The sequence below is a fragment of the Streptomyces sp. NPDC002574 genome (assembly GCF_042889545.1).
In the GTDB taxonomy this organism is placed as follows: Bacteria; Actinomycetota; Actinomycetes; order Streptomycetales; family Streptomycetaceae; genus Actinacidiphila.
The window spans coordinates 1-56,540 of sequence record NZ_JBIARB010000014.1; the positions used below are offsets into that span (position 1 = coordinate 1).

Sequence of the window (56,540 nt, forward strand, 5' to 3'; positions counted from 1 at the left end):
CGGTTACATTTCGAACCCGGAAGCTAAGCCTTTCAGCGCCGATGGTACTGCAGGGGGGACCCTGTGGGAGAGTAGGACGCCGCCGAACAATTATTAGCCTCAACCCCCGAGCTCCGGCTCGGGGGTTGAGGCTTTTTTGCGTCCACTACAGTTGACCGTGTGCGCTATGACCTGGTCATTTTCGACAACGACGGTGTGCTCGTCGACAGTGAGCCGATCGCGAACCATGTGCTCGCCGATCTGCTGACCGAGCACGGGCATCCGACCACCTACGAGGAGTCGTTGCGGGACTACATGGGCTCGGCCATGCACCGCGTGCACGACCTGGTGGCGGAGCGGTCGGGGCAGCGGTTGCCCGAGGACTTCGACGCGACGTACTACGCGCGGGTCTTCGAGGGTTTCCGGCGCGAACTGCAGCCGGTGCCGGGCGTGGCGGCCGTGCTGGAGAAGCTCGACGCGGACGGGGTGCCGTACTGCGTGGCATCGTCCGGCAGCCATGAGCGGATCCGGGTCGCCCTGCGGAAGACCGGGTTGTACGGGCACTTCGGCGAGGAGCGTATCTTCAGTTCGCAGGATGTGGGCCGGGGCAAGCCGGCGCCCGATCTGTTCCTGCACGCGGCACGCGTGATGGGCGTGGCGCCGGAGCGGTGCGCGGTCGTGGAGGACAGCCCGCTCGGGGTGCAGGCGGCGGTCGCGGCGGGGATGGACGCGTACGGCTTCACGGCGATGACCCCACCGGCGCGGCTGGAGGAGTCGGGGTCCGCGGGGGTGTTGACGCTCTTCGCCGAAATGGCGGGCCTGCCGGGAAAACTGATGATGTGATCGACCTACCCGTCCGTAGGGTTCGGCCCTACGCTGCTCGCTCATGGACGGCATCGACGGCAGATTGCGTCATGGGCGGGCCTCGTTGTCCGTCAGCTTCTTCTCGCAGGGTGTGGCCTTCGCGCTCCTGGTGACGCGTATCCCGGCCCTGCAGGACCGGTACGACATCAGTGACGCGCTGCTGCCTCTCTTCCTCGCGGCGGTGCCCGTCCTGGCCGGTGTCGGAAGCGTGGCCACCGAGTACCTGGTGAAGCGGGTGCGGCCGAGCGCCGTGCTGCGCTGGGTGCAGCCGGTGGTGTGCCTGGCGCTGCTGGGTGCCGGCTCGGGCGACACGATGTGGCAACTGGGGCTTTCGCTCGCGGTGTTCGGCATCTGCGTCGGCGGGCTGGACGCCTCGATGAACATGCTCGGCGTGAGCCTCCAGCGGCGGTACGGCCGCAGCATCATGCTGGGATTCCACGCCGCGTACAGCTTCGGCGGCATCCTCGGTGCGTCACTGGCGTGGGCCGGGGCGCACTGGCACCTGTCGCTGGCGGTGCTGTACGGGCCGGTGGTGGCGGTGCTGATCCCGCTGACCCTGGTGGGCAGCCGCTGGTACGTCGATCAGTCGGCGGCGGCCGACGGACTCGCGAAGCCGGCGCAGGAGGAGCCGCAGCCGTCCGGGGCCGCGTCCGGTGCGTCCGTCGCGATGCGGATGCTGCTGCCGCTGTGCCTGGTGATGGCGTTCGCGTACATCGGCGACTCGACGGTCTCCAACTGGAGCGCGAAATACCTGCAGGACGTCCTCGGCAGCTCCGAGCAGCTGGCGACGGTCCCGTACAACGTCTACATGGTGACGACGCTCCTCGGCCGGTCGGTCGGCGACCTGGGGGTACGGCGCTTCGGGGCCGCGGCGGTCGTGCGGGCCGGAGCGGTGGTCGCGGTGGCGGGGTTCGGAGTGGTCGCGGTGGCGCCGGGGCCGTGGGTGGGAATGCTGGGTTTCACGTTGCTCGGCTTCGGGCTGTGCGTGATCGTGCCGCAGACCTTCGCCGCGGCCGGACGGATGTTCCCCGGGGCGTCGGACACGGCGATTGCGCGGCTCAACATCTTCAACTACGTCGGATTCCTGGTCGGTTCACCGCTGGTGGGCGCGCTCGGTGACGCCTGGAGCTACCGCGGGGCCATGCTGGTGCCGATGGTGCTGGTGTCGGCCACGCTGCTGTACGCCCGCTCGTTCGGAACGGAGCCCGCCCGATACGGTGGCGACCATGAGCGGCCGCGCACAGCTGATGTGGGACGAGCAGGTAACGGGCTATGACTTCGGTCGCGGGCACCCGATGGACCCGGTGCGGCTCGCGCTGACCATGGGGCTGGTCCGGGCCTTCGGACTGGACAAGGCGGCGACCGTCGCGGCCGCGCCGGCCGCGGGCGACTCGACACTGGGGCTGGTCCACGAGGCGGAGTACGTCGCCGCGGTGCGGCGGGCGTCGGCCGACCCCAAGGCGCTCACAGAGCTGTCGTACGGCATCGGCACCGAGGACAACCCGGCCTTCGCGGGCATGCACGAGGCCTCGGCGCTGATCGCCGGGCAGTCGGTGGGCGCGGCCGAGGCGGTCTGGCGGGGCGAGGCGACGCACGCGGTGAACTTCGCGGGCGGCCTGCACCACGCGATGCCGGCGACGGCCTCGGGCTTCTGCGTCTACAACGACGCCGCGCTGGCCGTCGCACGGCTGCTGGAGCTCGGCGCCGAGCGGGTGGTCTACGTGGACGTGGACGTCCACCACGGCGACGGGGTCCAGGCCGTGTTCTGGGACGACCCGCGCGTGCTGACCATCTCGCTGCACGAGCATCCGAGCACCCTGTTCCCGCAGACGGGCTGGCCGCAGGAGACCGGCGGCGCGGCCGCGGAGGGCGGCGCGGTGAACCTGGCGCTGCCCGCCGGCACCGGGGACGCGGGCTGGCTGCGTGCCTTCCACGCGGTCGTGCCCGAGCTGATCGCCGCGTTCCGGCCGCAGGCGCTGGTCACGCAGCACGGCGCCGACACGCACTTCGAGGACCCGCTGGCGCACCTGGCCGTCAGCCTGGACGCGCAGCGCGCGGTGGCCGGGGCGCTGCACGACCTGGCGCACGAGCACGCCGAGGGACGCTGGGTGGCGCTGGGCGGCGGCGGGTACGCGGTGGTGGACGTCGTACCCCGTACGTGGACGCACCTGGTGGGCATCGCCGCGGGCCGGCCGGTGGCGCCGGAGGCGGCGACGCCCGAGGAGTGGCGCGCGGAGGTGTACCGCAGGACGCGGCAGACGGCGCCGCTGCGGATGACGGACGGACGGGACGCGTCCTTCGCCGGGTTCCACGAGGCGGGGTACGACCCGGCGGACCGGCTGGACCAGGCGATCCTCGCGACCCGGCGGGCGGTGTTCCCGCTGCACGGGCTTCTGCCGTAGCCGTGGCGGGTCCGGCGCGGTCCGGCGCCGGGCCGCGGTGTTCAGGCGGCCTCGCGCAGCAGCTGCGCGGCCCGTTCGGCGACGGCGTAGACGGTGGCGTTGATGTTGGCGGAGACCACCCGCGGCATCACCGAGGCATCGGCCACCCGCAGGCCGTCCACGCCGTGGACCCGCAGGGCGGGGTCGACGACGGCGTGCGCGTCGGTGCCGATGCCGCAGGTTCCCGCGTAGTGGTTGTAGGAGCGCAGATTGCGGCAGAGGTAGGCGCGCAGGGCCCTCTCGCCGTCGACGTCCGGGCCGGGCAGGACCTCCTCGGCGCTCCAGTCCGCGAGGGCCGGGGCGTCGGCGATCTCCCGGGCGGCGCGCAGGCCCTGGACCATGGCGTCGAGGTCGCGGATGTCCGCGTAGTACCGCGGGTCGATGCGCGGGGGCGTGCCGGGAACGGCGTCGGCGAGGCGGACCGTGCCGTGGCTGAACGGCATCATGAGGGCGATCATGATCGTCCAGCCCCGGCCGGGTTCGGGTCCCGGCAGGCTCTCCTCGCGCAGGGGGATGTCGACGATCTGCAGCTGCAGGTCGGGCCCGGGGGCCTGAGGCCCGCTGCGGATCAGTCCCTGGACCTCGCCGTGGTTGTTGGTGCCGGGCGGTACGGGGCGGGCCGAGCGGTGGACGACCCCGGACAGTACGTGGTCCTGGAGGTGTGAGCCGACGCCGGGCAGGTGCATCGCGGTCGGGATGGCGAGGGTCCGCAGGTGGTGGCGGGGGCCGATGCCGGACAGCATGAGCAGTTGCGGGGTGCCGATCGCCCCCGCGGTCAGGACGACCGCTCCGGAGCGGGACCGGCGCGCGGTGCGCAACTCGCCGTCGGCGGCGTACTCCACGCCCGTGCATCGGTCGCCGTCCAGGGTGACCCGGTGGACGAGGGCGCCGGTCACGACGTGCAGGCCGGGCCGGCGGCGGGCCGGCCGGAGGTAGGCCGTGGCGGCGTCCTGCCGGACACCGTCCGCGATGCTGAGGTCGCCCCAGCCGAACCCCTCCTCCAGGCCTCCGGCGAGATCGCGGGCAGCGCGGTGCCCGGCCTGCGCCGAGGCGCGCAGGAAGTCCCGGGCGAGGGGGTGCGGGTCGGCGGCGGGGCCGACCCGCAGCGGACCGTCCATGCCGCGCAGCGCCGGATCGCGGTCCGCGACGCCGGTGAGGTTCTCGGTGCGCTTGAAGGCGGGCAGCAGGTCGTCGAAGCCCCAGCCCGGGGCGTCCTCGGCGGCCCAGGCGTCATAGCTCGAGCGATGACCGCGCAGGAAGTTCATGGCGTTGATCGCCGAACTGCCGCCCAGGCCGCGGCCGCGGGGCCAGGGCACGGTCAGGCCGGTCTCGGTCTGCGGCGTGGTCCGGTCCGCCCAGTCCAGGGCGGTGTTCAGCAGACCCGGCCAGGCAGCCGGCAGGGCCACGGCCGGCGGGAGGTCCGCTCCGCCCGCCTCCAGCAGGAGCACGCGTGCGGCCTCGTCCTCGGACAGGCGCGCGGCCAGCACGCATCCCGCGGACCCGGCCCCCACCACGACGTAGTCGAACTCGGTGCCGTTCGGAAGGGTGCCGGTCACGGTGAACCGCCCATCGCCGTCGTGCGGTCTGCCCCCTTCTGAGAAGTGTAGGAAGAGCGGCCGCCGCGTGGAGGGTCCGTCGGGCCGCGGGCCCGAACGGGCACCCCACGGGAGTGATGTCGGGCCTGTTCCGGTGCGGGGGCGGTCGAGTCCGGGTCACCATCGGCCCGTGGTGAGTGTGGGCGCGCTGCGCGCGCATCTGGTGGGGGCCGGTATCGCCGGGCCGGTGGCGACGACACGGGAGAGGAGCCTGCGCAGCTACCGGCTGTTCGCCGCCGGGGATCCGCGGCAGACGCTGGGGCTGGATCCGGGACGGAACTGGACGGCGTCCGAGCTGCTGCGCCTGATGGCTGACCAATGCGGGGTTTCGCCTGATCCGAGCCACACTTCGGGGCAAGATGTGATCGACCCGGACCGTACGCTGGCCGGACTGGACGCCTTCGCGGCCCGTCTGCGGCGAGCGGCACGGGACCGGGAGCCGGTGCTCCTCGGGACCGGGCATCCGCACCGGCTCCTGGGCTTCTACGCCGGATTGGCCGCAGCCCTGTCGGCGGCGGGATGTCCTGTCCTCAGCCCATCGCATGGTCGACGTGTCGACATGCCGACGCAATTCGGCCTACGCCCGCACAACCTCCGCTACGTAGGGGGCGTCGCGGTGGTCCGCGGTGCGCCGGGTGAGGGCGCCGGGAGTGCGCCCGGAGTGCACACGCACTCCCCGCTCCCGGTTCGGGTCGCCCTGGCCGGCGCGGCGACGCGCGGCGGCCCGCTGCCGAGCCTCGTGGTGGGGGACCACGGCTGGGTCTGCGGGGCAGGTCAGCTGGGCATTGAGGCCATGGGACTGGCCGACTCCGACGACCCCGCCGTTTTCGTCGCCCAGGCAGAGGGCAGGGTTTCGGTCGTGGTTCCGCTTGATGACGCTGTGCGGTCCGATTACTACCGACCGCTTACGCGCTATGTACTCAATCGAGCGTGTCTGTCACAGTAGTCAACCGATCGCTACTCCTCTTCCCCACTTGCATCATGCGCACCTAATCTGGGGAGGAGCGCACATGCGAGAGGGAGTCACCGGAGGGGAAGCCGGTGCCCGTCATGTGCGGAAGGTTCAGGTGTGTCATGGCTTCAAGCGAGAGGCCTCTCAACGAGGTCGTGTTCCTGACCGTGGCAGAGGTCGCCGCGGTGATGCGAGTGTCCAAGATGACCGTGTATCGGTTGGTGCACAGCGGTCATCTGCCGGCGATCCGGGTGGGGAGGTCCTTCCGCGTCCCGGAGCAGGCCGTCCATGACTATCTTCGCGAGTCCTACGTGGGGGTGGAAACTGCCTGACGACTGCCTCGGTTTATGTTCGGTGCCCCCGGGCGGGTAGGCTTGGCCGACGTAGGTCGTGTGGGCTCGGACGCCCCGCACCGAGTGAAAACGAAGCGAGGGTAGTCGTGGGCTCTGTCATCAAGAAGCGGCGCAAGCGTATGGCCAAGAAGAAGCACCGCAAGCTGCTGAAGCGGACGCGTGTGCAGCGCCGTAACAAGAAGTAGTCGAGCTGCGCGTCGCTCTTCCCACTGCCCTCCCTCCACCGCGGTCCGCGGTGGAGGGAGGGCAGTGGCGTTCCGGGCGCGGGTGGCGGGGTAGCCGTGACGGGGGGCCCGGTGACGGGCCCGGCCACCGGCTGGGACAGGATCTCCTTGACCGCCTTGACGGTGTTCGTACGGTCGAGCGTCATCACGGCGCAACATCGAACCGATACGGTGCGTATATGCGGTAAGAAGGAAGGCGCTGATCTTGGGCAAAGTGGTGCTCGTGACGGGGGTCGCCCGCCAGCTCGGCGGCCGGCTGGTACGACGGATCATGCGTGAGCCCGATGTCGACCGGGTGGTCGGCGTCGACGTGCTTCCGCCGGAGCATCAACTGGACGGCGCCGAGTTCGTGCGCGCCGACATCCGGCACCCGATGATCGCGAAGGTGCTCGCCGAGCACTCCGTGGACACGGTGGTGCACATGGACGTGAGCGGGACGCTGCCGGGCCGCAACAACCGCGCGGCGGTCAAGGAGACCAACGTCATCGGCACCATGCAGCTGCTCGGTGCCTGCCAGAAGGCTCCGACCGTGCGGCGCCTGGTGGTCAAGTCCACGACCAGCGTGTACGGATCGGCGCCGCGCGACCCGGCGGTCTTCACCGAGTCGATGCCCGCGAAGTCCCTGCCCACCGGCGGCTTCGCCAAGGACGCCGTCGAAGTCGAGGGGTACGTGCGGGGCTTCGCCCGGCGCCGCCCGGACGTGGCCGTCTCGGTGCTGCGCTTCGCGAACATCCTGGGCCCGAACGCCGACACGCCGCTCGCCGAGTACTTCGCGCTGCCGGTGCTGCCGACCGTCCTCGGCTACGACCCGCGGCTGCAGTTCGTCCACGAGGACGACGTCATGGACGTCCTGTTGCTGGCCCTGCACGACGAGGGCAACGGCACCATCAACAGCGGTACGTTCAACATCGCCGGCGACGGGGTGCTGCTGCTCTCGCAGACGGCCCGGCGGCTCGGCAAGCCCACCGTGCCCGTGCTGCTGCCCGCGGTCACCTGGGTGGGGCAGATGCTGCGCACGGCCGGGGTGACGGACTTCTCGCGCGAGCAGATCCGGCTGCTCACCCATGGCAGGGTGGTGGACACGACGCAGATGCGCGAGACTCTCGGCTTCACCCCGAAGTACACCACCGCCGAGACCTTCAGCGACTTCGCCCGCAGCCACGGCCCGGGTCTGCTTCCGCCCGAACGGCTCGCCCGCACCGTGGACCGGCTCGCCGCGCTGGTGCCCGCGGGCGCCCTTGAGAACTGAGCTTGTGAGCACTCCTGCGAGGAGGAATCGCGCCATGGCGGATGCCAAGGTCATCCCGTTCGACGAGGACACGCGAACGCGGAGGGGGGCGCCACGGTCGCGCGGGCGGGCGGCCGCCCGCAAGTCGGGTGAGGCCTCCGGCGCGAACGCGCTGGCCGCACTGCCGGTGGAGGACCGCACCGTACGGGACGCGGCCGGTACTGCCGCCGCGGGCGGCCCGGATGCCGCAGCGACCGAATCGACCGCAGCGACCGGTGCGGCCCCGGAAGGGGCCCGGGACACGCAGCCGCGGCCGGCCACCGAGGGCGGGCCGCTGGTCGCCGCTCTCGGCCAGGCCGCCGACCGCCTGCTGGGCGGCCCCTGGGAGCGCCGGGTGGCGCACGGCCTGGCCTTCCTGCGCCGCCGCGTCACCGGGGACTACGAGGTCGACGACTTCGGCTACGACGAGGACCTCACCGACCAGTTGCTCATGTCGCTGCTGCGGCCGCTGTACGAGTCGTACTTCCGTGTCGAGGTCAAGGGCATCGAGAACATCCCGGCCGAGGGCGGCGCCCTGGTGGTCGCCAACCACTCCGGGACGCTGCCGCTGGACGGGCTGATGATGCAGGTCGCCGTCCACGACAACCACCCGGCGGGGCGGCATCTGCGGCTGCTCGCGGCGGACCTGGTCTTCGTCCTGCCGCTGGTGAACGAACTGGCCCGGAAGGCCGGGCACACCCTGGCCTGCGCGGAGGACGCGCAGCGGCTGCTGGAGCGCGGCGAGGTCGTCGGTGTGATGCCGGAGGGCTTCAAGGGGCTCGGCAAGCCGTTCTCGGAGCGCTACAAGCTGCAGCGCTTCGGGCGGGGCGGCTTCGTGGCGACCGCGCTGAAGACCCGGGTGCCGATCGTGCCGTGCTCCATCGTGGGCGCGGAGGAGATCTACCCGATGATCGGCAACGCGAAGACCGCGGCGCGGCTGCTGGGCTTCCCGTACTTCCCGATGACGCCGACCTTCCCGTGGCTCGGGCCGCTGGGGCTGGTGCCGCTGCCGACGAAGTGGACCATCCAGTTCGGCGAGCCGATCGCGACGGACGGTTACGCACCGGAGGCGGCGGAGGACCCGATGCTGGTCTTCAACCTCACCGACCAGGTACGGGAAACGATTCAGCACACGCTCTACAAGCTGCTGGTGCAGCGGCGTTCGGTGTTCTTCTGACGGACGCGGCGAGACGCGGTGAGACACGGCGAGGGCCGGTACCCGGGGTGATGCCCCGGGTACCGGCCCTCGCCGGTACCGCTCGGTCGGCTACTCGCCGTTGTCGTCCTCCGTGCCGAGGCCGAGACCCGGGAGCAGACCCGGCAGCAACGGCGGCAGGGTGACGGACGGCTGCGAGGTCTCGCCGGAGCCGGTGGAAGGGCTGCCGCTGCTCGGCGGGGGGTTGAGCAGTCCGTCCGCGCCGCCGATGAAACCGCCGTCGGAGCTCTTGGACGCCGACGGGCTGGCCTTCTCCGTGCCGCGCTCGACGGAACGGTCGCTCGCGGAGTCGCTCGACGAGGGGGACGGCCCCCGCGTGCCACTGCTGGAGCGGGCACCGCTGCCGGGGAGGCCGTTGCGCCCGTCGCCGGGAGTGGCGGCGGGGGGCAGCAGCTTCTGCAGCGGGGCGACCTCCTGCTCTATGGCGTCGAAGACGGAGGTGACCTTGTCGCCGACGTCGGTGAGCTTGTTGGGCAGCCGGTCGCGCAGCTCGGTCCAGCCCCTGCGGTGGTTGTTGGAGAACGCGGAGAGCGTCTCCATCGGCCGCAGTGAGCCGTCCTTGCGGTACGCGGCGGTGAGCAGCCGGTGGCCCTCGGTGGCCTCCTGCTGCATACCGGACAGGGCCCGGCGGATCTCGCCCACCGACTCGTCGTCGAGCTGGCCGCCGCGCCCGCGCTCCATGAGGCGGCGGGCCTCCTGGAGCCGGGTGGAGGCGAGGTCGAGATAGACCTTGCCGCGGTCGGCGTCGTCGTCGGCGAGGTTGAGGCGCATGTCCTCCATGCCCCGCTTGAGGCCGTAGAGCGTGTCACCGGGGAGCGCGTCGGTGCTCGCGGCGGCCACGCCGCCGAAGGCACCTGCCGCGACGCCCACCGAGAGTCCACCGGCGGCGAGCCGGCGGGACCACGCGGAGCGGGGCCTCAGTTTCCCGATGCCGCGGCCGTCGGCGCGATGTGCGCCGCGACCGCCGTCACGTTGCTCGGGGACCGTCAGCGTGCCGTCGGCGAGCGCGGCTTCCATCGCCGCGATCAATTGGGCCCGTTGCACGGTCTTGGCCTCGGGGTCCAGCGTCGGCCGCGGCACGTCCTCCAGGGCGTCGGCCAGGGCCAGGAGCCTTCCCTGAGCCGGATCCGCATGCCGGTCCGCGGCGTGTGCGCCGTGCTGCTCGCCGGCGTGCGCCTGTTGGCCGTCGTCCTCAAGGGCGTCGGCGAAGGCGTTCGCCCGCCGGTGCGCCGTTGGGTTCGCGATCACGGGCGGCACCTCCTCTCGTCATCCACCTCGACTCCCCGTTGCGCCTGCAAGGTTCCAGACCTTGAGCCCTTCCACCCGATCGAGTGATCGGAAGCGGGCAGGGCACGGCAGTGGGGGGTCCGCATGTGATGCAACGAGCGCCGTACGCCCAGGGTTACGCCCAGGGTTGCGCACTCATGATGATCGGACCGTGAAGGCAGTCGCAAGATGAAGTCCCATCCATGGCGTTCATCGCGCGTCGTCGGGGAGCAGCCGGGCGAGGGTCCGTACGGCCCGGTACTGCAGGGTCTTGATCGCGCCTTCGTTCTTCCCCATGATGCGTGCCGTCTCGGCGACGGACAGGCCCTGCAGGAAGCGCAGCGTCACGCACTCCTGCTGCTGGGGGTTGAGCTTGCGCACCGCGCGGAGCAGCGACTCGTTGGAGAGCGACTCCAGGACGCAGTCCTCCGGGCTGGGCTCGACCTCGTTGGCGTCGAGCATCTCCCCGGTGGTCACCTCCAGCCGGAAGCGGCTGGACTTGAAGTGGTCGGCGACCAGGTTGCGCGCGATCGTCACCAGCCAGGCGCCGAAGTCGCGGCCCTGCCAGGTGAAGGTGCCGATCCTGCGCAGCGCGCGCAGGAACGTCTCGCTGGTGAGGTCCTCGGCGGTCGCCTTGCCCCCGACGCGGTAGTAGATGTACCGGTACACGGTGTCGGAGTAGTGGTCGTACAACCGCCCGAAGGCCTCGGTCTCCCCGGCCTGGGCGCGTTCGACCAGGTCCATCATCCGCCCGCTGTCGGTGTCGGACGCGGGGCGGCGCGTGGAGGCGCCCGAGGACCGTGCGGTCTGCGGGGTGCTGCGGGTTCGTCTGCCGACCGCCGCCCGGCCGTCGGCGAGGGCATAGGTCGCCAGGGCGGGGCCGGCGGGCACTGCTGCGGCGAGTGCTGGCACGGGCACGGCGTACGCGGGGACAACGCGCAGCAGGTGCTCAGCCACCAGTGCGCGCAGCGTAGCCAGGCCAGAGGCGTCAACCCCGGTGTGTGGGTACACGGGACTCCCAGAGGCAGAACTTCCATCACGTGCAGTACGGAACCGTTCACTCGTCGTAGCGACGGGTGGGAACCGGCTTGCGTTTGAGGAGAATAACGCTTCGTACAGGCGACGCTACACCGAGTTGCTGAAATCGCCGGTTCCGCCCACTCTCTGGCGGAATGGTGATCGATCAATTATCGAACACGGAAACGTACTTGACCACATAGCGTCGTGAATTGCTCGCGTGGAGAGCGTGTTGTGGCTGTGTGGTCATGTGGCGACTGACGGGACGCCAGAGGGGTACACCGGTGTGTCGCGCATCGGCCCCGGACCGGGGCCGATGCTCAGCGGCGGCGGCGCTGCAGGGCCACCGCGGCGGCCGCGCCGCCCGCGACCGCCCCGACCCCGGCGGCCGCCGGAATGCCGATTTTCGCGGCCTTGCGGCCGGTGCGGTAGTCGCGCAGCCGCCAGCCCATTTCGCGCGCGTGTTTGCGCAGGCGCGTATCGGGATTGATCGCATATGGATGTCCGACCAACGACAGCATCGGGATGTCGTTCGACGAATCGCTGTACGCGGCGCAGCGCGACAGTTCGAGTCCCTCGGCCGCGGCGAGCGCCCGGACCGCCTCGGCCTTGGCCGGGCCGTGCAGCGGCTCGCCGACCAGCCGGCCGGTGTACACGCCGTCGACGTGCTCGGCGACGGTGCCCAGGGCGCCGGTCAGGCCGAGCCGGCGGGCGATGATCGTGGCGGTCTCGACGGGCGCGGCGGTGACCAGCCACACCCGCTGCCCGGCGTCCAGGTGGGCCTGGGCGAGCGCGCGGGTGCCGGGCCAGATCTTGCCCGCCATGTACTCGTCGTAGATCTCCTCGCCGATCGACATGAGCTCCTCGACGCGGTGCCCCTTGACGATCGACAGCGCGCTCTGGCGCACTTCCTGCATGTGCTCGGGGTCCTCGGACCCGGCGATGCGGAAGTAGGCCTGCTGCCAGGCGAAGCGCACCAGGTCGCGGCTGTGGAAGAACTTCCGCTTGTACAGGCCGCGTCCGAAGTGGAAGATCGCGGCGCCCTGCATGACCGTGTTGTCCAGGTCGAAGAAGGCGGCCGCGTGGGGGTCGCCGACGACCGGGAACGCGGGGAGGGCGGTCCGCGCCGCCTTCTTCTGCGCGGGCGCCGCGAGGGCGGCCTCGGCCGCGGCCTCGCCCGCCAGCACGCTGCGTGCTGTCGCGGAGCGCTTACGGGGGGTGAGCCATCGCAGAGCGGCCATGGGGCGAGCATAGCCAGTCTGTTGGGCACTTCCGGTGCTCAGATGGAGCAGGTGAATGAACTCCGAGCGACAGAAGTGTTACTCCCGTCACGCCCGGTTGACGCCGGGCGCGGGCAGAATGACCGGCATGAGTCCCCTGTTCGGACGCGGCCCCCGCCAGGACCCCGCGGGTCCCGCCGCCCCCCTCGACCCCGCCCTCCGCACGGTCACGCTGATCGTGAAACCCGGCTGCCACCTGTGCGACGACGCCCGCGCCGTCGTCGAGAAGGTGGTCGCCGAGGTCGGCTGCCGCCTCGAGGAGCGCGACATCAGCCAGGACGAGGCGCTGCACCGGGCGTACTGGGAGCAGATCCCGGTCGTCCTGATCGACGGGGAACAGCACACGTTCTGGCGTGTCGACGAGGGCCGGCTGCGCCGCGGGCTGGGCGTCTGAGACGCCTGGGACCACAGGTGGGTGATTTGCGGGTGTTCCTCTTGGCCCGTGTGCTCGATTACCATCAAGGCGTTTTGTGTGCTGCGGGGGTATGTACGTAAGGAAGGTGACGGCGTGCTCCCGGGCAGGCTTCAGGCGCGCGGCGGTTTCGCCGTCGTCGACGTCGAGGCCACCGGTTCGAGTTCGCGGCGGAACCGCGTGGTCGAGCTGGCGGTCGTTCTGATGGACCGCGATTTCCTCCCGCAGGGCGAGTTCTCGACCCTGGTGGACCCCGAGGGCCCGGTCGGCCCCACCCATATCCACGGCATCGAGTCCCACCATGTCGAGGCGGCCCGCGCGCCGCTGTTCTCCCAGATCGCCCCCGGGCTGCTCGGACTGCTGCGCGGCCGGGTGCTGGTCGGGCACAACGTGGGCTGCGACCGGGCGTTCCTGGCGGCGGAGTACGGCCGCATCGGCATCCGGTTCCCCGAGGTGCCGGAGCTGTGCACCATGCGGATGGCGGCGCAGCGCGAGCCCGTGCCGCGGGGCCTGAGCCTGCGCGCGTGCGCGGAGGCGGCCGGGGTGACCGGCTGGTCGGCGCACACCGCGCTCGGCGACGCCCGCGCGACCGCCAGGCTGTTCACCGCGTACGTCCGCGAGCACCCGCAGTGGCCCGCGCACGCCGAACAGGAGCTGGCGCGCGCCGCCGGGGTCGAATGGCCCCGGCTGGCGGGGACCGATGCGCCCTGGGTGGAGCGCCGGGGTGCGGAGAGGCCGCTGATGCGGAACGTTCCTGTACAAAAGGTGGCTTCTTCTGTCCGTAATGGGGGTGCGTGATGCCGGTCACTTCCCCCGGGCAAATCGGACACCATCTTTGTGCACGCGTTCACAAAGACATAGCCTGGCGTGTACGGGGCGGCCCCATCGAGGGGTGCCGCTCGCAGCCCAGCTCTACCCGCAGGAGCATCGTGGCAACTGGCCGAACTCACCGACCGGCGACCCGAAGCCGAGGGATTCCCGAGGCCACTGTCGCCAGGCTCCCGCTGTACCTGCGGGCCCTGACCGCGCTCTCCGAGCGATCGGTGCCCACGGTGTCGTCGGAGGAACTCGCGGCCGCCGCCGGAGTGAACTCCGCCAAGCTCCGCAAGGACTTCTCCTACCTCGGCTCCTACGGAACCCGCGGTGTCGGTTACGACGTCGAGTACCTCGTGTACCAGATCTCCCGCGAGCTGGGCCTGACCCAGGACTGGCCGGTCGTGATCGTCGGTATGGGCAATCTCGGCGCCGCGCTCGCCAACTACGGCGGCTTCGCCTCCCGCGGTTTCCGGATCGCCGCGCTCATCGACGCGGACGCCCAGCTCACCGGCCGGCCGATCGCCGGGCTGCCGGTGCGGCACGCGGACGAGCTGGAGTCCATCGTGCGGGACAACCACGTGTCCATCGGCGTGATCACCACCCCCGCCGGTGCCGCGCAGGAGGTCTGCGACCGCCTGGTGACCGCCGGGGTCACCTCGATCCTGAACTTCGCCCCGACCGTGCTGACCGTCCCCGACGGGGTCGACGTCCGCAAGGTCGACCTCTCCATCGAACTGCAGATCCTCGCCTTCCACGAACAGCGCAAGGCCGGCGAGGAGCTCGAGGGCACCCTCGCGGTGCCCCCGGTGGCGGCCAAGGCGGTCCGCGACGGCGACCGCCGCCCGGGACCTGACGGGGACGTCCCCGCCGTGATGCCGGCATGAGTCTCCTCGTGGTCGGGCTGAGCCACCGCACCGCCCCGGTCGGCGTCCTGGAGCGGGCCGCGCTCGCGGAGGACAGCAAGGCCGACCTGCTGCACGACGTGCTGGCCGCCGAGCCGGCCAGCGAGGCGGCGGTGCTGTCGACCTGCAACCGCATCGAGCTGTACGCGGACGTCGACAAGTTCCACGCCGGGGTCGCGGAGCTGTCCACGCTCCTGTCCCGGCACAGCGGCGTCGGCCTGGACGAGCTCACCCCGCACCTGTACGTCCACTACGAGGACCGGGCCGTCCACCACCTGTTCTCGGTCGCCTGCGGCCTGGACTCCATGGTCGTCGGCGAGGGCCAGATCCTCGCCCAGATCAAGGACATGCTCGGCCTCGGCCAGGAGCTGCACACCGCCGGCCGGACCCTGAACGACCTGTTCCAGCAGGCGCTGCGGGTCGGCAAGCGGGCCCACTCCGAGACCGGCATCGACCGCGCCGGGCAGTCGCTGGTCACCTTCGGCCTGGACCAGATGGCGCAGGCCATCGGCGGCACCCCGTTCGCGGAGTGGGGCAGGGGCAAGCGCGCCCTGGTCGTCGGCGCGGGCTCGATGAGCTCGCTGGCCGCGGCGACCCTGGCCCGCGCCGGGGCGGGCGACATCGTCGTCGTCAACCGCACGTACGAGCGCGCCGAGCGGCTGGCCGAGTCCGTCGGCGGCCGCGCGGTGCCCATGGACGACCTGGCCGCCGAGCTGCCGCACGCCGACATCGTGGTGTCCTGCACCGGCGCGACCGGGCTGGTGCTGACCGCCGACACGGTCGCCCGCGCCACCCTGACCCGCGCCCTGCGCGCCGCCGACGGGCCGGCCGCGCCCATCGGCATGCTCGACCTGGCGCTGCCGCGCGACATCGACCCGCTGGTGCACGCCATCGACGGGGCGCACCTCACCGATCTGGAGACCATCGGCACGGCCGCGGCCGACGCCCCGATGGCGGCGGACGTCGACCAGGTCCGAAAGATCGTTTCCGCAGAGGTGGAGGCGTTCGGCGCCGCCCAGCGCGCCGCGCACATCACGCCGACCGTCGTCGCCCTGCGCGCCATGGCCGCCGACGTGGTCGCCACCGAGCTCGCCCGGCTGGACGGCCGGCTGCCCGGTCTCGGCGAGCGCGAGCGCGCCGAGGTGACCCAGACCGTGCGCCGCGTGGTGGACAAGCTCCTCCACGCGCCCACCGTGCGGGTCAAGCAGCTCGCGGGCGAGCCCGGCGGAGCCGGGTACGCTGACGCGCTGCGCGAACTCTTCGACCTGGACCCGCTGGCGGTCGCCGCGGTCAGCCGGGCCGACACCCCGGCCGTACCGGTGGTCCCGTCACCGGCCGCGTCGACCGGTGCCGTCACGAATGAAGCGAATCGAGGGCGGGCATGACGAGGCCCACCGCACTGAAACTGGGAACCCGGCGCAGCGCGCTGGCGATGACGCAGTCGGGCATGGTCGCCGACCAGGTGCGCCGGCTCACCGGCCGTGATGTGGAGCTGGTGGAGGTCACCACCTACGGCGACGTCTCGCGCGAGCACCTAGCGCAGATCGGCGGCACCGGGGTGTTCGTCTCCGCGCTGCGCGACGCGCTGCTGAACGGTGAGATCGACTTCGCCGTCCACTCCCTGAAGGACCTGCCCACCGCCGATGCCGACGGGCTGACGCTGGCCGCGATCCCGTCCCGCGAGGACTCGCGGGACGCGTTGGTGGCCCGCGACGGTCTCACGTTCGAGCAGCTCGCCCTGGATCCGCGCGGGGCGCGCGTCGGCACCGGCTCGCCGCGCCGCGCGGCCCAGCTGAACGCCTGGGCCCGCTCGCTCGGCGTCCGCATCGAGACCGTGCCGATCCGCGGCAACGTGGACACGCGCATCGGATATGTTGCCTCGGGCGACCTCGATGCCGTCGTCCTGGCCGCGGCCGGGCTGAGCCGGCTGGGGCGCCTGTCCGAGGTCACCGAGCTGATCTCACCCGACGTCGTGCTGCCCGCCCCCGGACAGGGGGCGCTGGCCGTCGAGTGCTCTGCGGCCGACGCAGAGCTCATCGCCGTGCTCGCCGTGCTCGACGACCCGTTCACCCGGGCCGCCGTGACCGCCGAGCGGGCACTGCTCGCCGCCCTGGAGGCCGGCTGCTCCGCGCCCGTGGGCGCGCTGGCCGAGCCTGCCTTCGAAGGTGCCGACGAGCCCATCACCGAGCTGCGCCTGCGCGGTGTCGTCGGGACCACCGACGGCTCCTCGCTGGTGCAGATGTCCATCACTGGTCCCACCCCCGTCTCTCGCGAGGAAGCTCTGGCCCTGGGCCGCGAGCTCGCCGACGAGATGCTCGCCAAGGGTGCGGCCGGTCTTATGGGGGAGCGCGTACTTTGAGCCCCACCGCCGCCGCAGCGACCAACACCACGACCACAGCCGATGCCGCGACCGGCAGCTCGGCCGGCGCCGCCGAGGGACCGCCGCCCCTTCCGGTCCTCGGGCACGTCACCTTCCTCGGTGCCGGACCCGGTGACCCGGGTCTGCTGACCCTGCGGGCCGTCGAGGCCCTGGCCCGCGCCGATCTGCTGGTCGCCGACCAGCAGGTGCTCGACGTCGTGCGCACGCACGCCCGGGCAGGCGTGGACACGGCGGAGCCGGCCTTCACCGAGGGCGAGTTGAGCCCTTCGGCCGCCGCGACCAAGCTTTGCACGGCCTCCGCGCGCACCGGCAAGCGGGTGGTGCGAGCGATCGCGGGCGACCCCGGGCTCGACCCCCAGGCCGCCGCCGAAATGCTCGCCTGCGCGCACGCCGGCATCCCCTTCGAGGTGGTCCCGGGCGTCGCCGCGGCCATCGGCGTGCCCGCGTACGCCGGTGTCCCGCTCAGCGGCGACGTGCGCTTCGTCGACGCGGCCGCCGCCTCCACCCGCTGCTGGAGCGAGGTGGGCGCGAGCGACGCGACGGTGGTGGTCTCCACGACCCTGCAGACCGTCGCCGCCAACGCCGCCGAGCTGGTGTCCGCCGGGCGCAAGCCCGACACCCCGCTGACGGTCACCGTCGCCGGCACCACCACCCGGCAGCGGACCTGGACCGCCACGCTGGCGACCATCGCCGCCGAGCTGAAGGCCACCAAGGCGCTGCCCACCCCGGAGGGCCCCATCGCGGCGATAGCCGTGGTCGGCGAGCCGACCACGCAGCGCGACCTGCTCTCCTGGTTCGAGACCAAGGCCCTGTTCGGCTGGAAGGTCCTCGTACCGCGCACCAAGGAGCAGGCGGTCTCCCTCTCGGACCAGCTGCGGTCCTACGGAGCCGTGCCGCACGAGGTGCCCACGATCGCGGTCGAACCGCCGCGCACCCCGCAGCAGATGGAGCGCGCCGTCAAGGGCCTGGTCACCGGGCGCTACGAGTGGATCGCCTTCACCTCGGTCAACGCCGTCAAGGCGGTGCGCGAGAAGTTCGAGGAGTACGGGCTCGACGCGCGGGCCTTCGCCGGCATAAAGGTCGCCGCCGTCGGCGAGCAGACGGCGCGCGCGCTCGTGGACTTCGGCGTGAAGCCGGACCTGGTCCCCAGCGGCGAGCAGTCCGCGGCCGGCCTCCTGGAGGACTGGCCGCCCTACGACCCCGTCTTCGACCCCATCGACCGGGTCTTCCTGCCCCGCGCCGACATCGCCACCGAGACGCTGGTGGCGGGCCTGGTGGAGCTCGGCTGGGAGGTGGACGACGTCACGGCCTACCGGACCGTGCGCGCCTCGCCCCCGCCGGCGGAGACCCGTGAGGCCATCAAGGGCGGCGGCTTCGACGCGGTGCTGTTCACCTCGTCCAGCACGGTGCGGAACCTCGTCGGCATCGCCGGCAAGCCGCACAACGTCACCGTCATCGCCTGCATCGGCCCGGCCACCGCCAAGACGGCGGAGGAGCACGGGCTGCGGGTGGACGTGATGGCCCCCGAGCCGTCCGTGCACGCGCTGGCACAGGCCCTGGCCGACTTCGGCGTACGGCGCCGTGAGGCGGCCGTCGCGGCCGGCGACCCGGTCACCCGGCCCAGCGAGCGCCGTCCCGGCTCGCGGCGCCGCGCCCGGGTCTGACCCGGCGCACCCTGTCCGCACCGCCCGCGGGGCGGCCGGCCCGAGCGGCCGGCCGCCCCGCGGGCGTACGGCCTTCGGGGCCCGGTGCGCCCCGACATCCGGTCGGGAAGAGCACACCCGGCGCGGGCGTACGGTGGTGAACGGAAGCCCCGGCGATGGAGAGGCGCGACACGGTCATGAGCGGAAGCGGTACTCGTTACGGCCAGTTCCCCGGCGCGCGCCCGCGCCGCCTGCGCACCACGCCGGCGATGCGGCGCATGGTCGCGGAGACCCGCCTCCACCCCGCCGAACTGATCCTCCCGGTGTTCGTTCGTGAAGGCATTCACGAGCCCGTGCCGCTGTCGACCATGCCGGGCGTCGTCCAGCACACCCGCGACACCCTCCGCAAGGCGGCCGTCGAGGCCGTCGAGGCGGGCGTCGGCGGCTTCATGATCTTCGGCGTCCCGCTCGACGAGAAGAAGGACGCGATCGGCACCCCCGGCACCGACCCGGACGGCATCCTGCAGGTCGCCATCCGCGACGTCATCAGCGAGGTCGGCGACGCGCTGGTGGTCATGTCCGACCTGTGCCTGGACGAGCACACCGACCACGGCCACTGCGGCGTCCTGGACGCCGAGGGCCGCGTCGACAACGACGCCACCCTGGAGCGCTACGCCGAGATGGCCCGCGTCCAGGCGGACGCCGGCGTCCACGTCGTCGGCCCCAGCGGCATGATGGACGGCCAGGTCGGCGTCATCCGGGACGCGCTGGACGCCGCGGGCCACCAGGACGTCTCCGTGCTGGCCTACACCGCCAAGTACGCCTCCGCCTTCTACGGCCCCTTCCGCGAGGCCGTCGGCTCGTCCCTCACGGGCGACCGCAAGACGTACCAGCAGGACCCGGCCAACCTCCGCGAGTCGATGCGCGAGCTCGCGCTGGACCTCGCCGAGGGCGCCGACATGGTGATGGTCAAGCCCGCCCTGCCCTATCTGGACGTACTGGCCAAGGTCGCCGAGTCGGTGGACGTTCCCGTCGCGGCCTACCAGATCAGCGGTGAGTACGCGATGGTCGAGGCCGCCGCGGAGCGCGGCTGGATCGACCGCGACCGCGCGATCATGGAGACCCTGACCTCGATCCGCCGGGCCGGCGCGCAGATGATCCTCACGTACTGGGCGACCGAGGTCGCGCAGCGGCTCTGACCGCTTCGGCGGCCCGGACCGCGGGAGCCCGTCGCGACGGGCCAACGGGGCGGCGGGCGGCGGGCTTTGCGGGTTCTTGATCGTGCCCTGTCAGAACGTCCTTGTACGGTGGAGCGCGTTGTCCACACGGAGACGGACGGGGGACCCGTGACACGCGACGTCGACATCGACACGCCCGCGGTGCGCCGCACGGGCGACGACATGGAGGCGCTGTCCCGCAGCGCGACCGGTCGGCTGGGCCACGCGCTCGACAGCAGCCAGGACCTTCCCTACAGCGCCTACGGATGGCGCAGCGCCGAGGAGTTGCGGGCGTGCGCCACGGCGTGGGAGGACCACATGGTCGAACTCGCGAAGCGCATGAACACCCTCGCGCACCGACTGCGGGACTCCGCGGACGGGTACGACGCGGCCGACGCGGAGGCGGAGTCGCGCCTGCGGGCCGGGCTGACCGAGCTCGGGAAGGCGTGAGACGCGCCACCATGGTGTCGTACGAGGACCTGAACAACACGTCGGCGTCCCAGTGGAAGACGGCCGCCGACGACTGGCTGGACCTGGCGAACCACGCCCTGCGCACCGCCCAGGAGATCCGGGAGCAGGGTGCCGGCCCGCTCGCGGACAACTGGACGGACGCGGTCGGCCGGCAGGCCGCCCGTGACTTCGAGGACCTGGCGAACCGCTTCGAGGCCGCCTACGACGTCATGAAGGGCGTCAGCATGGTCGCCGAGGGCCTGGCCTCGACGGTCGAACTCGCCCAGCGCACCCTGCGCACGGCCGTGGACCTCGCCGACCGGTACGGCTTCGGGATCACGGCCGACGGCACCCTCGTCGTCCCGCCCCCGCACAGCCGTGTCGAGGCCGAGGACAACGGCCCGCTCCGCACCGAGGTGCAGACCCTCGTCGACGAGGCACTGCGGCAGGCCAACGCTGCCGACGCCGCGGCGGTGCCCGAGCTGACCGCGCTCGCGGGCATGACCGGCGTCGCCGACCCGGCCAAGGCACTGAGCGGCCAGAACGACGCCTCGCACGTGCAGATGGCGATCCTCGCCGCCGACATCCCGTCCGGCCGGGACCCCGTGGTCGTCCGCGCCTGGTGGGACGGCCTCACACCGGAGCAGCGGCACCGGATGATGCTCGCCGAACCGGTCGCGCTCACCGCCCTGCCGGGCATCCCCGAGGACGCCAAAGGCGAAATGCGCGGCACGGACGGCAAGTTCGACCGCGTGGCGATGGTGCAGTACGCGCTCGACCACTGGGACCAGCCGGACGACACCGACTTCGGCAACAACTGCACCAACTTCGTGTCCGAGTCGCTGCTCCACGCCGGCATGCAGGAGAAGCTGGGCACCTGGTCGGGGCCGGACGGCGACGACACATGGGGAGAGGTCAGCGGAACCGGGTGGGACTGGTGGGACGCCCGCGCCTACCACTCCGACACCTGGGCCGGCGCGGAGAACCTGCAGAACTTCCTGACCCGGCACGGCGGGGAGGAAGTGGCCCGCTCCGATGTGCGGCCGGGGGACATCGTCTTCTACGAGCAGGCCGGCCCCGGCGCGGGGAACGCCCCCGGCAACACCCACCACGCGGCGGTGGTCACCGCCGTCACCCCCGACGGCGACATCAAGTACACCCAGCACTCGGACTCGTACCAGAACGTCAGCCTCGACGGACGGATGGGCGCCGAGGTCAAGGCGGAGGGGCAGCAGAACCTCCGCATCGTCCGCCCGCACCCCGATTGGTACTGACGATGACGACGACCACCGCGGCCACCACCGAGCCCACCGCCCCCCGTCACAGCGGAGCCGTCGGCGGGGCCGTGGCCGTGCTCGCGCTGGCCGGCGTCGTCTGCTTCGCGGCGGTCGTGGCGCTGTCCAACGCCCACACCCACCGCCAGTCCTCGGGCTGCCGGTGGATCGCCGTGCCCTGGACGAACTTCGCCGTCGCCTACGGGGCCCTGGCGGCGGCCGTCCTCGCGCTCGTGCTGCACTTCGCGGCGGCCCGCTCCGCCCGGCGCCGCGGGGGCGCGCCGCAGGGCGGGGGAGCCCGCGCGCTCTCGGTGGCCGGCGCGGTCGTCGCGGGCCTGCTGCTCGTGCCCGCCCTCGTCGGCGTCCACGCGACCCACAGCGAGGCGTCGGCCAGTGCCGCGCACCTCGGCCGCTCCCTCTGCGAGGGCGGCTCCGTGCCCGCGGCCTGGGGTTTTGCGGTCGGGCGCTGAGTCGGGAGGGCGTCCGGACACGCGTGACGCCGCCACGCCGCACTCCGGTTCCCATCGAAGTGATATTTCGTTACATCAAGTGGGTTTGCTCCCGATCCTGAATGAAAGGGGCATATCGCCGGGAAGCATCGTGGTGTCCAAACCGAGGCGGACGCGCAAGCGCCGCCGAGAAAGGAGACCGCAATGCGGGCTTCCCGATTTGCCGCCGCGCTGGGTGTCGCGGCCGCCGTTCTGCTGGGTGGTGCCACGGCTGCCAGCGCCGCCACTGAGGTGGCGCCCAAGGCGGCAGCTCACGTGACGCACGACCGTGGCAACGACCACGGCGACCGTTGGGGTCGCGACCGGGGTCACCGCCACGACCGCTGGGGCCACCACCGTCACCACCGTCACCACGGTCGTCACCACTGGGGCCACCGCTGGGGCCACAACCGCTGACGGATGACATCGCAGGGGCGCCCTTCCGACTCGGGGGAGGGCGCCCCCGCCTTTGTGTCCGGGCCGACACGTCCTAGTCCCACCAGAAGGTCCAGCAGACCTCACCCAGCAGGGACTTCGCGTAGGTGCGGAGGGAACCGCTGCCCTGCGTGATGTTGTCCGGGCAGAAGGCGAAGTGCTCGGCGGCCATGGCCTGGGCCTCCGCCAGGTCCGCCGGCGGCGCGGCGACGGAGAGCACCAGGACGTCGAAGGCGAGGGCCACGACCCGCACACCGAAGCGGTCCTCCCAGGAACGCAGCACGGCGCAGAGCCGGGCCACGTCGTTCTCGTGGTTGAGCGGGCCGGCCCAGCCGATCGCCGCGGGGACGTCGGCGCTGCGCCGGGCCGGAACGAGGGCCGCGCGGGGATCCTCGAGCCGTCCCGCGCCGATCACGGACGCCGCGACCTCGGCCGCCCTGACGTCCGGGTCGGCCTCGAACTCCCGTGCCGGGGCGAGGCCGGGCCACTCCCGGCCGAAGGGGGCGACCATCTCGGCGTCGTCCGCGTCGAACTCCTCCTCGAAGCCCCAGAAGCCGGCCAGCACGTCCTCGGCGTCGTGGTCGCCGGGGTACGACATTATCCCGGGGGACAACTCCCTGGTGGCGGGCATGGCGGGGGCCATGGAGAGCAGCACCGGATGCAGGCCCGCCGACATGCGCGCGGGCAGCAGCCGCTGCCAGGCGTCCGGCGCGGCGGGGCCGTCCGCGTGCCAGAGCAGCGGCTCGTGCCACGGGCCGTCGGACGTCTTGTCGACAAGGCCGCCGGGCGGGAGGTCGAGGCCCAGTGACCGGCCGGCCGGGTCCTGGGCGAGCTTGGGGAGCTGGTTGGGGAGCGTCGCCATGCTCGTGAATGTAGGGGTGACCACTGACAACGGCGGCCCCGGGGAGAGCGGTTGCTCTCCCCGGGGCCGCCGTCGTGCGGACGCGGGCTGCGTCAGAGGCGCTCGGGGGTGCGGATGCCGAGCAGCGCCATGCCCCGGTGCAGGGTGCGGGCGGTCAGGTCGCAGAGCAGGAGCCTGTTCTCCTTGACGTCCGGAGCGGGCTCCGGCTTCACGACCGGGCACTGGTCGTAGAAGGTGGTGAACGCCGAGGCCAGCGCGTAGAGGTACGAGGCCAGTTTGTGCGGCTCGTACGTCTCGGACACGCTCGCCAGGGTCTCCGCGAACTCGTCCAGCAGCAGCCCGAGCGCGCGCTCGGCCGGGGCCAGCGGCAGTTCGGGGTGGGCGACCGGCTCGGCGTCGCCCGACTTCCGCAGGATCGACTGGATACGGGCGTACGCGTACTGCAGGTACACGCTCGTGTCGCCGTTGAGCGAGACCATCCGGTCGAGGTCGAAGACGTAGTCCCGGCCCAGCGAGGTGGACAGGTCGGCGTACTTGATCGCGCCGATGCCGACCTCCTTGGCCCGGTCGGTGATCTCCTCGGGGGAGAGGACGCCGCCGCTCTTGTCCTCGATGACCGCGCCCGCCCGCTCGACCGCCTCGTCCAGCAGGTCCACCAGCCGGAAGGTCTCGCCGGAGCGGGTCTTGTACGGCTTGCCGTCCTTGCCCAGCAGCGTGCCGAACGGGATGTGGAGCGCCTTGACGTCCTCGGTGAGCCAGCCGGCCCGCCTGGCCGTCTCGAAGACCATCTTGAAGTGCAGGGACTGCCGGGAGTCGACCACGTACAGCAGCGTGTTCGCCCGCAGGCCGGCGGTACGGTTCCGCACCGCCGACAGGTCGGTCGCGGCGTAGCCGAAGCCGCCGTCGGCCTTCTGCACGATGAGCGGGACCGGCTCGCCGTCCTTGCCCTTGATGTCGTCGAAGAACACGCAGAGCGCGCCGTTGGACCGCACGGCGACGCCGGACTTCTCCAGCAGCGTGCAGGTCTCGACGAGCATGTCGTTGTAGCCGGACTCGCCGACGACGTCCTCGTCCCGGATCGCGATGTCGAGCTTGTCGTAGACCGAGTTGAAGTAGATCTTCGACTCGTCGACGAACCGCTGCCACATCGCCAGCGTCTCCGGCTCCCCGGCCTGCAGGTCCACGACCCGCTTCCGCGACCGCGTCTTGAAGTCGTCGTCGGCGTCGAAAACGGTGCGCGAGGCCTTGTAGAGCCGGTTGAGGCGCGACATGGAGGCCTCGCCGGCCTCCTCGTCCCCGGTGGAGTCGTGGTCCAGCTCGTGCGGGTGCTCGACCAGGTACTGGATGAGCATGCCGAACTGGGTGCCCCAGTCGCCGATGTGGTGGCGCCGGATCACCGTCTCGCCCTCGAACTCCAGGATCTTGACGAGCGCGTCGCCGATCACGGAGGACCGCAGGTGGCCGACGTGCATCTCCTTGGCCACGTTCGGCTGGGCGTAGTCGATCACCGTGATGCCGGGGTCGGCCTTGGCGGGCACGCCGAGCCGGTCGTCGGCGGCCCGGGCGGCGAGCGTCCGGGTGATCGCGGAGTCGGCGACGGCGATGTTGAGGAAGCCGGGGCCGGAGACCTCGATGCCGGCGATGAGGCCGTCGTCCGCCGGGAGGGCGGCCACGACCTCGGCGGCCAGCTCGCGCGGGTTCGCCTTGTTCCGCTTGGCGAGGCCCAGCACACCGTTGGCCTGGAAGTCGGCCCGGTCGCTACGTCGCAGCAGCGGGTCGGCACCGAGGGCGTCAGCGACGCGCTGCTGGATCGTGGCGGAAAGCGAGTTGACCGAGGCCATGGGATGGGTGCTTCCTGAGAGGGATCAGAGATCAACCCTCAGTATCCCACGCGGTACCACCCATTTTTCTCTGGGACAATTGCCGGGTACCGAGCTACCCGCTGCACTGGTGGAAGGAAGTCGAGACAGTGGCTCAGAGCACCGAGGCCGACTGGGTCGCCCGCTTCGCGGACGACGTCATTGCGGAAGCCGGGCGGCGGGCTCCGGGCAAGAAAATCGTCGTCGCTTCCGGAATCAGCCCCTCCGGCCCCATCCACCTGGGCAACCTCCGCGAGATCATGGTCCCGCACCTGGTGGCGGACGAGATCAAGCGGCGCGGCGTGCCCTGCGAGCACATCCTGTCGTGGGACGACTTCGACCGCTACCGCAAGGTCCCGGCCGGCTACGACCCCTCGTACGCCGAGCACATCGGCAAGCCCCTGACCGCCGTCCCGGCCCCCGAGGGCAGCGCGTACGAGACGTGGTCCGACCACTTCAAGGCGCCCTTCCGGGAGGCGCTGGCCGCGCTCGGCGTCGAGGTCACCGAGATCTCGCAGACCGTCGAGTACACCTCCGGCACCTACCGCGAGCAGATCCTGCACGCGATGCGCGAGCGGCGCCGGATCGACGAGGTGCTGGGCCGGTACCGGACGAAGAAGAAGGGCGGCGAGGAGCAGGACGACGAGGACGCCTCGCTGGAGCAGGCCCCCGAGTACTTCCCGTACAAGCCGTACTGCTCGGCCTGCGACAAGGACCTCACCACCGTCGTCGCCTACGACGACGACACCACCGAGCTGACCTACGAGTGCCAGGCCTGCGGCAATCGCGAGACCGTGCGGCTGAGCGAGTTCGACCGCGGAAAGCTGGTCTGGAAGGTCGACTGGCCGATGCGCTGGGGCTTCAAGGGCGTGGACTTCGAGCCCTCCGGCGTCGACCACCAGTCGCCCGGCTCCTCATGGATGGTCGGCCAGCAGCTCGTGCGCGAGATCTTCGGCGCCGAGCCGCCCATCGGCCCGATGTACGCCTTCGTGGGCATCAGCGGCATGGCCAAGATGTCCAGCTCCAAGGGCGGTGTGCCCATCGCGGCCGACGCGCTGCAGATCATGGAGCCGCAGCTGCTGCGCTGGCTCTACGCCCGCCGCCGGCCGAACCAGGCGTTCAACATCTCCTTCGGCGACGAGATCTCCCGCACCTACGACGAGTGGGACGCTCTGGAGCGCAAGGTCGCCGAGGGCACGGCCGCGCCGGTCGACGTCGCGGTGCACTCGCGGGCCGCGCGCACGGCGAGCGGGGAGCTCCCGACCACCGGGCACAAGCTGCCGTACCGCACCCTCGCCTCGGTCGTGGACATCACGACCGGCGACGAGGAGCAGACCCTGCGCATCCTGCGCGACCTCGACCAGGAGCGGCCGCTGGCCTCCCTGGACGACGCCCGGCCGCGGCTGGACTGCGCCGAGCACTGGGTCAACACCCACGTCGAGCCGGAGGCCCGTACCCGGGTCCGCACCGAGCCCGACGCGGCGGCCCTGGCGGCGCTGTCCGGTGAGGAGCGCGAGGCGCTGAAGCTGCTGGTGGACGGGCTGCCCGAGCACTGGTCGCTGGACGGGCTGACCACCTTGGTCTACGGCGTGCCGAAGACGCAGGCGGGCTTCGCGCCCGACGCCAAGCCGACGCCGGAACTGAAGGCCGCCCAGCGCTCCTTCTTCGCCCTGCTCTACAACCTGCTGGTCGGCCGGGACACCGGTCCCCGGCTGCCCACCCTGCTGCTGGCCGTGGGCCAGGAGCGGGTGCGGGAGCTGCTCGCGGCGAGCTGAGCCGTACGCGTACGCGGACGCAGACGGAGGCGGTGGGTGGCCCGGCCACCCGCCGCCTCGGCGCGTACCGGGCCGAATATTCGAACGCGCCGCGGCGCGCGGCGCGTTAAGGTCGTCGAGCGCGGGGCGGCTCCTGGTGTGCTTCCTTCTCTTCACTGTCAATGAATCGAGTGCACCCCCTTCCCGCCCCGCGCGCGCAACCGGCGTCACCGGTCCGGCGACCGGACCGGACCCGGGGCGGCTCACAGGCGTGCTTCCTTCTCACCGCGAAATCGCATGCTTGCGATCGATTCCAGCGCGCCCGCTTCCCGCCCTGAGGTCAACCAGGGGGAGACACAGCGATGTTCACGACCACGACCGCAGCCACCACGACCGTTCCGCGTCCGCTCGCGGCCGTCATGCTCGCCCGCCGCGGAGCCGTCTACCTGCCCTCCGCCCCGGTGGGCACCTCGCTCGGCAGCACCGCCGGTGCGGCGCTGCTGGAGGCCGACCTCCTGGACCGCGGCTACCTGATGTCGTCCGCGCTCCGCGAAGCGCTCGCCGGGCGCGGCGAGACCGCGCTGGCCGCCGCGGGCCGCGCGCTGCTGGACGACATCGACGAGGCGCTCGGCGCGGACCGGCCGCACGTGCCGCTGTTCCGCGACTTCCCCACCAGCACGCCGGCCGACACCTTCGCGTTCTACGTCGACCGCGTGCTGACCCTGCTCTTCCAGCACCCGGAGCAGCCGTGCGTGCTGTGCGGCACGGAGGGCTCGGTCCACGCCGTCTCGCCCTGCGCGCATCTGGTGTGCCGCAGCTGCTTCGACGGCGCGGACTTCTCCGCGTGCCCCGTCTGCCACCGCCGTATCGACACCGACGACCCCTTCCTGCGACCGCGCCGCCCGCGCCGCTTCGGCGGCCGCCGGCGCGCCCTCCCCGAGCGGCTGCGCGTCCTGCACCTCGGCGGCGACCTCCCCGCCCGGGACGCGGACGCCGTGCGGGAGATCCACGGGCTCCTCGCCAGGACCGGCGCCCTGAGCCCGCAGGACGCCGACGACCTCCAGGCCCTGCTGGAGACCCGCGACCGTGCCGACGTGTCCTGGCTGCCGGAGCAGATCCCCGGCCGGGAGACCAAGGCACGCGTCCTGGCCTGGCTGCTGGCGGACGCCGGCGCGTACGGGACGGCCGTTCCGGCGGTGACCTCGCGCATCGACACGGCGACCGACATCCTGCGGCTGCTCGCCGTGCGCTCGGGCGGCGACCCCGGGCTGACCGACCTGCCGCGCTTCGCCACGGTGCCCAGACCGCTGCGGCGTGCTCTGCTCGGGGTGATCGACGGCCTGGCCCCCGACCTGGCCGTCCAGGACATGCGCCGGTACCGGCACGCCTGGCTGCGCGTCGCCGAGCTGCTGCACCCCTTCGAGTACGCGGGCCGTTTCCCGCGGGCGGCGCTGGCCGTCGCGGCACTGCGCGGGACGCGGCTCGCGGACGGCGACGCGCTGACCACGACCCTGCGGACCGCGGCCGGCGCGGAGGCGCGGGTCGACGCGACCGGGAGCACCGTCCGGGTGCGCGGCTGGGCGGGCCGGGTCGAGGCCGCACTGGACGCCATGGACGTGCCGGCGGCCGTCGCGCTGCTGGCGCAGCGGCCGGGCGAGTTCGTGCGCCGTCTCGACCACCTGCTGCGGCTGTCCGAGGCCGCGGACACGAACACCGTGCTGGCCGCGCTGGGGCCGGTGGTCCCGCGGGTGTCGCCCGCGGTGCTGCTGTCCGCGCTCGGGGAGCTGCGCAGCCGTCCGGGTGCACCCGCCACGCGGGTGTTCTTCCCCAAAGGCGGCACCGCCAGGGTGCACTTGGCGGAGGACGACCGGCTGCCGATCGGGGCGGACGTCATCGGTCGGGCCGTCGCCCTGCTGGAGGCCGAGGTGCTGCGGCGGGCGGCGGAGGGGGAGGCGGTCGACGTCGCCGTCGTGGACGCGGGCCTGGACGGAGTGATCGCGCCGTTCACCGAGCGCACGGCCGCGCGGGCTCTGGTGACCCTGCCGCGCGGCAGCGAACTGCCCGTCCCGGACGGGCGGACCCTGCGGCTGTTCCTGCACTGGATGGAGAGCGAGGAGTCCGGCCGGACCGACCTGGACCTGTCCACGGCGCTGTTCGACGCCGAGTGGAACGCGATCGGCCACTGCGACTACACGCGCCTGCGGTTCGGGGCGGACGCCGCCGTGCACTCGGGCGACCTGACCAGTGCCCCGGCCCCGCAGGGGGCGGCCGAGTTCGTCGACCTCGACCTGGACGCGCTCGCGGCCGCCGGGGTCCGCCATGTGGTGGCAGTGGTCTTCTCGTTCAACAACGTCCCGTTCGAGGCCCTGGCCGAGGCCTTCGCCGGGCTCATGGCCCGCGACCAGCCCGGCGACCACGGGCCGGTGTTCGACGCCCGTGCCGTGGAGCAGCGCTACGACCTGGCCGGCCGGGCCCGGGCGAGCGTGCCGCTGGTCGTCGACGTGGTGAACCGCACCATGCGGTGGCTGGACGTGGTCTCGGGCGTGACCGGCACCCACCACTCGGTCGCGCGGCACGGGGACGACCTCGCCCTGCTCGGCAAGTCCCTCACCGCCCTGTTCGCCTCCGGCGCCCGCGTGGGCCTGGGCGAACTGGCCGTGTGGCAGGCGGCGGCCCGCGCCGCCACCGTGCTGCTGCGGCACGCGGACGACTCGGTGACCGCCTACCGGCGCCGTGCCGGGGAGCCGGTGGCGGAGTTCGCGGCCCGGATCGGCACGCCCGACGCGGGCGGCTCCGACGGCGACGGCACTGACGCCCGCACGGAGCTCGGCCGGGCGCGGCTGGCCTGGCTGCTCCGCGGCGACCTCGAACTGCCCCAGGGCGGCGAGGTGTTCGCCCTGCACCCGGCGGGGCTGGACGCGGCGCGGGTGCGGCTGCTGTCGGCGGCGGACGTCGTCGCGGCGCTCACGCCCGCCCCGGCGGCTTCCTAGGAGGCGTACTGCCCGTCGAGTTCGAGCCGGCGGCGCAGTTCGCGGACGAAGGGACGCAGCGTGCTCTCGCTCAGCGGCCCGCCGTTGGGGCTGGAGATGCCGTACCGGTCCTGCAGCAGCAGGCCGAACTGGCGGGCGTTGGGGAAGGCGCCGAACTGCTGGTGGTACGCCCGGAAGGCCCGGTCGTAGAGCTCCTCGCGGCCCAAGTCCTCGGCGACGACGGGCTCCGGTTCCGGCTCGGGGTAGTACTCGGGCTCGGGCTCGGGCGCGTACTCGATACGCGGGGTGGGGATCACGCCGGTGCCGTCGGCGAGGTTGCGCCGGCGGTTGCCCGCGCCGACCGGCGCGGTGATGGGTTCGGGCTGCGGTGCGGGAGCGGACGCCGGTATCGGGGCCTGGGCGGCGACCGGCGCCTGGTGCTGGGGCTGCGCCTGGAATGGTACGGCGGCCTGCGCGGGCGCGAACTGGGCCGGTTCTGGGGCCTGTTCGGGGGCCGGTTGCGGGAGCGGGTACTCCTCGGCGTACGGGGCGGCCTCCGGCACCGGGGCCTGGGCGGCGACCGGGGCCGGGGCGGGCAGCGCGGCGGGCGCCGCGACCGCCGGGACCTCGATGCCGGCCGCGGCGAGGCCGACGGGGCCGGTCTCGGTGAGCGGGACGCCGAAGCGGGCGAGCCGCAGCGGCATCAGCGACTCCACCGGGGCCTTGCGGCGCCAGGCGCGGCCGTAGCGTGCCCGCAGCCGGGCCTGGTAGACGAGACGTTCCTGCTCCAGCCGGATGACCTCGTCGTAGCTGCGCAGCTCCCACAGCTTCATGCGGCGCCACAGGCGGAACGTCGGCACCGGCGCCAGCAGCCAGCGCGCGAGGCGGACCGACTCCATGTGCTTGTCGGCGGTGATGTCGGCGACCCGGCCGATCGCGTGCCGGGCCGCCTCCACCGACACGACGAACAGGATCGGGATGATGCCGTGCATCCCGACGCCGAGCGGGTCGGGCCAGGCCGCCGCGCCGTTGAAGGCGATGGTGGCCGCGGTCAGCAGCCACGCGGTCTGGCGCAGCAGCGGGAAGGGGATGCGCAGCCAGGTAAGCAGCAGGTCCAGCGCGAGCAGGACCACGATGCCCGCGTCGACACCGATCGGGAAGACGTTGGCGAACCAGCCGAATCCCTTGGCGAGCGCGAGTTCGCGCACCGCCGCGTACGAGCCCGCGAAGCCGATCGCTGCGATGATCACCGCTCCGGCGACCACGACACCGACCAGGATGCGGTGCGTCCGGTTCATGCGTATCGCGGACACCCGCGACCCTCCCAGGCTCGGAAACTGGCGTGCCCAGCCTGCCACACGGGTCAATGGGCTTGTCGCACAAACGTGGTGAATCGGTACGGCGCGGAGGGAGTTGTTACGCGTTCGCCGCCGCGACGGAGGCGACGGCTTCCTTGGCCGCCTTGAGGGCGTTCTTCCGGAGATCGTCGGCCTTGGGGGTCTTGGCGTCCTCCAGGCCGGCGCCGTTGTAGGAGAGCGCGACGACGGCGTTTCCGGAGCGTGCGACGACCGTGACGTCCTGGTACTCCTCCTTGTCCTTCGTGGCCTTGGAGGTCACCGCGGTGCCCGTGTCCCAGGTGCCGGCCGCCGTGACGGTCTCGCTCGTGGCGCCCTTGGCGGCCTTGGCCTGCGCGACCAGCTCGTTGTAGCGCTTGGTGGCCTGCTGCTCGGCGGAGCCCAGACCGGCCACGGAGTCGTAGCGCTGGAGCGACACGTCCATCCAGCGGTACTGGTAGCCGTTCAGGCCGTTCCAGGAGCAGCCGCCGCGCTCGTCGGCGGAGCCGGAGCCGGCGGGCGTGCCGGCGGGCTTCTTCGCCTTCGGGACCAGCGACGCGACGGTCCCGGCGTCGACGGCCTTGCAGGCGACGGGCAGTTGCGCGTACTTCGCCGTGGCGACGGCCGGTGAGGCGGAGGCCGTGGGCGATCCCGAGGGGGAGGCGGAGGGCGCCGCCTTCTCGGCGCCGGCGGGCCCCTTGGCCGCGTCCGAGCCGGAGGAGCAGGCGGCGGCGAACGCCACCGGAACGGCCGCGCAGGCGAGCAGACGGGCGAGACGTGGGGCTGATCGGTGCATGGATCCTTCGCTCACTTTCCGCGTGTCCTGTCGTGGCACAAACGGCCAGACTACGCGGATCGCCTCATTCGTCCAGTTGATCTGCCAGTTCCGCGGCGATCTGACGGGCACCGGCCTGGAGGTCCGGACTGGGCGGTTCGACCGACTTGTCCATGGACCACTGGGAGAGGCCGACGGTCACGAGGACGTTGGCGATCCGGAAGACGACGGTCACGTCGCGGTGCACGCCGGAGTCCCGGGTGCGCAGCGCGTCGTCGAGGAAGGCGTCGTCGCCGAGGCCGTCGAGGAAGCGCGGCGCGGTGTCCTGCGGGGTGCCGGACGGGCTGCTGCTCGGCGGTGCGGAAACCCCCGTTGAACTGGGGCTCGTCGAGGGCGTCGGGGCGCCGGGCGGAGTGAGCGCCCCTACCCCGCCGTCGATGGTCGGGAGGGGGATGTCGGCGTTCACCGCACGGGTGCGGTAGTCGGTCGCGGCCTGGTCGTCGTCACTGACCGCGGGGTCGTACGACACCACGCGCTCCAGGTCGATCTGGAGGTAGCGGTTGCCGAGGGCGGTGCGGCCCATCCACTTGCAGCCGACCTTGCGGTCCGTGTCGAAGGTCACGCTCGCCTCGCCGTCGGGATCGGCGGCGTTCGGCACGAGCGAGGCGATGGTGCCGGCGGACACCGAACCGCAGGGTTCCGGCAGCACCCGGTACTTGCCGGGCGGGGCCGCGGCGACGGTCTGCCCGCCGTTGGCCGCGTCGGCGGCGGCCGTGCCGCTCCCGGAACCGTCGGAGCCGCTGCATCCGGCCAGCGCCACGGCGGCGAGCGCCACTGCGCACGTTCCGCTCAGCAGTGCCCGGACCCGGTTGGAGCGGTCTCCCGATGGCTGCACTGACGTGGCCCCTTCCTCCGGCGGTGGCCCGGCGCTCGCGTAAATCCCTTGGCGGGGGACGACGCCGAGTAGACACAATGTCTACCGCACCGGCCGCGGCCGTCGCCGGGCCCAGGGGCTGTATGGATGACTTCCTCCCTGATTTCGTTTTTCATTGGTGTGTGGCCTTTATCCGCTTTTAAGCGTTTTGTTGGTTGAACCGTTCCATGAACCACCCCTGGGGGAAAGGCAGATGTCCATGTCCATGTCCGGATCCGCGTCCAGACCCACCTACACCGAGGTGCCCGGCGTCCGGGTGCCGATCCGCATGTGGACCGACCCGGCCTCGGTCGAGGACGTCGCGATGCAGCAGCTGAGGAACGTCTCCTCGCTCCCGTGGATCAAGGGGCTCGCGGTCATGCCCGACGTCCACTTCGGCAAGGGCGCCACGGTCGGCTCCGTCATCGCGATGAGCGGCGCGGTCTGCCCGGCCGCCGTCGGCGTGGACATCGGCTGCGGGATGAGCGCCGTCAAGACCTCCCTGACGGCCGGCGACCTGCCCGGCGACCTGTCGCGGCTGCGCTCCAGGATCGAGCAGGCCATCCCGGTGGGCCGCGGCATGCACGACGAGGCGGTCGACCCCGGCCGGCTGTACGGGCTGCCGGCGAGCGGCTGGGACGACTTCTGGGACGGCTTCGACGACCTCGCCGAGGCCGTGCGCTTCCGTCACGGACGCGCGCTCCAGCAGATGGGCACCCTCGGTGCCGGCAACCACTTCATCGAGGTCTGCCTCGACGAGTCCGGCGCCGTCTGGCTCATGCTGCACTCGGGTTCGCGCAACATCGGCAAGGAGCTCGCCGAGCACCACATCGGCGAGGCGCACAAGCTGCCCCACAACCAGAACCTGGTCGACCGCGACCTCGCCGTCTTCATCGCGGACACCCCGCAGATGGAGGCGTACCGCCGCGACCTGTTCTGGGCCCAGGACTACGCCAAGCGCAACCGCGCGATCATGATGGCGCTGCTCCAGGAGGTCGTGCGGCGCGAGTTCCGCAAGGCGAAGGTCACCTTCGACCAGGTGATCTCCTGCCACCACAACTACGTCTCGGAGGAGCGGTACGACGGGGTCGACCTGCTCGTGACCCGCAAGGGCGCGATCAAGGCCGGCAGCGGCGACTACGGCATCATCCCCGGCTCCATGGGCACCGGTTCGTACATCGTCCGCGGCCTGGGCAACCCCGACGCCTTCAACTCCGCCTCGCACGGCGCGGGCCGCCGGATGAGCCGCAACGCGGCGAAGAAGCGGTTCTCCACGCGGGACCTGGAGGAGCAGACCCGGGGAGTCGAGTGCCGCAAGGACTCGGGCGTCGTGGACGAGATCCCGGGCGCGTACAAGTCCATCGACAAGGTCATCGAGCAGCAGCGGGACCTGGTCGCGGTGGTGGCGAAGCTCAAGCAGGTCGTCTGCGTCAAGGGATGACGGTCCTTCCCCGGGGTGCCCGGGTTCCCCCCGGCCGGTGGTGCCGGCCCGGGGACCCCGGGGCGCTCCGTGGTGCCGGTCAGCTCTCGCGGTGGACGCGGTGCTGGGCGGCCTGGGCGCGGGGGCGGACCACCATGAGGTCGACGTTCACGTGGGCGGGGCGGGTGACCGCCCAGGTGACGGCGTCGGCGATGTCCTCGGAGGTCAGCGGTTCCGCGACGCCCGCGTAGACCGCGGCGGCCTTCTCCTCGTCGCCGTGGAAGCGCGTGAGGGCGAAGCCCTCCGATTTGACCATGCCGGGCGCGATCTCGACGACCCGGACGGGCTCGCCGAGCAGTTCCAGGCGCAGCGTGCCCGCGAGGGCGTGCGTGCCGTGCTTGGCGGCGACGTAGCCACCGCCGCCCTCGTACGGGGTCAGGCCGGCGGTGGAGGACAGGATCACCACCGTGCCGTCGCCGGAGGCGATGAGCTTCGGCAGCAGCGCCTGCACCGAGTGGAGCACCCCCAGCACGTTCACCTCGTACATCGTCCGCCACTCCTCGGGATCGGCGGTCGCGACGGGGTCGGCGCCCAGCGCGCCTCCGGCGTTCGCGAAGAGCACGTCGCAGCGGTCGAGGGAGTCGGCGAGCGCGTCGACCGCCGCGCGGTCGGTGACGTCGACGGCGACGGCGGCGGCCGAGTGGCTGGCCGCGCTGAGCTCCTTGGCGAGGGCGTCGAGCCGGTCGGCGCGGCGGGCGGTGAGGACGACGTGATAGCCGGCTTCGGCGAGCCGGCGGGCGGTGGCGGCGCCGATGCCGCTGCTCGCTCCGGTGACGACTGCGGTACGGGGGCTCATGTCGTGCTGCCTTTCGCTATCGCCGGTACGCGCCTGCGGTGCCGGGCCATGACTGGAGCATAGGCGGGGCGGTGCCGGGCTTCCGCACGGAGCACGCGTCAGGCGGGGCCCGCCCACTGCGCGAGGGCCGCGGCGAGGCCCGGGTCGTGCGGGGTGTCGCCGGCCCAGGCGACGTACCCGTCCGGGCGGACGAGGAGCGTGCCGCGGCCGCCGTCGGCGCGGACGGCCCTCACGACGCCGCCGGCGACGTGCCGGTCCCCGGCGGCCTGCGGGGTGACGAGGACGGGACGGCCCGCGCGCAGCGCCTCGTACAGCCGGCCGTCCCTGCCGTCCCGCAGCGGCAGGTCCGGGGCCCGGGTGCCGGTCAGGCGGGGGGACCCGGCGGCGGGGCGGTAGGCGATCCCGATGCCGGTGACGGAGCCCATCGCCTTGCGGCGCAGCGGCGGGAGGCGGTCCACGAGCACGGACACCAGGTCGCGGAAGGCGTGCTGGACCCGGTTGTGGGCCATGGCCAGGCGGATGATGCCGCCGCTGGTACGCAGCACGGTGCGGCCCACGGGGTGGCGTTCGGCCTGGTAGGTGTCGAGCAGGGAGTCGGGCGCGCCGTCGCGCAGGACGGCGGCGAGCTTCCAGCTCAGGTTGGCGGCGTCCTGGAGGCCGGTGTTCATGCCCTGCCCACCGGCGGGCGAGTGGACGTGCGCCGCGTCGCCCGCGAGCAGGACGCGGCCGACGCGGTAGGCGGGTGCCTGGCGTTCGTCGCTGTGGAAGCGGGACAGCCAGCGCGCGTCGTGCATGCCGTGGTCGCTGCCGAGGGCGCGGCGGGCGAGGTCGCGGACCTCGTCCAGTTCCACCGGGTCGGTGTCGGGCCGCTTGCCGCGCCGGTCCCATCCCATGACGCGCTACCAGCCGTCGCCGAACGGCGCGAGGAAGGCGAAGGCGTCACCGGTGCCGTCGACGGTGAGCAGGCTCTCCGGGGGGTCGGAGAGCCGGACGTCGGCCAGGATGATCGAGGAGATGACGGAGCCCCCGGGGAAGGGCAGGCCCAGGGCCTGGCGGACGGCGCTGCGGTGCCCGTCGGCGCCGACCACGTAGGCGGCCCGCCAGGTGCCGTGGCCGTGGGCCTCGCGTACGTCCACCTCCGCGCCCGCCGCGTCCTGGCGCACCCCGGTGACCTCGGCGCCGTGCACGAACCGCGCGCCCGCCTCCCGCGCCCGGCGCTCCAGGATCCGCTCCACCTCGTACTGAGGGGTGATCAGCAGGTAGGGGAAGCGCGAGGGCAGCGTGCTCAGGTCGAGGGAGAGCCGGCGGAACAACCGCAGGTGGGACAGCCGGTGCCCGGTGGCGGCCAGTTCGTCGGCGAGTCCGCGGGCGTCGAGCAGTTCCAGGGTGCGCGCGTGGACGCCGAAGGCGCGGCTGAGGTTGCTGAACCCGCGCTCGCGGCGGTCGAGGACGGTGACGGGGACGCCGGCGGCGGCCAGGTCCCCGGCCAGCAGCAGGCCGGTCGGGCCCGCGCCCACAACGAGGACGCCGGTGCTGGTGCCGAGGGTGGTTCCGGATTCGCGGTGCATGGCCGCCTCCTGGGTGCCAACGCTTGTTGGTCAACGCTTGTTGGCAACGTTAGTCCCGGCCGTCGAGGGATGTCAACGCTTGTTGGCCTACGTTCGTTGGCCTACGGTTGTGGACATGAGTCCGACGCCTCCTGTACCCCCTGTGCCGCGCCGTTCCGACGCCACCCGCGCCGCGATCCTCGCCGCCGCCCGCGACCGCTTCGCCGCGGACGGGTACGAGCGCGCCACGATCCGCGCCATCGCCAAGGACGCCTCCATCGACCCGTCGATGGTGATGCGCTACTTCGGCAACAAGGAGGGGCTCTTCGCGGCCGCCGCCGACTTCGACCTGCGCATGCCCGATGTGAGCGGGCTGTCGCACAGGGAGCTCGGGATCGCGCTGGTCACGCACTTCCTCGACCGCTGGGAGGGCGACGAGACGCTGACCGCGCTGCTGCGCGTCGGCGTGACCAACCCGGCCGGCGCGGAGCGCGTGCAGGCGATCTTCCAGGAGCAGGTCGCGCCGATCGCCGCCGCCGTCTGCCCCGACACCGCGCCCGGCCGCGCCGCCGCCCGCGCGGCGCTGGTCGCCTCGCAGATCCTGGGCGTGGCCATGAGCCGGTACGTGCTCCGCTTCCCGCCCGCCGCCGCGATGCCGCGCGAGGAGGTCGTGGCCTGGCTGGCGCCGACCGTGCAGCGCTATCTGACGGCGGAGCGGCCCTGACCCGCGGGGCCGGCCGACGGGCGAGGAGAAGGGCGAGGAGAAGGGGGAGGGGTCAGGCGCTCTGGTCGCCGGTGGCGGAGGTCGAGGCCTTGGCGAGGCCGGCCAGGGCGTCCTTGGCCGCGGTCAGCGCGCCGTCGCGCACCTCGGAGACGCCGGGCGCCTTCTTGGACTCGAAGTCGCTGCCGTTGTAGGTGACGGTGACCACCGCGTTGCCCTTGCGGAAGACCACGACGGCCTCGCGCGTCTGCTGTCCGTCCTCCGTGGTGACCTGGACCGACATGGACGCCTCGTCGCCTATCCCCTGCGCGGGGTTCGGCTTCTTGGACCGGTTGTAGGAGGCCTGCGCCGCCTTCTCCGCGCTCTGCCCGTTGCCGCCCGCGGTGACCTCGAAGGTCACGTCCAGCCAGCGGTAGTCGAAGCCCTTGAGCGCGTTCCAGGAGCAGCCCGTGCGGTGCGAGGGGTCGGTGAGGGCGAGCGGCTTGCCGGCCGTCTTGGCCTGGGGCACCAGCTTCTTGATCGTGGCCGCCTGCATCGCCGTGCAGGGCACGGGCGGCTTGGTGTACGTGATCGCCGGGGCGCCGGAGCTGCCGGGGGAGTCCGGTGCGCTCGAGGAGCCGGAGCCGCCGGACGGCGTCGACGGCCGCGACGGGGAGCCGCCGGCCGAGGGTGTCGCGGCGTCGTGCTGGGACGAGGAGGCCATCGTCCAGCCGACGATGGCGAGCACGGCGGTGGGCAGCAGACGAGCCGCGAGAGTGAGGGGCAGGGGCGCCACAGCGGTCTTCTCTTCGTCGGTCCTGTGAAACAGCGGGAAACGAGCCATTACCAGCGGTGAGGAACGGAAGGAGGGGGCGGAAAGGGGCGTACGGGGCCCGTGCGGCCTGAGCGTACGACGTGTAGATGAGATTGCCATACGAAAGTAGTCCGGGAACAGAGCACGTGCGTAGGGCTTGTGCCACCCGGCGTGACGGGTGTAGCCGCGCGCCCCCGTGGGGCGGCGTCCCGGGACCGGTTCCGGCGCGGCCGCCCGGCGCGGTCCGCGAGCGCGGTGCCGCCCGGGTGAACTCCCTTGCGGGGAAAGCCTCGACGGCCCCGCGTGCCTATTCCGCCGCCTGCACCACGTGCCGCAGGAGCAGGGCGGTGGTGACCGGGCCGACGCCGCCGGGGACCGGGGTGAGCGCGCCCGCCTGCGGAGTGACCGAGGCGGCGTCCACGTCGCCGACGAGGCCGCCCTCGGGCGTCGGGTTGGTCCCGACGTCGATCACCACGGCCCCGGGGCGCACATGGGCGGCCGTGATCAGCCCGGGACGGCCCGCCGCTGCGACCACGACGTCCGCCCCGGCGGTGACGGCGGGCAGGTCGGGGGTGCGCGAATGGCACACGGTCACCGTGGCGTTCCGGTCGAGCAGCAGGAGCGCCGCGGGCTTGCCGACCACCGTGGAACGGCCGACGACCGCGACGTGCCGGCCGGTGAGCTCGATCCCGTGGTGCTCCAGGAGCGCGACGACGGCCTCCGCCGTGGCCGGGGCGAACGCCGGCAGCCGCGCGGCGAGACGGCCGAGGCTCACCGGGTTGGCACCGTCGACGTCCTTGCCCGGTGCGATGGCCGACGCCAGGTCCTCCAGAGCCGCGCCCGCCGGGAGCGGGGTCTGCAGGATGACGCCGTGCACGGCCTCGTCCTCGCTGAGCCGCGCGAGTTCGGCGCGCAGGGCGGCGGCGGACGCGTCCGGGCCGAGGTCGTGGATGTCGCAGGCGATGCCGGACTTGGCGGCGGCGCGCGCGATGGAGCGCACGTACCAGGCACTGGACTCGTCGGCGGTCGCGACCACGACCGCGAGCCGGGGCGGCCGGCCCGCCTCCGTCAGCGCGGCGGCGCGGGCGGTGGTCTCCTCCCGGAGCGCGGCGGCGAGTTCCCTGCCCGACAGGGCGAGCGCGGGGCTCACTTGGCGATCTCCTGGCGTACGGCCCCGGTCACGCGGTCGGCACGGTCCACGAGCGCGGCGACGGAGTCGGCGGCCGCGGAGAACCCGGCGCGGATCGTCCCGTCCTTGATGCCGCCGAGGTTGATCTCGATGTTGACACGCGCGGTTCCGGCGGCGGCGCGGGCCGCCTCCGCGGCGGCGGCGACGTCCGACAGGACGTTGCGGTTGCCGATCGGCAGCAGCTCCTCGGCGAGCGCGACCACGCGCGCGGCGACGCCGACGACCTCGGCCGGCGGGCGTGCCGCGCCTTCCAGGGCGGCGGCGATGGCGGCCGAGCGGGCCGCCTTCTCCCCGTCGCTGCCCTTGGGCAGCCGGTAGGCGTCGGTGACGGCGGTGAAGGCGGCGGCGTCCTCGGCGGCCAGGCGCAGGGCGGCCTCGCGCAGTTCGTCGGCGGCCGCGGTGATCCGCTCGACGGCGGCGCCGTGCTCCGCGTACCGCTCGCCCGTGGTGTAGCGGGCGACCATCGCCACGAGGGCGGCGCCCTGGGCCGCGTGCAGCGCCGCGGACGCGCCTCCGCCCGGCGCCGGCACCCGCGCGGACAACTGCTCCAGGAACTCACCGATCGTCTGGTCGCGCATGCCCGGGATCCTTTCACGGTGCCGGACCCGGGACAGGTGTGGGAGCGCTCTCATACGATGCGGGTCATGCGGAGCCTCACCAAGCGTGCCCTGACGTCCGATCAGCTCTCGTCCATGCTGCGCGCGTCGGCGGGGACCGGCTGCCGCGTCGAGGCGGAGCTGACGGACGGCTGGTTCAACGCCGCGTACCGCGTGCTGCTCGACGACGGACGACGCGCCGTGCTCAAGGTCGCGCCGCCGCCGGAGGCCGACGTGCTGCGCTACGAGCGCGGCATCATGGCGACGGAGATCACGGTGCACCGCCGCGTCGCCGCCCTCGGCGGTGTCCCGCTGCCGGAACTGCTGTACGCGGGACCGGACTTCATGGCCCTGTCCGTCCTGCCCGGCACGCCCTGGGACAAGGCCGCCGACCGCCTCCCGCCCCCGCGGCAGGCCGCGCTGCGCCGCGAACTCGGCCGAATAGCGGCCCGGCTGCACACCCTGACCTCGCCGGACGGCCGCTACGGCTACCCCGCGCCCGAGGCCGGGCTGTCCGCGGCGGACTGGCCGACCGCCTTCGGCGCGATGGTCGGGGCGATGCTGGAGGAGGCCGCGCGCCGGCACTCCCCGCTCGGGGTGTCGCCGGACGAGGTACGGGAGTTGGTCGCCGCCGGCGCGCCCGCGCTCGCACAGGTGGACCGGCCGCGGCTGGTCCACTTCGACCTGTGGCCCGGCAACGTCTTCGTCTCCGACGACGGCACCGCCGTCACCGGCCTCATCGACCACGAACGCGCCTTCTTCGGCGACCCGGCCGCCGAACTGGTCTCCCTCGGCTTCGGCGGCGACACCGGCCCGGACAGCGACCTCGTCGCCGGCTACCGGGAGGCCGGCGGCCACCTGGACTTCGGGCCCGCCATGCGGCACCGGCTGGCGCTCTACCGCCTCTACCTCGGCCTGATCCTCGTCGTCGAGTGCGGTCCGCGCGGCTACGGCGCCGACCACGTCGAGACCTGCCGCGCCACGCTCGGTCGCTGGACGGCCGAGGCCAGGGCCGCCGCGGCCGGCGGCTGAGTCCGCGCCGCCGTGCCCGCGCCGACGGGGCGCCGGCGGCGCGGGGTCAGGCGGGGGTGGTGCCCGGCTGGACGACCATGTTGCGGCCGCCCAGGGGGCCGACCCGCCCGGCGTGGTCGCTCTGGTGTGCCGCCGGGGGCGCGCCCGCGCCGGTGCCGGTCACGACGGGGGGTGCCGCGTGGGCCCCGGACGAGTGCTGTGCCGTGCCCGGGGTGATCGCCATCGGCGCCGCGGTGGACGGCACGGCGGCGGCGGGCGCCGCGACGGCGCGGGTGGCGTCGGCCTTGGGCTGCTCGTCCTTCTCCGGCGCGTGGGTCACCCCGAACCGGGTCCGCAGATGGTGCCCGGCCGCCTCGTCCAGACTCACCGGACGCTGCAGCCGTACCGCCAGCCGGCTCGCCTCGCGGCCGAGCGCCGCCAGGTCCTCCCAGCGGAGGTGCACGACCAGGGGCAGTTCCGCCTCGCCGTCGGGAAGCGCCTGGAGTCCCTGGAAGGAGACGTTGCTCTGACTGTTCATCGGCCGGTCCTCACCCTCGTGACGATCTCGGGCAGCTGTTCGTGCGGCACCCGCTACGCGAGGGGATACGCAGACCGCGCCCGCGGCGTTCACCCGGCCCGCCTCCGCCCGAAGGGGCGGGGGCGGGCGTGAGGGGCGGCGGAGCGGCTAGCGCGCGTTCATGAACTCGCCCGGCTCCAGGGCGCGTTCGGTGATCCGGACGTCGCCGATCCAGCCGTGCAGGAGCTGGTCGAGCTTGCCCCCGTACTCGTAACCGCCGAGCATCCAGGGCAGGCCCAGGGCGGTGAGGCCGGAGTTGCGGGTGGAGGGGTTGCGGGCGACGGGGCAGCCGTCGACGTACATGGTGGTGTGGCGGCCGTCGTTGACGACGGCGACGTGCCACCAGGTGTCCAGCGGCAGCTCGTGGCCCCAGTTGGTGACCGAGCCGTCCGTGTTCAGCGGGTAGACGCACCACTGGAGCTCGCGGCCGCCGGAGAGGCTGAGCGTCACGACGGGCTCGTCGGGGTCGCCGGAGGTCTTGCCCGCCTCGCGGCTGAGGCCCCAGCGGCTGAGCAGGGCGGCCCAGGCGTTGCGGCCCTCGTCCCAGTCGGCGGGCAGCTTGAAGAACGCCTCGAAGGTGTAACCGGACCGGAACGTGGCCGAGTTGAGCGGCGCGTGGTCGCCGGTGGTGAGGTGGGCGCCGCGCAGCGGGCTCTTGTCGCCGGCGAAGTACAGACTGGCGTGGCCGGGCTGGTCGGGGTGGTGCTCGGCGGACCAGGTGAGGGCGGTCGCGGGGTCGGAGCCGGGGGCGACGACCTTGGTGAGGTCGTTGCCGCGGCCGGTCAGGTCGCGGACCCGGTCGGTGTCGTGGGAGGCGTCGAAGCGCCAGTACGCGACCGTGCCGGGGATCAGCATCCGGGCGGCCGGGCGGGACGGGCGCGCCGGGACCGGGGCGAAGCCCGCGAAGCGCTCGGCGAAGTCGATGTCGACGGCGAAGCGGTCCTGCGGACCGGTCAGCTCGACCTCCTCGCGCTCCAGCGCGTTCAGGCCCTCGCCGGCGCGGCCGAGGATCCAGGGGGAGACGGTCTCGACGTCGATGGTGTTGCGCGCCAGGTCGAAGCGGTAGAGCCGGATCATGGCGGCGCCGCCGTAGTAGCGGTTCTGGTAGTTCGTGATGTGCAGGTGGGTGGCGTTGCCGGCCGCGTTGGTGCGGGTGGTGCGGGCCGGCGGCCAGAAGTGCCCGTTCAGGGTGAGGAAGATCTGGTCCGTGCCGTCGATCAGCTCGTCCCACAGCTCCTGGCCGTGGTCGGAGAGCCGGGCCTCGTCGCCGTAGGTGTCGGCGTAGACGATCTCGTGGGTCGTGAGGACCACCGGCGTGCCGGGGTGCCGCGCGATGGCGTCCTTGGCCCAGGCGATGCCGCCCGGCGAGGGCCGCCAGTCCAGGGAGAGCACCATCCACTCGCGGCCGGCCGCGCGGAACAGGTGGTAGTGGTTGTAGCCGTCCGGGCTGGAGCCGCCGAAGGTGGGCGCGTGGCGGTAGCGGTCCGGACCGAAGACGTCCAGGTAGGCGCTGTCGCCCCGCTGGTCGTCGGTGGAGGAGTTGATGTCGTGGTTGCCCGCGACGACGCTGTAGGGGACGCCCTTGCGGTCCAGGACGCGGAACGCGTCGTCGACGGCGGCGAATTCCCCGGCCTGGCCGTTCTGCGTGACGTCACCCAGATGCGCCATGAAGACGATGTTCTCGTCCTTGCCGTGGTCCAGTAGGTACCGGAACGACGCCTCGACGGGGGCCGGGTGGATGCTCGCGCCGTCGAAGAGGTACTGCGTGTCCGGCATCACCACCAGCGTGAACCGCGCGTCGTCGGTGTCGGGGCGCCACGAGCCGCCGTGACCGGCGCTCTCGGCGGCCGAGGCCGCCGGTGCGGCCGCGGCCAGCCCCGCGACGGCGGCGCCCGCCAGCCCCGCGCCGACCAGCACGGAGCGGCGGCTCGCGCCGAGCTGAGGTCCATCAGGTCTGTGGTGTGTGTCGCACATGGTGATCCCGCTCTCGGCCGATGGGCAGCGTCGTTTCGGACGCTACGGGCGGATCGCGGGCCCCGGCCCAACCGCCGGGGAAGGACGGGTGAACGGCGTCGGGACCGTCGTGTCACCTGCGGAAAGGAGGCGCCGGCGTCCTTCGGCCGTGCCACCGGGACCCCCGTCCGGTGGCGGACCCGTTGTGAGACCAGCCACTTGGTGCCCGTTTCGGCGGGCCGCGCGGATTAATGGCAGGTAAACTGCCTGTTTGCTATTCGTGACGCCAGGTGAAAGGGCCCGTCGTCGTCCAGAGCGGACGACAGCGGAACGGGGATGTGCCGGGCGTACGCCAGCCGCGGGAAGAAGCCCGCGGTGCCGGGACAGCGTCGTCCCCGGCCGGCCGGGACCGCCCGTCGCGCGGACCCCGGCACCGCAGTGGTCCTTGACTTTTGGAGGGTTTGACATGCGTCCGTCTCTGGCCGTGAGCGACCGGCACCAGGTGTTCCGCGCGTCCGCCGGCGCGCCACCGGCGTCCGGGTCGTTCGAGCCGGGGAGCCCCGCGTGACGCTCGTCGACTCGCCGCTCCCGCAGCTGCCCTTGCTGGACGCCGCCCTCGCGGGCGTCGCCACCGCCCCGGACGAACCCGTCCCGGCGCTCTTCCGCGCCGGCGACGCCGCGCCGGAGCGCACCCTGCTCGACATCCTCGCCGCCACGGCCCGCGCGCACCCCGCCGCGGCCGCCGTCGACGACGGCACCACCGCGCTGAGCTACCGCGCGCTGGCCGCCGAGACCGAGCGGCTGCGCCGCCGCCTGGCCGACGCCGGGATCGGCGCCGGCGACCGGGTGGGCGTACGCGTCCCCTCGGGCACCGTCGACCTGTACGTGTCGATCCTCGCCGTCCTGGCCGCGGGCGCCGCCTATGTGCCGGTCGACGCCGAGGACCCCGACGAGCGCGCCGAGCTGGTCTTCTCCGAGGCCGGCGTCTGCGCCGTGATCGGCGAGCACCGCGCGATCACCCCGCACGCCGCGCCGCGCGGCGAGCCGGGCCGCCGCCCCGGGCCGGGCGACGACGCGTGGATCATCTTCACCTCCGGCTCCACCGGCAAGCCCAAGGGCGTCGCCGTCACCCACCGCTCCGCCGCCGCCTTCGTCGACGCCGAGGCCCGGCTCTTCCTCACCGAGGAGCCGCTGGGGCCCGGCGACCGGGTGCTGGCCGGCCTGTCGGTGGCCTTCGACGCCTCCTGCGAGGAGATGTGGCTGGCCTGGCGGCACGGCGCCTGCCTGGTGCCCGCGCCGCGCTCCCTGGTCCGCACCGGACTGGACCTCGGCCCCTGGCTGGTCGAGCAGGGCATCACCGTGGTCTCCACCGTGCCGACGCTGGCCTCCCTGTGGCCCATCGAGGCCCTGGACGACGTACGTCTGCTGATCTTCGGCGGCGAGGCCTGCCCGCCCGAGCTCGCCGAGCGCATGGCCGTCGAGGGCCGCGAGGTGTGGAACACCTACGGCCCGACCGAGGCCACCGTCGTCGCCTGCGCCGCCCAGCTCACCGGCGAGGGCCCGGTCCGCATCGGGCTGCCCCTCGACGGCTGGGAACTGGCCGTCGTGGACGCCGCCGGCGAGCCGCTGCCCATGGGCGCCACCGGCGAACTGGTCATCGGCGGCGTCGGCCTGGCCCGCTACCTGGACGCGGCCAAGGACGCCGAGAAGTACGCCCCGCTGCCCCCGCTCGGCTGGGAGCGCGCCTACCGCAGCGGCGACCTGGTCCGCGCCGAGCCCGAGGGCCTGATCTTCATGGGCCGCGCCGACGAGCAGATCAAGCTCGGCGGCCGCCGCATCGAGCTCGGCGAGATCGACGCCGCGCTCCAGGCGCTGCCCGAGGTCGCGGGTGCCGCGGCCGCCGTCCGCACCACCCGGGCCGGCAACCAGATCCTCGTCGGCTACGTCGCCGGCACCGACGCCTTCGACCAGACCGACGCGCTGGCCCGGCTGCGCGAGGCGCTGCCCGCCGCGCTCGTCCCGCTGATCGCCGTCGTCGACACGCTGCCCACCCGGACCTCCGGCAAGGTCGACCGCGACGCGCTGCCCTGGCCGCTGCCCGCTCTCGACGCCGCGGGGGCGCTGCCCGGCGACCTGACCGAGACCGAGACCTGGCTCGCCGAACAGTGGGGCGAGATCCTCGGCGCGCCCGCCACCGGCGCCGACGCGGACTTCTTCGCGCTCGGCGGCGGCAGCCTCACCGCGGCCCGGCTGGTCTCCCAGCTGCGCACCCGCTTCCCCAGTGCCTCGGTCAGCGAGATCTACCAGCACCCCACGCTCGCCGGCCTCGCCGCGCGGCTGGACGAGGCCGACGCCCGCCGCACCGCCGCCCGCACCATCGCGCCGGTGCCCCGGCGCGCGGCCGCGGCGCAGCTCGCGCTGATGCTGCCGCTGCTCACCTTGGCCGGGCTGCGCTGGGGCGTGGTGGCCGCCGCCCTCGGCAATGTGCTGACGCTGCTCGGCGCCTCCACCGGCGCCCCCACCGTGTCGTGGTGGTGGGTCGTGGTCGGCTGGGCCCTGCTCATCAGCCCGGCCGGCCGGCTGGCGATCTCCGCGGGCGGCGCGCGGCTGCTGCTGCGCGGCGTGCGCCCGGGGACGTACCCCCGCGGCGGCGGCGTGCACCTGAGGCTGTGGACCGCCGAACGCCTCGCCCACTTCAGCGGCGCGACCCAGCTGACCGGCGCCTGGCTGACCCACTACGCGCGGGCCCTGGGCGCCCGCATCGGCGACGGCGCCGACCTGCACTCCCTGCCGCCGCTGACCGGCATGCTCAAACTCGGCCGGGGCAGCGCCGTCGAGCCCGAGGTGGACCTCGCGGGCCACTGGCTCGACGGCGACCTGCTGCGCGTCGGCAAGATCCGGATCGGCGCCGGCGCCACCGTCGGCTCGCGCTCCACGCTGTTCCCCGGCGCCCGCGTCGGCAAGCGCGCCGAGATCGCGCCCGGCTCCGGAGTGAAGGGCGCCGTCCCCGCCGGGCAGCGCTGGGCGGGCGTCCCCGCCGCCCGTACCGGCAAGGCGTCCCACCGCTGGCCCGACACCCGGCCGCCGCGCAAGCGGCGCTGGGCGCTCGCCTACGAGATGGCGTCCTTCACGCTCGGCATGCTGCCGACGGTGGCCTCGGTGCCCGCCGTCCTCGTCCTCGCCGCCTTCCTGCGCGGCGCCGGACACGCCTCCCTGGCCGCCGCGCTGGCCGCCGTCCCGCTCGCCACCCTCGCCTGGCTGCTGACGTACGCGCTGCTCGTGCTGGGCGGCGTGCGCGTGCTGGGCCTCGGCCTGCGCGAGGGACACCATCCCGTGCACGGCCGGGTCGCCTGGCAGGCATGGGCGACCGAACGCCTGATGGACATGGCCCGCGGGCACCTCTTCCCGTTCTACGCGAGCCTGTTCACGCCCGTGTGGCTGCGGGCGCTCGGCATGAAGATCGGCCGCCGCGTCGAGGCCTCGACCGTGCTCGCGCTGCCCTCGATGACCACCGTGGGAGACGGCGCCTTCCTCGCCGACGACACCATGGTCGGCTCCTACGAGCTGGGTGGCGGCTGGATGCGCATCGCCGGGGCCCGGATCGGCAAGCGGGCCTTCCTCGGCAACTCCGGCATGACCGCCCCCGGTCGCTCGGTGCCCAAGAACGGCCTGGTCGGCGTGCTCTCGTCGACCCCCAAGGGCTTCAAGGCGGGCAGCTCGTACCTCGGCATGCCGCCGATGAAGCTGCCCCGCACCCCCGAGGCCGCCGACCAGAGCCGCACCTTCGCGCCGCCCCGGCACCTGGTGCTGGCCCGCGGGGCCGTCGAGCTGTGCCGGGTCGTCCCCCTGATGTGCGCGGCCGCGCTGGCCGTGCTGCTGCTGGCCGGGTACGCGGTGCTGGCGAGCCGGTTCGGCGTCGCGGTGGCGCTGCTCGCCGGAGGGCTGCTGCTCGCCGTCGCCGGCGCGGTGGCCTGCGTGGTGGCCATCGAGGCGAAGTGGCTGCTGGTCGGGCGCTTCCGGGCGGTCGAGCGGCCGCTGTGGAGCTCCTTCGTCTGGCGCAACGAACTGGCCGACACCTTCGTCGAGGTGCTGGCCGTGCCGTGGGCGGTCGGCGCGCTCGGCGGCACCCCGCTGATGAGCCTGTGGCTGAGGACCATGGGGGCCAGGATCGGGCGGGGCGTATGGTGCGAGACGTACTGGCTGCCGGAAGCCGACCTGGTCAGGGTCGGGGACGGCGCCACCGTCAACCGCGGCTGCGTCGTGCAGACGCACCTGTTCCACGATCGGATCATGCGCATGGACGAGGTCGTCCTCGAGCAGGGCGCCACGCTCGGCCCGCACGGCATCGTGCTCCCCGGGGCGACCGTCGGCGCGCGCACCACGATCGGCCCGGCCTCGCTGGTCATGCGCGGGGAGAGCGTTCCCGAGGGCACCCGGTGGCTGGGCAACCCGATCTCCGCCTGGCACACAGAGGGGGCCCGCAGAGGGTGAGCAACGGCAAGCGCGTGCGTGGCGGGGAGAGCGTCCCCGCCACGCCGGGGGCGGACGTGTCCGCCGACTCCTACTTCCCCGAGCACGGCAACGGCGGGTACCAGGTCGCCCACTACGACCTGGAGCTCGACTACCGCCCGGCGGCCAACCGGCTGACCGGCCGCGCGCGGATCTCGGCGGTCGCCACCCGCGCGCTGTCCGGGCTGAGCCTGGACCTCGGCCCGTTCCGGCTGGACCGGGTCCTCGTCGACGGCCGGCCGTGCCGCTACACGCACCGCGCGGGCAAGCTGCGGATCAAGCCGCTGAAGACGCTGCCCGCCGGACCGTTCGAGATCGAGGTCCGCTACGTCGGCAACCCCAAGCCGGTGCGCACCCGTGACTGGGGCGACCTGGGCTGGGAGCAACTGGAGGACGGCGCCCTCGTCGCGAGCCAGCCGATCGGGGCGCCCTCCTGGTTCCCCTGCAACGACCACCTGGGCGACAAGGCCAGCTACCGGATCACGGTGGCCGCGCCCTCGGCGTACGCGGTCGTGGCCAACGGCAGCCTGGAGTCGTACCGCGTCGGCGCCTCGACCACGACCTGGGTGTACGAGCAGGCCGAGCCGATGCCGACGTACCTCGCGACCGTCCAGATCGGCGCGTACGAGCTGATCGACCACATCGGCGGCGACATACCGCAGCCCGCCGCCGTCCCCGCCGCGCTCGTGGCGGACTTCGGCCACGACTTCGGGCGCCAGCCGGAGATGATGAGGGCCTTCTCCGGGCTGTTCGGGCCGTACCCGTTCGCCGAGTACGCGGTCGTGGTGGTGGACGAGGAACTCGACGTCCCCGTCGAGGCCCAGGCGCTGTCCATCTTCGGCCGCAACCACGTCGACGGCCGGCGCGGTTCCGAGCGCATGGTCGCCCACGAGCTCGCCCACCAGTGGTTCGGCAACAGCGTCAGCATCGCCGACTGGCGGCACATCTGGCTCAACGAGGGCTTCGCCGCCTATGCCGAATGGCTCTGGTCGGAGGTCTCCGGCGGCATCCCGGCCGCCCGCCACGCCGCCCGCGCGCACTCCCGGCTCGCCTCCCTGGCGCAGGACCTGCGGCTCTCCGACCCCGGCGTACGGCGCATGTTCGACGACCGCGTCTACAAGCGCGGCGCGCTCGCCCTGCACGCGCTGCGCACCACCATGGGCGACGCCGCCTTCTTCGCGCTGGCACAGGCCTGGACCCGGACGCACCGTCATGGCAGCGTGACCACCGACCAGTTCATCGCACTGGCCCACCGGCACAGCGACCAGCCCCTGGACGCGCTGGTGTTCCGACCGTGGCTGCACGAGACCCGGCTGCCACGCCTGCCGAGCGGGGAAGCATGAGCGAAGGGCCGGACAACGGCGTCGTCCTCTACTGGCGGCCCGGCTGCCCGTACTGCATGAGGCTGCGGCTCTACCTCTTCGTGACGCGGCTGCGCCACACCAAGGTCAATATCTGGCGGGACCCGGACGGCGCGGCCTTCGTCCGTTCCGTCGCCGACGGCAACGAGACCGTGCCCACGGTGACCGTCGCCGGGCATGCCATGGTCAACCCCTCCCGGCGCCGACTCCGCGAGGCCGTGGCGGCGCACGCGTCGCACGCGCAGTGGAACGGCTGACCCCGCGACTGCGCCTGCGGGCGTGGCGGGAGGCGGATCTGGACCCGCTGGCCGCGATCAACGCCGACCCGGAGGTCATGCGCTTCATCGCGGACGGCTCGACCCGCACCCGCGAGGAGACCGCCGCCCAACTGGAGCGCTTCCGGCGTGAAGGGCGCGACCGGCATGAGCACCGTGAGCACGGCCCTGGCGCCTTCGCCGTCGAGGTCCGCGGCACGGGCGAACTCGCGGGCTGGGTCGCGCTGACGGTGCCGGCCTTCCTGCCCGAGATCCTGCCCGCCGTGGAGATCGGATGGCGTCTCGGTCGGGCCCACTGGGGCCGCGGCTACGCGACCGAAGCCGCCCGCTCGGCAATGGAGTTCGCCTTCACCGAGGCCGGGCTGGACCGGCTGGTGAGCGTCTGCCACGTCGACCACCACGCCTCCGCCCGCGTGATGGCCAAGCTCGGCATGACCCTCGACCGGACGACGACCGTGCCCGCCCACGGTCAGCCGGTACGGGTCACCGCGATCACGCGGGAGCGGTACGCGGCGGCGTCGCACCGGGCCTGACGACCGGCGCCCCGTCAGGCCCCCCGGCACCGTGGACGGATGGGGGCCGGGGCGACTGCCCATCGGCCGGGGAACTGCCATAGGGTTCGGCGCGGACCGGCCCGTTCGGTCAGTTGCCGTACAGCGCTGCTCAGTTCGGGTCAGTTCAGGTCAGATCAGGTCACAGTCAGGCAGTCGTCCGACAGGCACGTGCAGGGGAGCACAGCGTGAGTCTCATCAAGAAGGCATTCGAAGTCATCGAGAAGGGCTTTGATGCGGGCGGTGACGCCATCCACGACTTCACCGTCAACCGCCGCACGGCCGAGCTCTTCCTGAAGCTGGGTGTCGCGGTCTACGCCGAGCAGCGCCTCGGCGGCTCGCACGAGCCGGTGGAGAGGATGTTCGAGGCCCTGGAGGGCCACGTCGCGGAGAACGGCGAGGTGGAGCTCGACCACCTCAAGGAGGCCCACGAGGTCCTGGGCGAGGCGTTCGTCGCCAAGCACACCGCGGAGATCGAGGCGGAGGAGGCCGCCGAGGCCAAGGCCGTCGAGGAGGCCGCCGCCGCTGCCGCGGCCGCCGTCGCCGCAGCCGCTGCCGTGACCCCGGCCGCACCCGTCGCGGCCCCCGCCGCTCCTGTCGCCGCCCCCGCGGTTCCGGCCGAGGCCCCCGCCCCGGTCGCCGCCCCCGCGGCCCCTGTCGAGGCCCCCGCCGCGCCCGTGGAGGCTCCGGCGGCTCCCGTCGAGGCCGCCGTCGCCCCGGTCGCCCCGGCGGCTCCCGCCGAGGCGCCCGCCCCGGCTCCGGTGGAGCCCACCCCCGCCAACTGACCCGTACGCGAAGGCCCGGCGGACGTCGTACCGACGCGCCGGGCCTTTCGCGTGTGCCGTCCGGTCAGGGCCAGACGAGGCAGTACAGCTGGTGCCCGCTCTCATGGCAGCGCTGGGCGAAGTCCTGCCACTCGTGGAGCATCTTGTAGATCATGAAGGCGTCCCTCGGACCGCGCCGGTCGGGGACGGTGGACCAGATGAACGCGGCGGCGCCGAGCGCCTCCTCGTCGGCCTTGCGGAGCGGCTCGACGACGGAGATGGGCAGCTTGACGACGGCGTAGTCGGGGTGGAGGACGACCAGTTCCAGCGGCGGGACCTTGGCCGGGGGTATGCCCTCGATCCCGGTGAGCACCATGGCGGCCATGGTCTCCGGCTTGACCTTGGTGTACATGCCCTGGCCCAGTTCGTCGCCGCCGAGCTCCTCCGGACGCATGGAGATGGGGACCCGCGCGGCCGTGGCACCGTCGGGTGCGCCGAAGTACTTGTAGGTCACCCCCACTCGGCCACCCCTGCTCCCGCGTTTCTCAACGGCCTTGTCGCGCTCTGTTGACGGCCGGCGTCGCCGGCCGGTGGTACGGGCGTGCTCGGGATCGGGGTCGTCGTCCCCGCCGCCCAGATCGCCACCGCGTTCGCCACCGCGCTGCATTCCACTACCCGACCATCCGCAGACCCAACCGCGCAACCCGATCATCGTCTCAGATGCACGGTCGATACCTCATCGCGCAACGCCCGGCATTTGAGAGCATGTGCTTGTGAGCTATCCGTACGCCTACGACGCGCCAGTTTCTCAGACCTTGTTCGATCGAGCAGCCGCCGTGACCCCAGGTGGGGTGAACAGCCCGGTTCGCGCCTTTCGCGCCGTGGGCGGTACGCCCCGTTTCATGGTGTCCGGCAGTGGTCCCTACCTCAAGGACGCGGACGGCCGCGCATATGTGGACCTCGTGTGCTCGTGGGGACCGATGATTCTCGGCCACGCGCACCCCGAGGTGATCGCCGCCGTGCAGACCGCGGTCGCCCGCGGCACTTCCTTCGGCACTCCCGGTGAGGGCGAGGTGGAACTCGCCGAGGAGATCGTCGCGCGGGTCGCGCCGGTCGAGCAGGTGCGGCTGGTGTCGTCCGGCACCGAGGCCACCATGTCGGCGATCCGGCTGGCACGCGGATTCACCGGCCGGGCCAAGGTGATCAAGTTCGCGGGGTGCTACCACGGTCATGTGGACGCGCTGCTGGCCGCGGCGGGTTCCGGCGTTGCCACTTTCGGGTTGCCGGACACCCCCGGGGTGACGGGCGCGCAGGCCGGCGACACGGTGGTGCTGCCCTACAACGACCTGGGCCAGGTGCGGGCCGCGTTCGCCGCGCACCCCGGTGAGATCGCCTGCGTGATCACGGAGGCCTCGCCCGGCAACATGGGCGTCGTGCCCCCGGCGGAGGGCTTCAACCAGGGCCTCGCCGACCTGTGCCGGGAGAACGGGGCGCTCTACATCTCCGACGAGGTCATGACCGGCTTCCGGGTCTCCCGGGCGGGCTGGTACGGCATCGACGGCGTCCGCCCCGACCTGATGACCTTCGGCAAGGTCATGGGCGGCGGCTTCCCGGCCGCGGCCTTCGGCGGCCGCGCCGATGTCATGGCGCACCTGGCCCCGGCCGGCCCGGTCTACCAGGCGGGCACGCTGTCCGGGAACCCCGTGGCCACCGCCGCCGGCCTGGCGCAGCTCCGGCTGCTGGACGACGCCGCGTACGCGACGGTGGACCGCGTCGCCGCCGAGGTGTCCGGCCTGGTGAGCGAGGCGCTGGCCAAGGAGGGCGTGGCGCACAGCCTGCAGACCGCGGGGAACATGTTCTCCGTGTTCTTCACCGAGGGCCGCGTGACCGACTACGACGCGGCGAAGCGGCAGGAGTCGTTCCGCTTCACCGCCTTCTTCCACTCGATGCTGGCGCAGGGCGTCTACCTGCCACCGTCGGCCTTCGAGTCCTGGTTCGTGTCGACGGCGCACGACGCCGCCGCGATCGAACGGATCGCCGCCGCCCTGCCGGCCGCAGCCCGCGCCGCCGCGGAGGCCACCGCATGAGCGAGATCACGGTCGTCCACCTGATGCGGCACGGCGAGGTGGAGAACCCCAGCGGGGTCCTCTACGGGCGCCTGCCCGGCTACCACCTGTCCGACCTCGGCCGGAAGATGGCCGACCGGGTCGCGGAGCACCTGTCGGGGCGCGACATCACCTACGTGGTGGCCTCCCCGCTGGAGCGTGCCCAGGAGACGGCGGCGCCCATCGCCTCCGTGCTCGGCCTGGACGTCGCGCGCGACGAGCGCCTCATCGAGGCGGACAACGCCTTCCAGGGCAAGACCTTCGGCGTGGGCGACGGCGCCCTGCGGCGCCCGTCGAACTGGAAGCTCCTGGTCAACCCGTTCCGGCCGAGCTGGGGCGAGCCCTACGTCGACCAGGTCGTCCGGATGACGAGCGCGCTGGAGGCGGCCCGCGACGCGGCACGCGGCCACGAGGCGGTCTGCGTCAGCCACCAGCTGCCGATCTGGACCGTGCGCAGCTACGCGGAGCGGCGGCGGCTGTGGCACGACCCGCGCAAGCGGCAGTGCACCCTGGCCAGCCTGACCACGTTCACCTACGAGGATGACAAGCTCGTCTCCGTGGGGTACAGCGAGCCCGCCCGCGATCTCGTCCCGGCCCATCTGCTGGCCGGCGCGAAGCCGGTCAAGGGCGGCAGCAAGGGCTTCGGGGCGTAGCCCCGGCGGCGGCCGGTGCCTCCAGGGGCACCGGCCGCACCGCCCCCACCACCGTTTCTCCCGGACCGCAACCGGCACGCCGCCACCGTGGCCGAATCACTCCGCTTTCCCGGTGAATCCGCCGTGCGACGCAGGAGCCCGCCCCTCCTCCATGGCATCCAGTGCGATGAGGCCGTCGCGCACGGAAATGGGGCGGAATGCGGGAGATCAGCCGGCGTGGAGTGCTGGGCCTGGCGGCCGGTGCCGCCGCGGCGGGTCTGGCGGGATGTGGCAGGGATCACACCGAGGGTCGTCGCGCGCCGGGCGGGGGACCGGAGGTGTCGCCGCGCCCGCGGACGACCGGCACCGCGTCCACGGCCCGCCCGATCGGGGACGGCTCGACCGCCGACACCGGCCCGCAGCCGCACCAGCCGGTCGCGCGGCGCCTGGAGCCGGGGGAGCGGCCCCCGCAGTTCGTGGTGTTCTCCTGGGACGGTGCCGGGGAGCTCGACGACGGGCTCTTCTCGCGCTTCCGCAAGGTCGCCGCCGACCACGGCGCGAAGATGACCTTCTTCCTCTCGGGCATCTACCTGCTCCCCGAGTCCAAGAAGCACCTGTACCGGCCCCCGAACAACCCCGTCGGCGCCTCCGCGATCGGCTACCTCTCCGACAGGCACGTGCGCGCCACCCTCGAACAGGTCCGGCTGGCCTGGCTGGAGGGCCATGAGATCGGCACGCACTTCAACGGCCACTTCTGCTCCGGCTCCGGTTCGGTGGGCCGCTGGACCCCGGCGGACTGGCGCAGCGAGATCGAGCAGGCGGTCTCCTTCGTGGAGACCTGGCGCACCAACACCGGCTTCGAGGACCTGCCGGCCCTGCCCTTCGACTACCGCAGGGAGCTGACCGGCGGCCGCACGCCCTGCCTGCTCGGGCGGGACGGCCTGCTGCCCACCGCCGCGCGGCTGGGCTGGCGCTACGACGCGAGCGCGCCGGGAGGCCTGCAGATGTGGCCGGGCCGGTTGCACGGCATGTGGAACCTGCCGTTGCAGTCGGTGCCCTTCCCCGGGCACTCCTTCGAGGTCCTGTCGATGGACTACAACATGCTCGCCAACCAGTCGGCGAACTCCACCCGCGGCAATCCCGTCAACTACCCGGTGTGGGAGCGGCAGGCGAGGGACGCCTACCTGTCCGGTTTCCTGCGGGCGTACGAGACCAACAGGGCGCCGCTGTTCATCGGCAACCACTTCGAGCGGTGGAACGGCGGCATCTACATGGACGCGGTGGAGGACGCGCTGAGGCGGATCGCCGGTCACGACGAGGTGCGCCTGGTGTCCTTCCGGCAGTTCGTGGACTGGCTGGACGTCCAGGACCCGGCGGTGCTGGCGAAGCTGCGCACGCTCGGGCCGGGCCTGCCGCCGCCCGGCGGCTGGCGGCGGTTCCTGGCGCAGGAACGTATCCCCTCCCGGGGTGGAGGGTCCGTTTCGCCCGATCCGCTCGGGGAAGGCGCCTGACCGGCAACCAGGCACCGACGACCGGGCATTCACCGACCAGGCATCGAAGGGAACCCCATGACCGCACCGCTGCAGGGCAGGAAGATCGCCTTCCTCGTCGCCGCCGAGGGCGTCGAGCAGATCGAACTGACCAGCCCGTGGCGGGCCGTGCGGGAGGCCGGCGGCACCCCGCGGCTCGTCTCCCGTGAGCACGGCACCGTCCAGGCCTTCGACCACCTGGACAAGGCGGGCACCTTCCCGGTGGACGACACGCTCGAAGAGGTGGCCTCGGTGGACTTCGACGGCCTCGTGCTCCCCGGCGGGGTCGCCAACCCCGACTCCCTGCGCCTGGATCCCGACGCCGTCCGCTTCGCCAAGGACTTCTTCGACGAGGGACGTCCGGTCGCCGCGATCTGCCACGCGCCCTGGCTGCTGATCGAGGCGGGCGCGGTGCGCGGACGCACCCTCACCTCCTGGCCCAGCCTGTGCACCGACATCACCAACGCGGGCGGCACCTGGCTCGACCAGGAGGTCGTGGTCGACCCCAGCGGCTCCAACGTCCTGGTGACCAGCCGCCGGCCGGACGACCTCAAGGCCTTCGAGGCTGCGTTCGTCACGGCGTTCGCCGACCACACGCCAGGCCGGGGTTAGGCGCCGTTTATACGGGGCATTCGCCGCTTTCGGTAAAGGTGTCGGGGGTGCGTAAGATCGCTCGGGACCACATGCGAAACTTTTCACATGAGTTCTACGCGCGCCCCCCGTCGCGGCTTGCTCCGCGGCGCCGCGGCACTGGCCGGCGCGACCGCGTTCGCGCTGGCCGCCACGGCCTGCTCGACCTCCACGGCCTCCTCCAACGGCACGGGCAACGGGAGCAACTACGTCGGCGGCACCGGTGAGATCTCCACGATCGCGCAGGGCCACCGCACGGCCGCTCCCGAGCTGAGCGGCAAGACCGTCGACGGCGCGCAGCTCAGCCTCGCCGACTACAAGGGCAAGGTCGTCGTCGTCAACGTCTGGGGCTCGTGGTGCCCGCCCTGCCGGGCCGAGGCGCCGCATCTGGCCGAGGTGGCCAAGCAGACGAAGGCCCAGGGCGTGGAGTTCGTCGGGATCAACACCCGTGACCTGCAGACCGCGCAGGCCAAGGCCTTCGAGAAGGAGTTCGACATCCCCTTCCCGAGCCTGTACGACCCGGCCGGCGACCTCCTGCTGCGCTTCCCCAAGGGCAGCCTCAACCCGCAGGCCATCCCGTCCAC

The 56,540-nt window shown here is 73.0% G+C and carries 50 protein-coding genes, 1 rRNA gene and 1 pseudogene (1 of these 52 running past the window's edge); 35 read left to right on the plus strand and 17 right to left on the minus strand.

Going from position 1 to position 56,540, the window contains the following annotated elements:
- The 4 genes from rrf to ACFYXS_RS30390 form a co-directional block, all read left to right on the plus strand.
- A 5S ribosomal RNA gene (rrf, locus tag ACFYXS_RS30375) occupies positions 1 to 88 on the plus strand; the annotation flags it as partial.
- Between the two features lie 71 nt (positions 89 to 159).
- Positions 160 to 822 (plus strand): HAD family hydrolase, encoded by a 663-nt coding sequence (locus ACFYXS_RS30380; protein WP_389253947.1) that lies wholly within the window; start codon positions 160 to 162, stop codon positions 820 to 822.
- Positions 823 to 865: 43 nt separating this feature from the next.
- Positions 866 to 2,119, plus strand: a complete 1,254-nt coding sequence (locus ACFYXS_RS30385) for an MFS transporter (protein WP_389253949.1) — start codon at positions 866 to 868, stop codon at positions 2,117 to 2,119.
- A complete protein-coding gene (locus ACFYXS_RS30390) occupies positions 2,070 to 3,245 on the plus strand; it encodes an acetoin utilization protein AcuC (RefSeq protein ID WP_389253951.1) in 1,176 nt (391 codons plus the stop codon). Before ACFYXS_RS30385 ends, ACFYXS_RS30390 begins: the two co-directional genes overlap by 50 nt.
- Before the next feature lie 41 nt (positions 3,246 to 3,286).
- Here the strand turns inward: ACFYXS_RS30390 and ACFYXS_RS30395 are convergent, their stop codons facing one another.
- Positions 3,287 to 4,840: a GMC family oxidoreductase gene (locus ACFYXS_RS30395; RefSeq protein WP_389253955.1), complete on the minus strand. Its 1,554-nt coding sequence runs from the start codon at positions 4,838 to 4,840 to the stop codon at positions 3,287 to 3,289.
- 169 nt (positions 4,841 to 5,009) lie between these two features.
- On the opposite strand from ACFYXS_RS30395, the gene ACFYXS_RS30400 reads away from it, so the two are divergent.
- The 5 genes from ACFYXS_RS30400 to ACFYXS_RS30420 all read left to right on the plus strand — a co-directional run bounded on the left by ACFYXS_RS30400 (position 5,010) and on the right by ACFYXS_RS30420 (position 8,852).
- Entirely contained in the window at positions 5,010 to 5,825 is an 816-nt protein-coding gene (locus ACFYXS_RS30400; protein WP_389253956.1) for a phosphatase, read from the plus strand.
- A gap of 128 nt (positions 5,826 to 5,953) precedes the next feature.
- Entirely contained in the window at positions 5,954 to 6,163 is a 210-nt protein-coding gene (locus tag ACFYXS_RS30405; protein WP_319665659.1) for a helix-turn-helix domain-containing protein, read from the plus strand.
- A gap of 107 nt (positions 6,164 to 6,270) precedes the next feature.
- Entirely contained in the window at positions 6,271 to 6,369 is a 99-nt protein-coding gene (locus ACFYXS_RS30410; RefSeq protein WP_003948845.1) for a 30S ribosomal protein bS22, read from the plus strand.
- Positions 6,370 to 6,613: 244 nt separating this feature from the next.
- A complete protein-coding gene (locus ACFYXS_RS30415; protein WP_389253958.1) occupies positions 6,614 to 7,657 on the plus strand; it encodes an NAD-dependent epimerase/dehydratase family protein in 1,044 nt (347 codons plus the stop codon).
- 34 nt (positions 7,658 to 7,691) lie between these two features.
- Positions 7,692 to 8,852, plus strand: a complete 1,161-nt coding sequence (locus tag ACFYXS_RS30420) for a lysophospholipid acyltransferase family protein (RefSeq protein WP_389253960.1) — start codon at positions 7,692 to 7,694, stop codon at positions 8,850 to 8,852.
- 90 nt (positions 8,853 to 8,942) lie between these two features.
- Here the strand turns inward: ACFYXS_RS30420 and ACFYXS_RS30425 are convergent, their stop codons facing one another.
- The 3 genes from ACFYXS_RS30425 to ACFYXS_RS30435 all read right to left on the minus strand — a co-directional run bounded on the left by ACFYXS_RS30425 (position 8,943) and on the right by ACFYXS_RS30435 (position 12,415).
- Entirely contained in the window at positions 8,943 to 10,139 is a 1,197-nt protein-coding gene (locus ACFYXS_RS30425; RefSeq protein ID WP_389253962.1) for a DUF5667 domain-containing protein, read from the minus strand.
- Between the two features lie 228 nt (positions 10,140 to 10,367).
- The gene (locus ACFYXS_RS30430; protein ID WP_319665655.1) at positions 10,368 to 11,168 is read right to left on the minus strand and encodes an ECF subfamily RNA polymerase sigma factor, BldN family; all 801 of its coding nucleotides are present in this window, start codon (positions 11,166 to 11,168) and stop codon (positions 10,368 to 10,370) included.
- Positions 11,169 to 11,494: 326 nt separating this feature from the next.
- On the minus strand, positions 11,495 to 12,415 hold the full coding sequence (locus tag ACFYXS_RS30435; protein ID WP_389253964.1) for an HAD family hydrolase: 921 nt from the start codon (positions 12,413 to 12,415) through the stop codon (positions 11,495 to 11,497).
- A gap of 127 nt (positions 12,416 to 12,542) precedes the next feature.
- Here ACFYXS_RS30435 and ACFYXS_RS30440 point away from each other — a divergent pair, with 127 nt between their 5' ends.
- The 11 genes from ACFYXS_RS30440 to ACFYXS_RS30490 all read left to right on the plus strand — a co-directional run bounded on the left by ACFYXS_RS30440 (position 12,543) and on the right by ACFYXS_RS30490 (position 22,453).
- Positions 12,543 to 12,848, plus strand: a complete 306-nt coding sequence (locus tag ACFYXS_RS30440) for a glutaredoxin family protein (RefSeq protein WP_389253966.1) — start codon at positions 12,543 to 12,545, stop codon at positions 12,846 to 12,848.
- A gap of 114 nt (positions 12,849 to 12,962) precedes the next feature.
- Positions 12,963 to 13,664 carry an exonuclease domain-containing protein gene (locus ACFYXS_RS30445; protein WP_389253968.1) on the plus strand — a complete coding sequence of 234 codons (702 nt, stop codon included), beginning with the start codon at positions 12,963 to 12,965 and terminating at the stop codon, positions 13,662 to 13,664.
- 131 nt (positions 13,665 to 13,795) lie between these two features.
- Positions 13,796 to 14,566 (plus strand): redox-sensing transcriptional repressor Rex, encoded by a 771-nt coding sequence (locus ACFYXS_RS30450; RefSeq protein WP_319665651.1) that lies wholly within the window; start codon positions 13,796 to 13,798, stop codon positions 14,564 to 14,566.
- Complete coding sequence (locus tag ACFYXS_RS30455) at positions 14,563 to 15,969, plus strand: glutamyl-tRNA reductase (protein WP_389253970.1); 1,407 nt, start codon at positions 14,563 to 14,565, stop codon at positions 15,967 to 15,969. The genes ACFYXS_RS30450 and ACFYXS_RS30455 overlap by 4 nt, the downstream gene beginning before the upstream one ends.
- Complete coding sequence (hemC, locus tag ACFYXS_RS30460; protein WP_389253972.1) at positions 15,966 to 16,943, plus strand: hydroxymethylbilane synthase; 978 nt, start codon at positions 15,966 to 15,968, stop codon at positions 16,941 to 16,943. The genes ACFYXS_RS30455 and hemC overlap by 4 nt, the downstream gene beginning before the upstream one ends.
- Positions 16,940 to 18,628 (plus strand): uroporphyrinogen-III synthase, encoded by a 1,689-nt coding sequence (locus ACFYXS_RS30465; protein WP_389253974.1) that lies wholly within the window; start codon positions 16,940 to 16,942, stop codon positions 18,626 to 18,628. The genes hemC and ACFYXS_RS30465 overlap by 4 nt, the downstream gene beginning before the upstream one ends.
- 155 nt (positions 18,629 to 18,783) lie before the next feature.
- On the plus strand, positions 18,784 to 19,806 hold the full coding sequence (gene hemB / locus ACFYXS_RS30470; RefSeq protein ID WP_389253976.1) for a porphobilinogen synthase: 1,023 nt from the start codon (positions 18,784 to 18,786) through the stop codon (positions 19,804 to 19,806).
- Positions 19,807 to 19,953: 147 nt separating this feature from the next.
- Positions 19,954 to 20,274, plus strand: coding sequence for a type VII secretion target (locus ACFYXS_RS30475; protein ID WP_389253979.1), 321 nt, complete (start codon positions 19,954 to 19,956; stop codon positions 20,272 to 20,274).
- Complete coding sequence (locus ACFYXS_RS30480; RefSeq protein ID WP_389253982.1) at positions 20,271 to 21,548, plus strand: amidase domain-containing protein; 1,278 nt, start codon at positions 20,271 to 20,273, stop codon at positions 21,546 to 21,548. The genes ACFYXS_RS30475 and ACFYXS_RS30480 overlap by 4 nt, the downstream gene beginning before the upstream one ends.
- Positions 21,549 to 21,550: 2 nt before the next feature.
- Positions 21,551 to 22,018, plus strand: a complete 468-nt coding sequence (locus tag ACFYXS_RS30485) for a hypothetical protein (protein ID WP_389253984.1) — start codon at positions 21,551 to 21,553, stop codon at positions 22,016 to 22,018.
- 183 nt (positions 22,019 to 22,201) lie between these two features.
- On the plus strand, positions 22,202 to 22,453 hold the full coding sequence (locus tag ACFYXS_RS30490; protein WP_389253986.1) for a hypothetical protein: 252 nt from the start codon (positions 22,202 to 22,204) through the stop codon (positions 22,451 to 22,453).
- Positions 22,454 to 22,526: 73 nt separating this feature from the next.
- Here ACFYXS_RS30490 and ACFYXS_RS30495 read toward each other — a convergent pair whose 3' ends face one another.
- Together ACFYXS_RS30495 and argS are read right to left on the minus strand one after the other, a co-directional pair.
- A complete protein-coding gene (locus ACFYXS_RS30495; protein WP_389253988.1) occupies positions 22,527 to 23,333 on the minus strand; it encodes a DUF4253 domain-containing protein in 807 nt (268 codons plus the stop codon).
- Between the two features lie 92 nt (positions 23,334 to 23,425).
- Complete coding sequence (argS, locus tag ACFYXS_RS30500) at positions 23,426 to 25,174, minus strand: arginine--tRNA ligase (RefSeq protein ID WP_389253990.1); 1,749 nt, start codon at positions 25,172 to 25,174, stop codon at positions 23,426 to 23,428.
- 128 nt (positions 25,175 to 25,302) lie between these two features.
- On the opposite strand from argS, the gene lysS reads away from it, so the two are divergent.
- Both lysS and ACFYXS_RS30510 read left to right on the plus strand, forming a co-directional pair.
- Entirely contained in the window at positions 25,303 to 26,967 is a 1,665-nt protein-coding gene (lysS, locus tag ACFYXS_RS30505; protein ID WP_389253992.1) for a lysine--tRNA ligase, read from the plus strand.
- 341 nt (positions 26,968 to 27,308) lie between these two features.
- A complete protein-coding gene (locus ACFYXS_RS30510; RefSeq protein ID WP_389253994.1) occupies positions 27,309 to 29,936 on the plus strand; it encodes an MXAN_6230/SCO0854 family RING domain-containing protein in 2,628 nt (875 codons plus the stop codon).
- On the opposite strand, the gene ACFYXS_RS30515 is transcribed toward ACFYXS_RS30510, so the two are convergent.
- The 3 genes from ACFYXS_RS30515 to ACFYXS_RS30525 form a co-directional block, all read right to left on the minus strand.
- On the minus strand, positions 29,933 to 31,213 hold the full coding sequence (locus ACFYXS_RS30515; protein ID WP_389254369.1) for a DUF2637 domain-containing protein: 1,281 nt from the start codon (positions 31,211 to 31,213) through the stop codon (positions 29,933 to 29,935). The genes ACFYXS_RS30510 and ACFYXS_RS30515 overlap by 4 nt on opposite strands.
- Positions 31,214 to 31,331: 118 nt before the next feature.
- Complete coding sequence (locus ACFYXS_RS30520) at positions 31,332 to 32,045, minus strand: DUF3558 domain-containing protein (RefSeq protein ID WP_389253996.1); 714 nt, start codon at positions 32,043 to 32,045, stop codon at positions 31,332 to 31,334.
- 64 nt (positions 32,046 to 32,109) lie between these two features.
- A complete protein-coding gene (locus ACFYXS_RS30525; protein WP_389253998.1) occupies positions 32,110 to 32,919 on the minus strand; it encodes a hypothetical protein in 810 nt (269 codons plus the stop codon).
- A gap of 244 nt (positions 32,920 to 33,163) precedes the next feature.
- Here ACFYXS_RS30525 and ACFYXS_RS30530 point away from each other — a divergent pair, with 244 nt between their 5' ends.
- Positions 33,164 to 34,378: an RtcB family protein gene (locus ACFYXS_RS30530; RefSeq protein WP_389254371.1), complete on the plus strand. Its 1,215-nt coding sequence runs from the start codon at positions 33,164 to 33,166 to the stop codon at positions 34,376 to 34,378.
- A 79-nt stretch (positions 34,379 to 34,457) separates the two neighbouring features.
- Here ACFYXS_RS30530 and ACFYXS_RS30535 read toward each other — a convergent pair whose 3' ends face one another.
- Both ACFYXS_RS30535 and ACFYXS_RS30540 read right to left on the minus strand, forming a co-directional pair.
- Positions 34,458 to 35,213, minus strand: a complete 756-nt coding sequence (locus ACFYXS_RS30535) for an SDR family NAD(P)-dependent oxidoreductase (protein WP_389254000.1) — start codon at positions 35,211 to 35,213, stop codon at positions 34,458 to 34,460.
- A 98-nt stretch (positions 35,214 to 35,311) separates the two neighbouring features.
- Positions 35,312 to 36,781, minus strand: a pseudogene (locus ACFYXS_RS30540) (FAD-dependent monooxygenase).
- A gap of 115 nt (positions 36,782 to 36,896) precedes the next feature.
- Between ACFYXS_RS30540 and ACFYXS_RS30545 the strand changes: the two are divergent.
- Positions 36,897 to 37,484 carry a TetR family transcriptional regulator gene (locus tag ACFYXS_RS30545; RefSeq protein ID WP_389254002.1) on the plus strand — a complete coding sequence of 196 codons (588 nt, stop codon included), beginning with the start codon at positions 36,897 to 36,899 and terminating at the stop codon, positions 37,482 to 37,484.
- A 52-nt stretch (positions 37,485 to 37,536) separates the two neighbouring features.
- On the opposite strand, the gene ACFYXS_RS30550 is transcribed toward ACFYXS_RS30545, so the two are convergent.
- The 3 genes from ACFYXS_RS30550 to ACFYXS_RS30560 all read right to left on the minus strand — a co-directional run bounded on the left by ACFYXS_RS30550 (position 37,537) and on the right by ACFYXS_RS30560 (position 40,041).
- Positions 37,537 to 38,256, minus strand: a complete 720-nt coding sequence (locus ACFYXS_RS30550; RefSeq protein ID WP_389254004.1) for a hypothetical protein — start codon at positions 38,254 to 38,256, stop codon at positions 37,537 to 37,539.
- 325 nt (positions 38,257 to 38,581) lie between these two features.
- Complete coding sequence (locus tag ACFYXS_RS30555; protein ID WP_389254006.1) at positions 38,582 to 39,424, minus strand: bifunctional 5,10-methylenetetrahydrofolate dehydrogenase/5,10-methenyltetrahydrofolate cyclohydrolase; 843 nt, start codon at positions 39,422 to 39,424, stop codon at positions 38,582 to 38,584.
- The gene (locus ACFYXS_RS30560; RefSeq protein WP_389254008.1) at positions 39,421 to 40,041 is read right to left on the minus strand and encodes a cyclodeaminase/cyclohydrolase family protein; all 621 of its coding nucleotides are present in this window, start codon (positions 40,039 to 40,041) and stop codon (positions 39,421 to 39,423) included. Before ACFYXS_RS30560 ends, ACFYXS_RS30555 begins: the two co-directional genes overlap by 4 nt.
- A 66-nt stretch (positions 40,042 to 40,107) precedes the next feature.
- Here ACFYXS_RS30560 and ACFYXS_RS30565 point away from each other — a divergent pair, with 66 nt between their 5' ends.
- On the plus strand, positions 40,108 to 41,091 hold the full coding sequence (locus ACFYXS_RS30565) for a phosphotransferase family protein (protein ID WP_389254010.1): 984 nt from the start codon (positions 40,108 to 40,110) through the stop codon (positions 41,089 to 41,091).
- A 46-nt stretch (positions 41,092 to 41,137) separates the two neighbouring features.
- Here ACFYXS_RS30565 and ACFYXS_RS30570 read toward each other — a convergent pair whose 3' ends face one another.
- Positions 41,138 to 41,608 (minus strand): hypothetical protein, encoded by a 471-nt coding sequence (locus tag ACFYXS_RS30570; protein ID WP_389254012.1) that lies wholly within the window; start codon positions 41,606 to 41,608, stop codon positions 41,138 to 41,140.
- A 147-nt stretch (positions 41,609 to 41,755) separates the two neighbouring features.
- A complete protein-coding gene (locus ACFYXS_RS30575; RefSeq protein WP_389254014.1) occupies positions 41,756 to 43,621 on the minus strand; it encodes a LamG-like jellyroll fold domain-containing protein in 1,866 nt (621 codons plus the stop codon).
- Positions 43,622 to 44,194: 573 nt separating this feature from the next.
- Here ACFYXS_RS30575 and ACFYXS_RS30580 point away from each other — a divergent pair.
- The 5 genes from ACFYXS_RS30580 (at position 44,195) to ACFYXS_RS30600 (ending at position 51,081) form a co-directional block, all read left to right on the plus strand.
- Positions 44,195 to 48,091, plus strand: a complete 3,897-nt coding sequence (locus ACFYXS_RS30580; protein ID WP_389254373.1) for a Pls/PosA family non-ribosomal peptide synthetase — start codon at positions 44,195 to 44,197, stop codon at positions 48,089 to 48,091.
- Positions 48,088 to 49,452, plus strand: a complete 1,365-nt coding sequence (locus ACFYXS_RS30585; protein WP_389254016.1) for a M1 family metallopeptidase — start codon at positions 48,088 to 48,090, stop codon at positions 49,450 to 49,452. The genes ACFYXS_RS30580 and ACFYXS_RS30585 overlap by 4 nt, the downstream gene beginning before the upstream one ends.
- A complete protein-coding gene (locus ACFYXS_RS30590; RefSeq protein WP_389254018.1) occupies positions 49,449 to 49,727 on the plus strand; it encodes a glutaredoxin domain-containing protein in 279 nt (92 codons plus the stop codon). The genes ACFYXS_RS30585 and ACFYXS_RS30590 overlap by 4 nt, the downstream gene beginning before the upstream one ends.
- Positions 49,715 to 50,278 carry a GNAT family N-acetyltransferase gene (locus tag ACFYXS_RS30595; RefSeq protein ID WP_389254020.1) on the plus strand — a complete coding sequence of 188 codons (564 nt, stop codon included), beginning with the start codon at positions 49,715 to 49,717 and terminating at the stop codon, positions 50,276 to 50,278. The genes ACFYXS_RS30590 and ACFYXS_RS30595 overlap by 13 nt, the downstream gene beginning before the upstream one ends.
- A gap of 206 nt (positions 50,279 to 50,484) precedes the next feature.
- A complete protein-coding gene (locus ACFYXS_RS30600) occupies positions 50,485 to 51,081 on the plus strand; it encodes a hypothetical protein (protein WP_389254022.1) in 597 nt (198 codons plus the stop codon).
- Between the two features lie 64 nt (positions 51,082 to 51,145).
- Here the strand turns inward: ACFYXS_RS30600 and ACFYXS_RS30605 are convergent, their stop codons facing one another.
- Positions 51,146 to 51,727 carry a hypothetical protein gene (locus tag ACFYXS_RS30605; RefSeq protein ID WP_319658364.1) on the minus strand — a complete coding sequence of 194 codons (582 nt, stop codon included), beginning with the start codon at positions 51,725 to 51,727 and terminating at the stop codon, positions 51,146 to 51,148.
- 106 nt (positions 51,728 to 51,833) lie between these two features.
- On the opposite strand from ACFYXS_RS30605, the gene hemL reads away from it, so the two are divergent.
- The 5 genes from hemL to ACFYXS_RS30630 form a co-directional block, all read left to right on the plus strand.
- Positions 51,834 to 53,147, plus strand: coding sequence for a glutamate-1-semialdehyde 2,1-aminomutase (gene hemL / locus ACFYXS_RS30610; RefSeq protein ID WP_389254025.1), 1,314 nt, complete (start codon positions 51,834 to 51,836; stop codon positions 53,145 to 53,147).
- Positions 53,144 to 53,818, plus strand: coding sequence for a histidine phosphatase family protein (locus ACFYXS_RS30615; RefSeq protein ID WP_389254027.1), 675 nt, complete (start codon positions 53,144 to 53,146; stop codon positions 53,816 to 53,818). Before hemL ends, ACFYXS_RS30615 begins: the two co-directional genes overlap by 4 nt.
- A gap of 197 nt (positions 53,819 to 54,015) precedes the next feature.
- Positions 54,016 to 55,308 (plus strand): hypothetical protein, encoded by a 1,293-nt coding sequence (locus ACFYXS_RS30620; RefSeq protein WP_389254029.1) that lies wholly within the window; start codon positions 54,016 to 54,018, stop codon positions 55,306 to 55,308.
- A gap of 57 nt (positions 55,309 to 55,365) precedes the next feature.
- A complete protein-coding gene (locus ACFYXS_RS30625) occupies positions 55,366 to 55,938 on the plus strand; it encodes a type 1 glutamine amidotransferase domain-containing protein (RefSeq protein ID WP_389254031.1) in 573 nt (190 codons plus the stop codon).
- Between the two features lie 87 nt (positions 55,939 to 56,025).
- On the plus strand, positions 56,026 to 56,540 hold the 5' portion of the coding sequence (locus ACFYXS_RS30630; protein ID WP_389254033.1) for a TlpA family protein disulfide reductase. It continues 103 nt past the right edge of the window; only the first 515 of its 618 coding nucleotides appear in the window; its start codon is at positions 56,026 to 56,028; its stop codon lies off the right edge, out of view.

Coding starts and splice junctions, on each gene's coding strand:
- ACFYXS_RS30490 (WP_389253986.1), top strand. CDS start 22,202: ATGCGGGCTTCCCGATTTGCCGCCGCGCTGGGTGTCGCGGCCGCCGTT.
- ACFYXS_RS30615 (WP_389254027.1), top strand. CDS start 53,144: ATGAGCGAGATCACGGTCGTCCACCTGATGCGGCACGGCGAGGTGGAG.
- ACFYXS_RS30510 (WP_389253994.1), top strand. CDS start 27,309: ATGTTCACGACCACGACCGCAGCCACCACGACCGTTCCGCGTCCGCTC.
- ACFYXS_RS30385 (WP_389253949.1), top strand. CDS start 866: ATGGACGGCATCGACGGCAGATTGCGTCATGGGCGGGCCTCGTTGTCC.
- hemB (WP_389253976.1), top strand. CDS start 18,784: ATGGAGAGGCGCGACACGGTCATGAGCGGAAGCGGTACTCGTTACGGC.
- argS (WP_389253990.1), bottom strand. CDS start 25,174: ATGGCCTCGGTCAACTCGCTTTCCGCCACGATCCAGCAGCGCGTCGCT.
- ACFYXS_RS30530 (WP_389254371.1), top strand. CDS start 33,164: ATGTCCGGATCCGCGTCCAGACCCACCTACACCGAGGTGCCCGGCGTC.
- ACFYXS_RS30620 (WP_389254029.1), top strand. CDS start 54,016: ATGCGGGAGATCAGCCGGCGTGGAGTGCTGGGCCTGGCGGCCGGTGCC.
- ACFYXS_RS30420 (WP_389253960.1), top strand. CDS start 7,692: ATGGCGGATGCCAAGGTCATCCCGTTCGACGAGGACACGCGAACGCGG.
- ACFYXS_RS30520 (WP_389253996.1), bottom strand. CDS start 32,045: ATGCACCGATCAGCCCCACGTCTCGCCCGTCTGCTCGCCTGCGCGGCC.
- hemC (WP_389253972.1), top strand. CDS start 15,966: ATGACGAGGCCCACCGCACTGAAACTGGGAACCCGGCGCAGCGCGCTG.
- ACFYXS_RS30485 (WP_389253984.1), top strand. CDS start 21,551: ATGACGACGACCACCGCGGCCACCACCGAGCCCACCGCCCCCCGTCAC.
- ACFYXS_RS30535 (WP_389254000.1), bottom strand. CDS start 35,213: ATGAGCCCCCGTACCGCAGTCGTCACCGGAGCGAGCAGCGGCATCGGC.
- ACFYXS_RS30440 (WP_389253966.1), top strand. CDS start 12,543: ATGAGTCCCCTGTTCGGACGCGGCCCCCGCCAGGACCCCGCGGGTCCC.
- ACFYXS_RS30565 (WP_389254010.1), top strand. CDS start 40,108: ATGCGGAGCCTCACCAAGCGTGCCCTGACGTCCGATCAGCTCTCGTCC.
- ACFYXS_RS30575 (WP_389254014.1), bottom strand. CDS start 43,621: ATGTGCGACACACACCACAGACCTGATGGACCTCAGCTCGGCGCGAGC.
- ACFYXS_RS30515 (WP_389254369.1), bottom strand. CDS start 31,213: ATGAACCGGACGCACCGCATCCTGGTCGGTGTCGTGGTCGCCGGAGCG.
- ACFYXS_RS30605 (WP_319658364.1), bottom strand. CDS start 51,727: ATGCAGCGCGGTGGCGAACGCGGTGGCGATCTGGGCGGCGGGGACGAC.
- ACFYXS_RS30590 (WP_389254018.1), top strand. CDS start 49,449: ATGAGCGAAGGGCCGGACAACGGCGTCGTCCTCTACTGGCGGCCCGGC.
- ACFYXS_RS30545 (WP_389254002.1), top strand. CDS start 36,897: ATGAGTCCGACGCCTCCTGTACCCCCTGTGCCGCGCCGTTCCGACGCC.
- ACFYXS_RS30405 (WP_319665659.1), top strand. CDS start 5,954: ATGGCTTCAAGCGAGAGGCCTCTCAACGAGGTCGTGTTCCTGACCGTG.
- ACFYXS_RS30560 (WP_389254008.1), bottom strand. CDS start 40,041: ATGCGCGACCAGACGATCGGTGAGTTCCTGGAGCAGTTGTCCGCGCGG.
- ACFYXS_RS30435 (WP_389253964.1), bottom strand. CDS start 12,415: ATGGCCGCTCTGCGATGGCTCACCCCCCGTAAGCGCTCCGCGACAGCA.
- ACFYXS_RS30455 (WP_389253970.1), top strand. CDS start 14,563: ATGAGTCTCCTCGTGGTCGGGCTGAGCCACCGCACCGCCCCGGTCGGC.
- ACFYXS_RS30390 (WP_389253951.1), top strand. CDS start 2,070: ATGAGCGGCCGCGCACAGCTGATGTGGGACGAGCAGGTAACGGGCTAT.
- ACFYXS_RS30570 (WP_389254012.1), bottom strand. CDS start 41,608: ATGAACAGTCAGAGCAACGTCTCCTTCCAGGGACTCCAGGCGCTTCCC.
- ACFYXS_RS30625 (WP_389254031.1), top strand. CDS start 55,366: ATGACCGCACCGCTGCAGGGCAGGAAGATCGCCTTCCTCGTCGCCGCC.
- ACFYXS_RS30495 (WP_389253988.1), bottom strand. CDS start 23,333: ATGGCGACGCTCCCCAACCAGCTCCCCAAGCTCGCCCAGGACCCGGCC.